The organism is Rhodococcus sp. EPR-134, from assembly GCF_001647205.1.
Taxonomy (GTDB): domain Bacteria; phylum Actinomycetota; class Actinomycetes; order Mycobacteriales; family Mycobacteriaceae; genus Rhodococcus_F; species Rhodococcus_F qingshengii.
The window spans coordinates 1-51,015 of record NZ_LVCT01000385.1 but is presented as its reverse complement, the minus strand read 5'-3'; the positions used below and the strand labels follow the sequence as shown (position 1 = coordinate 51,015).

47 protein-coding genes, 2 tRNA genes, 1 pseudogene and 1 riboswitch are annotated in these 51,015 nt (G+C 62.1%); of the genes and pseudogenes, 19 read left to right on the top strand and 31 right to left on the bottom strand.

Annotation, left to right across the window (positions count from 1 at the left end):
• Nucleotides 1–37: 37 nt before the first annotated feature.
• From A2J01_RS17715 to A2J01_RS17680, 8 genes are all read right to left on the bottom strand, one after another.
• Nucleotides 38–1,240: a sensor histidine kinase gene (locus tag A2J01_RS17715; RefSeq protein ID WP_058039428.1), complete on the bottom strand. Its 1,203-nt coding sequence runs from the start codon at nucleotides 1,238–1,240 to the stop codon at nucleotides 38–40.
• An 18-nt stretch (nucleotides 1,241–1,258) separates the two neighbouring features.
• On the bottom strand, nucleotides 1,259–3,475 hold the full coding sequence (locus A2J01_RS17710; protein WP_064113219.1) for an MMPL family transporter: 2,217 nt from the start codon (nucleotides 3,473–3,475) through the stop codon (nucleotides 1,259–1,261).
• Nucleotides 3,476–3,570: 95 nt separating this feature from the next.
• On the bottom strand, nucleotides 3,571–4,488 hold the full coding sequence (locus A2J01_RS17705) for a carbohydrate kinase family protein (protein ID WP_007731141.1): 918 nt from the start codon (nucleotides 4,486–4,488) through the stop codon (nucleotides 3,571–3,573).
• 94 nt (nucleotides 4,489–4,582) lie between these two features.
• Nucleotides 4,583–5,677 carry an ABC transporter ATP-binding protein gene (locus A2J01_RS17700; RefSeq protein WP_042450146.1) on the bottom strand — a complete coding sequence of 365 codons (1,095 nt, stop codon included), beginning with the start codon at nucleotides 5,675–5,677 and terminating at the stop codon, nucleotides 4,583–4,585.
• Between the two features lie 27 nt (nucleotides 5,678–5,704).
• Complete coding sequence (locus tag A2J01_RS17695; RefSeq protein WP_050657016.1) at nucleotides 5,705–6,571, bottom strand: carbohydrate ABC transporter permease; 867 nt, start codon at nucleotides 6,569–6,571, stop codon at nucleotides 5,705–5,707.
• Nucleotides 6,571–7,521 (bottom strand): carbohydrate ABC transporter permease, encoded by a 951-nt coding sequence (locus A2J01_RS17690; protein ID WP_019748978.1) that lies wholly within the window; start codon nucleotides 7,519–7,521, stop codon nucleotides 6,571–6,573. Before A2J01_RS17690 ends, A2J01_RS17695 begins: the two co-directional genes overlap by 1 nt.
• Nucleotides 7,518–8,870, bottom strand: a complete 1,353-nt coding sequence (locus tag A2J01_RS17685) for an ABC transporter substrate-binding protein (protein ID WP_030536581.1) — start codon at nucleotides 8,868–8,870, stop codon at nucleotides 7,518–7,520. The genes A2J01_RS17690 and A2J01_RS17685 overlap by 4 nt, the downstream gene beginning before the upstream one ends.
• Before the next feature lie 63 nt (nucleotides 8,871–8,933).
• Complete coding sequence (locus tag A2J01_RS17680) at nucleotides 8,934–9,932, bottom strand: sugar-binding transcriptional regulator (RefSeq protein ID WP_054781980.1); 999 nt, start codon at nucleotides 9,930–9,932, stop codon at nucleotides 8,934–8,936.
• Between the two features lie 139 nt (nucleotides 9,933–10,071).
• Between A2J01_RS17680 and A2J01_RS17675 the strand changes: the two genes are divergently transcribed.
• Entirely contained in the window at nucleotides 10,072–11,082 is a 1,011-nt protein-coding gene (locus tag A2J01_RS17675) for an NAD(P)-dependent alcohol dehydrogenase (protein ID WP_064113223.1), read from the top strand.
• 7 nt (nucleotides 11,083–11,089) lie between these two features.
• Nucleotides 11,090–12,562 (top strand): mannitol dehydrogenase family protein, encoded by a 1,473-nt coding sequence (locus tag A2J01_RS17670; RefSeq protein WP_064113217.1) that lies wholly within the window; start codon nucleotides 11,090–11,092, stop codon nucleotides 12,560–12,562.
• Here A2J01_RS17670 and A2J01_RS17665 read toward each other — a convergent pair whose 3' ends face one another.
• Both A2J01_RS17665 and A2J01_RS17650 read right to left on the bottom strand, forming a co-directional pair.
• Nucleotides 12,563–13,081 carry a DinB family protein gene (locus A2J01_RS17665; RefSeq protein ID WP_030536585.1) on the bottom strand — a complete coding sequence of 173 codons (519 nt, stop codon included), beginning with the start codon at nucleotides 13,079–13,081 and terminating at the stop codon, nucleotides 12,563–12,565. It abuts the gene before it with no gap.
• A gap of 2,046 nt (nucleotides 13,082–15,127) precedes the next feature.
• Nucleotides 15,128–15,201, bottom strand: a tRNA-Ile gene (locus tag A2J01_RS17650).
• 177 nt (nucleotides 15,202–15,378) lie between these two features.
• Here A2J01_RS17650 and A2J01_RS36900 point away from each other — a divergent pair.
• Nucleotides 15,379–15,576, top strand: a complete 198-nt coding sequence (locus tag A2J01_RS36900) for a hypothetical protein (RefSeq protein ID WP_003941659.1) — start codon at nucleotides 15,379–15,381, stop codon at nucleotides 15,574–15,576.
• A gap of 131 nt (nucleotides 15,577–15,707) precedes the next feature.
• A complete protein-coding gene (locus A2J01_RS17640) occupies nucleotides 15,708–16,295 on the top strand; it encodes an HAD-IA family hydrolase (RefSeq protein WP_231915815.1) in 588 nt (195 codons plus the stop codon).
• Nucleotides 16,296–16,403: 108 nt separating this feature from the next.
• Here A2J01_RS17640 and A2J01_RS17635 read toward each other — a convergent pair.
• A tRNA-Asn gene (locus A2J01_RS17635) sits at nucleotides 16,404–16,476 on the bottom strand.
• Nucleotides 16,477–16,612: 136 nt separating this feature from the next.
• Between A2J01_RS17635 and A2J01_RS17630 the strand changes: the two genes are divergently transcribed.
• Complete coding sequence (locus tag A2J01_RS17630; RefSeq protein ID WP_003941570.1) at nucleotides 16,613–16,864, top strand: hypothetical protein; 252 nt, start codon at nucleotides 16,613–16,615, stop codon at nucleotides 16,862–16,864.
• 1 nt (nucleotide 16,865) lies between these two features.
• On the opposite strand, the gene dnaG is transcribed toward A2J01_RS17630, so the two are convergent.
• A complete protein-coding gene (gene dnaG / locus A2J01_RS17625; protein ID WP_030536590.1) occupies nucleotides 16,866–18,785 on the bottom strand; it encodes a DNA primase in 1,920 nt (639 codons plus the stop codon).
• A 72-nt stretch (nucleotides 18,786–18,857) separates the two neighbouring features.
• Here dnaG and A2J01_RS17620 point away from each other — a divergent pair, with 72 nt between their 5' ends.
• The gene (locus A2J01_RS17620) at nucleotides 18,858–20,408 is read left to right on the top strand and encodes a serine/threonine-protein kinase (protein WP_064113213.1); all 1,551 of its coding nucleotides are present in this window, start codon (nucleotides 18,858–18,860) and stop codon (nucleotides 20,406–20,408) included.
• 13 nt (nucleotides 20,409–20,421) lie between these two features.
• Here the strand turns inward: A2J01_RS17620 and A2J01_RS17615 are convergent, their stop codons facing one another.
• Nucleotides 20,422–21,720 carry a deoxyguanosinetriphosphate triphosphohydrolase gene (locus tag A2J01_RS17615; RefSeq protein ID WP_003941643.1) on the bottom strand — a complete coding sequence of 433 codons (1,299 nt, stop codon included), beginning with the start codon at nucleotides 21,718–21,720 and terminating at the stop codon, nucleotides 20,422–20,424.
• Between the two features lie 5 nt (nucleotides 21,721–21,725).
• Entirely contained in the window at nucleotides 21,726–22,415 is a 690-nt protein-coding gene (locus A2J01_RS17610) for a YdcF family protein (protein WP_007731109.1), read from the bottom strand.
• A gap of 69 nt (nucleotides 22,416–22,484) precedes the next feature.
• Here A2J01_RS17610 and A2J01_RS17605 point away from each other — a divergent pair, with 69 nt between their 5' ends.
• Together A2J01_RS17605 and A2J01_RS17600 are read left to right on the top strand one after the other, a co-directional pair.
• The gene (locus A2J01_RS17605) at nucleotides 22,485–24,551 is read left to right on the top strand and encodes a TPM domain-containing protein (RefSeq protein WP_064113212.1); all 2,067 of its coding nucleotides are present in this window, start codon (nucleotides 22,485–22,487) and stop codon (nucleotides 24,549–24,551) included.
• Between the two features lie 99 nt (nucleotides 24,552–24,650).
• Nucleotides 24,651–25,388, top strand: coding sequence for a polyprenol monophosphomannose synthase (locus A2J01_RS17600; protein ID WP_003944487.1), 738 nt, complete (start codon nucleotides 24,651–24,653; stop codon nucleotides 25,386–25,388).
• On the opposite strand, the gene A2J01_RS17595 is transcribed toward A2J01_RS17600, so the two are convergent.
• Nucleotides 25,363–26,169 (bottom strand): helix-turn-helix domain-containing protein, encoded by an 807-nt coding sequence (locus A2J01_RS17595; RefSeq protein ID WP_064113211.1) that lies wholly within the window; start codon nucleotides 26,167–26,169, stop codon nucleotides 25,363–25,365. The genes A2J01_RS17600 and A2J01_RS17595 overlap by 26 nt on opposite strands.
• Before the next feature lie 138 nt (nucleotides 26,170–26,307).
• Here A2J01_RS17595 and A2J01_RS17590 point away from each other — a divergent pair, with 138 nt between their 5' ends.
• Complete coding sequence (locus A2J01_RS17590; protein ID WP_030536594.1) at nucleotides 26,308–26,673, top strand: nuclear transport factor 2 family protein; 366 nt, start codon at nucleotides 26,308–26,310, stop codon at nucleotides 26,671–26,673.
• A gap of 48 nt (nucleotides 26,674–26,721) precedes the next feature.
• Nucleotides 26,722–27,213 (top strand): MepB family protein, encoded by a 492-nt coding sequence (locus tag A2J01_RS17585; protein WP_064113209.1) that lies wholly within the window; start codon nucleotides 26,722–26,724, stop codon nucleotides 27,211–27,213.
• Here the strand turns inward: A2J01_RS17585 and A2J01_RS17580 are convergent.
• Together A2J01_RS17580 and A2J01_RS17575 are read right to left on the bottom strand one after the other, a co-directional pair.
• The gene (locus A2J01_RS17580; protein ID WP_030536596.1) at nucleotides 27,188–27,769 is read right to left on the bottom strand and encodes a dihydrofolate reductase family protein; all 582 of its coding nucleotides are present in this window, start codon (nucleotides 27,767–27,769) and stop codon (nucleotides 27,188–27,190) included. The two genes, A2J01_RS17585 and A2J01_RS17580, sit on opposite strands and share 26 nt — an antisense overlap.
• 94 nt (nucleotides 27,770–27,863) lie before the next feature.
• On the bottom strand, nucleotides 27,864–29,255 hold the full coding sequence (locus tag A2J01_RS17575; protein WP_003944491.1) for a glycine--tRNA ligase: 1,392 nt from the start codon (nucleotides 29,253–29,255) through the stop codon (nucleotides 27,864–27,866).
• A 198-nt stretch (nucleotides 29,256–29,453) separates the two neighbouring features.
• Between A2J01_RS17575 and A2J01_RS17570 the strand changes: the two genes are divergently transcribed.
• Both A2J01_RS17570 and A2J01_RS17565 read left to right on the top strand, forming a co-directional pair.
• Nucleotides 29,454–29,837 (top strand): ArsR/SmtB family transcription factor, encoded by a 384-nt coding sequence (locus tag A2J01_RS17570; protein ID WP_064113207.1) that lies wholly within the window; start codon nucleotides 29,454–29,456, stop codon nucleotides 29,835–29,837.
• A gap of 11 nt (nucleotides 29,838–29,848) precedes the next feature.
• Nucleotides 29,849–30,280: a Fur family transcriptional regulator gene (locus tag A2J01_RS17565; RefSeq protein WP_003944514.1), complete on the top strand. Its 432-nt coding sequence runs from the start codon at nucleotides 29,849–29,851 to the stop codon at nucleotides 30,278–30,280.
• Nucleotides 30,281–30,285: 5 nt separating this feature from the next.
• Here the strand turns inward: A2J01_RS17565 and A2J01_RS17560 are convergent, their stop codons facing one another.
• From A2J01_RS17560 to recO, 3 genes are read right to left on the bottom strand one after another with little or no spacing between them, the layout of a single operon-like run.
• Nucleotides 30,286–30,708 carry a YbjN domain-containing protein gene (locus tag A2J01_RS17560; protein WP_019749000.1) on the bottom strand — a complete coding sequence of 141 codons (423 nt, stop codon included), beginning with the start codon at nucleotides 30,706–30,708 and terminating at the stop codon, nucleotides 30,286–30,288.
• The gene (locus A2J01_RS17555) at nucleotides 30,705–31,523 is read right to left on the bottom strand and encodes an isoprenyl transferase (RefSeq protein WP_003944543.1); all 819 of its coding nucleotides are present in this window, start codon (nucleotides 31,521–31,523) and stop codon (nucleotides 30,705–30,707) included. Before A2J01_RS17555 ends, A2J01_RS17560 begins: the two co-directional genes overlap by 4 nt.
• Complete coding sequence (gene recO / locus A2J01_RS17550; protein WP_029255636.1) at nucleotides 31,480–32,295, bottom strand: DNA repair protein RecO; 816 nt, start codon at nucleotides 32,293–32,295, stop codon at nucleotides 31,480–31,482. The genes A2J01_RS17555 and recO overlap by 44 nt, the downstream gene beginning before the upstream one ends.
• A 96-nt stretch (nucleotides 32,296–32,391) precedes the next feature.
• Here recO and A2J01_RS17545 point away from each other — a divergent pair, with 96 nt between their 5' ends.
• Complete coding sequence (locus tag A2J01_RS17545; protein WP_003944575.1) at nucleotides 32,392–33,141, top strand: TetR/AcrR family transcriptional regulator; 750 nt, start codon at nucleotides 32,392–32,394, stop codon at nucleotides 33,139–33,141.
• Here the strand turns inward: A2J01_RS17545 and A2J01_RS17540 are convergent.
• On the bottom strand, nucleotides 33,138–34,127 hold the full coding sequence (locus A2J01_RS17540; protein ID WP_003944493.1) for an AurF N-oxygenase family protein: 990 nt from the start codon (nucleotides 34,125–34,127) through the stop codon (nucleotides 33,138–33,140). The genes A2J01_RS17545 and A2J01_RS17540 overlap by 4 nt on opposite strands.
• Before the next feature lie 104 nt (nucleotides 34,128–34,231).
• A complete protein-coding gene (locus tag A2J01_RS17535; RefSeq protein ID WP_054781580.1) occupies nucleotides 34,232–34,666 on the bottom strand; it encodes a DoxX family protein in 435 nt (144 codons plus the stop codon).
• A gap of 138 nt (nucleotides 34,667–34,804) precedes the next feature.
• A riboswitch (TPP riboswitch) is annotated at nucleotides 34,805–34,898 on the top strand.
• A gap of 17 nt (nucleotides 34,899–34,915) precedes the next feature.
• On the opposite strand from A2J01_RS17535, the gene A2J01_RS17530 reads away from it, so the two are divergent.
• On the top strand, nucleotides 34,916–35,680 hold the full coding sequence (locus A2J01_RS17530; protein ID WP_064113221.1) for a 3-oxoacyl-ACP reductase: 765 nt from the start codon (nucleotides 34,916–34,918) through the stop codon (nucleotides 35,678–35,680).
• Nucleotides 35,680–36,960: an LLM class flavin-dependent oxidoreductase gene (locus tag A2J01_RS17525; RefSeq protein WP_064113204.1), complete on the top strand. Its 1,281-nt coding sequence runs from the start codon at nucleotides 35,680–35,682 to the stop codon at nucleotides 36,958–36,960. The genes A2J01_RS17530 and A2J01_RS17525 overlap by 1 nt, the downstream gene beginning before the upstream one ends.
• Here A2J01_RS17525 and dinB read toward each other — a convergent pair.
• Nucleotides 36,957–38,255 carry a DNA polymerase IV gene (dinB, locus tag A2J01_RS17520; protein WP_082900894.1) on the bottom strand — a complete coding sequence of 433 codons (1,299 nt, stop codon included), beginning with the start codon at nucleotides 38,253–38,255 and terminating at the stop codon, nucleotides 36,957–36,959. The genes A2J01_RS17525 and dinB overlap by 4 nt on opposite strands.
• A gap of 121 nt (nucleotides 38,256–38,376) precedes the next feature.
• On the opposite strand from dinB, the gene A2J01_RS17515 reads away from it, so the two are divergent.
• Together A2J01_RS17515 and A2J01_RS17510 are read left to right on the top strand one after the other, a co-directional pair.
• Complete coding sequence (locus A2J01_RS17515) at nucleotides 38,377–38,838, top strand: MarR family winged helix-turn-helix transcriptional regulator (RefSeq protein ID WP_064113202.1); 462 nt, start codon at nucleotides 38,377–38,379, stop codon at nucleotides 38,836–38,838.
• Nucleotides 38,835–39,815, top strand: coding sequence for a zinc-binding alcohol dehydrogenase family protein (locus tag A2J01_RS17510; protein WP_058227193.1), 981 nt, complete (start codon nucleotides 38,835–38,837; stop codon nucleotides 39,813–39,815). The genes A2J01_RS17515 and A2J01_RS17510 overlap by 4 nt, the downstream gene beginning before the upstream one ends.
• 9 nt (nucleotides 39,816–39,824) lie before the next feature.
• On the opposite strand, the gene A2J01_RS17505 is transcribed toward A2J01_RS17510, so the two are convergent.
• Genes A2J01_RS17505 through kdpF form a run of 6 tightly spaced genes read right to left on the bottom strand, consistent with a single transcriptional unit; the run spans nucleotide 39,825 to nucleotide 47,592 of the window.
• Nucleotides 39,825–40,505 carry a response regulator gene (locus tag A2J01_RS17505; RefSeq protein ID WP_003944545.1) on the bottom strand — a complete coding sequence of 227 codons (681 nt, stop codon included), beginning with the start codon at nucleotides 40,503–40,505 and terminating at the stop codon, nucleotides 39,825–39,827.
• Nucleotides 40,502–43,042, bottom strand: a complete 2,541-nt coding sequence (locus A2J01_RS17500; RefSeq protein ID WP_064113200.1) for a sensor histidine kinase — start codon at nucleotides 43,040–43,042, stop codon at nucleotides 40,502–40,504. Before A2J01_RS17500 ends, A2J01_RS17505 begins: the two co-directional genes overlap by 4 nt.
• A 7-nt stretch (nucleotides 43,043–43,049) precedes the next feature.
• Nucleotides 43,050–43,700, bottom strand: coding sequence for a potassium-transporting ATPase subunit C (locus tag A2J01_RS17495; protein WP_064113198.1), 651 nt, complete (start codon nucleotides 43,698–43,700; stop codon nucleotides 43,050–43,052).
• Nucleotides 43,701–43,706: 6 nt separating this feature from the next.
• Nucleotides 43,707–45,812 carry a potassium-transporting ATPase subunit KdpB gene (gene kdpB, locus A2J01_RS17490; protein WP_050654652.1) on the bottom strand — a complete coding sequence of 702 codons (2,106 nt, stop codon included), beginning with the start codon at nucleotides 45,810–45,812 and terminating at the stop codon, nucleotides 43,707–43,709.
• On the bottom strand, nucleotides 45,809–47,494 hold the full coding sequence (gene kdpA, locus A2J01_RS17485; protein ID WP_003944472.1) for a potassium-transporting ATPase subunit KdpA: 1,686 nt from the start codon (nucleotides 47,492–47,494) through the stop codon (nucleotides 45,809–45,811). The genes kdpB and kdpA overlap by 4 nt, the downstream gene beginning before the upstream one ends.
• Complete coding sequence (gene kdpF / locus A2J01_RS17480; protein WP_007731078.1) at nucleotides 47,494–47,592, bottom strand: K(+)-transporting ATPase subunit F; 99 nt, start codon at nucleotides 47,590–47,592, stop codon at nucleotides 47,494–47,496. The genes kdpA and kdpF overlap by 1 nt, the downstream gene beginning before the upstream one ends.
• A gap of 329 nt (nucleotides 47,593–47,921) precedes the next feature.
• Between kdpF and A2J01_RS17475 the strand changes: the two genes are divergently transcribed.
• Nucleotides 47,922–49,340, top strand: coding sequence for an amidase (locus A2J01_RS17475; RefSeq protein WP_064113195.1), 1,419 nt, complete (start codon nucleotides 47,922–47,924; stop codon nucleotides 49,338–49,340).
• Between the two features lie 4 nt (nucleotides 49,341–49,344).
• Nucleotides 49,345–49,896 carry a TetR/AcrR family transcriptional regulator gene (locus A2J01_RS17470; protein WP_030536607.1) on the top strand — a complete coding sequence of 184 codons (552 nt, stop codon included), beginning with the start codon at nucleotides 49,345–49,347 and terminating at the stop codon, nucleotides 49,894–49,896.
• On the opposite strand, the gene era is transcribed toward A2J01_RS17470, so the two are convergent.
• Both era and A2J01_RS17460 read right to left on the bottom strand, forming a co-directional pair.
• Nucleotides 49,893–50,810, bottom strand: coding sequence for a GTPase Era (era, locus tag A2J01_RS17465; protein WP_003944451.1), 918 nt, complete (start codon nucleotides 50,808–50,810; stop codon nucleotides 49,893–49,895). The genes A2J01_RS17470 and era overlap by 4 nt on opposite strands.
• Before the next feature lie 24 nt (nucleotides 50,811–50,834).
• Nucleotides 50,835–51,015 (bottom strand): annotated as a pseudogene (locus tag A2J01_RS17460) (hypothetical protein); the annotation flags it as partial.

Here is a 51,015-nt window from a genome sequence, read left to right as displayed (position 1 = left end):
AAGAGCGCCTGATCGTCTGCCACTACCACCCGAATACTCACGACTCCTCACGCTCCGAACCCCTGGACACCGAGACAAGCGGTAGTTGGGCGTCCACACGAAATCCCCCGTCGGCGCGGAATCCTGCTGAGACCTCGCCTCCCATCGCCTGTGCCCTCTCCTTCATTCCCAGCAGTCCGTACCCGGGTGGTGACGTCGAAGGCACTGCCGTTCCGGCGTTTTCGACCGACAGCATCAGAACCTCGGCTTCGTATGACAACGACACGGTGACGGCTCCTGGCAGCGCATGCTTGCTCGCATTCACGAGTGCCTCCTGGATAATTCGGTACGCTGTGAGATCTACTGCGGGCCCGAGTGGGCGCAGCGAACCCACAGCGCGCACATCGATTTCCATTCCTGCACTGACGAATTGATCCACCAGTGCCGGTAGATCCGAAAGCCCCGGAGCCGGCTTCATCGAGCGATCACCGTCCTGAGCATCACGGAGAACTCCGACCGTGGCCCGAATTTCATCGAGTGCCGCCTTGGACGTTTCCTCCACTCCGCGTAGTGCAGTCGTCGCCTTCTCCGGGTCTTTCCCGATCAAGTGCGACGCGACCCCGACTTGCAGGTTGACCAAGGCAATGTGGTGCGCGACAACGTCGTGCAGGTCTCGCGCAATCCGCATCCTTTCTTCGACGACGCGGTGTCGGGCCTCGTCCTCGCGCATTCTTTCCGCTTGCACCGCGCGCGCCTCGACGGACTCCAGATAGGCTCGGCGAGAACGGACCTCGGCGCCGGCAAAACTTGCCATCAGCAACCAAGCCAACAACCCCAGTGCCTCCTGCAGGAGATTGTTCCCCACTCCCAGGAAGATCGTGACGAGCATCAGCGAGCTGACTGTGCTCGCCGCTGCGAAGAAGGTCCTCCGGCGGTCACTCGTGCTGGCAACGTAGTAGAGGCACACCATCGCTGCGGAACCTGTGCCGGCATTCGGCGGCGCTGACAGTGCAATCATCAATACGCCGAGGAGTACTGCCACCGCCAGTGCCGAGAACGGATAGCGCCTTCGGAACACGATGGTTGCCGCTGCGATCGCTGTTACAAGCACTCCCACAACCGTGACCTCGCGGGTGTCATTGCCGTCGAGCGCGATGCGGTGCGCCGTCCACGTGGCAAGGAGCACGAGAATCGCCAGTGCCAGGTCGATGGTGCGCGGGTGTTCCGCACACCATCGACCCCACGTCGATGTCGAAGTCATCGATCTACCGTATCCGGGTCACACCGACAACTTGTCGCTCGTGGGTTCAGTGGAATCCTTCGAATCTGCGAGCAGCGCAGTCAACTGCTCCCCCTCGACATCGACGTTCGGGACCAACCGGTCCAGCCATGAGGGGAACCACCATGCCCTCGAGCCCAACAGGGACATGACGGCCGGTACGACGGTCATACGAATCACGAAGGCGTCGAACAGAACCGCGAACGAGAGTCCGAGTCCGATCTGCATGATGAAGGCGTCGCCGCCGAAGATGAAGCCCGCGAAAACGGCGATCATGATCAGCGCCGCGGCCGTGACCACTCGCGCGCCCTGGTCGAAGCCCTTCACGACTGCTTCATCCGGTCCGTCACCGTGGACGAACGCTTCACGCATTCTGGTCACCAGGAACACCTGGTAGTCCATCGCCAACCCGAAGACGATGCCAATCATGAAGATGGGCAACATCGCCACAACTGATCCGGTTTGACCTTCGATTCCGAGAATGCCGGCGAACCAACCCCACTGGAAGATCGCGACCAGCACACCGAACGTCGCACCGATCGAGAGCAGAAATCCGAGAGTTGCCTTGAGTGGTACCAAGATCGAGCGGAACACCAACATCAGGAGGATGAAGGCGAGGCCGACGACCAATGCGAGGTAGGGAACCAGGGCGTCGGCCAGGCGATCCGAAACGTCGATCGTCAACGCTGTCTGACCGGTGACCGACATCGTGGCTCCGGTCTCGTCGGTCAGTGATCCGGCGACCTCACGTATATCTGCGACGAGCGCCTTTGTTGCCTCGGTTTCCGGGCCACTCGAGGGAACCACCGTGATGACTGCTGTATCGCCGGCCTGATTGAGTGCTGGCGGCGTCACTGCCGCTACGTCGGGCAGAGCACCGAGCTTTTCCTGGGCGCCGCTCAATGCCGCTGCCGGATCTGCGGCGTCGGCAACGTCGACGACCACCATGAGCGGACCGCTGAACCCGGCACCGAACCCCTCGGATAGTCGGTCGGTAGCCCTGGCGGAAGTTGTGTCGGGCACTGGTGGGCTCGCCAAACTCAGGTTGATTCCGAATGTGGGGATCGCCAGCAATCCCAGCCCGAGGACTGACGCGAGCAAAACCGGAACTCGACGCCGGATCACGAACTTGGCCCATCGCGAGCCCGCCCCCTCCGACTGTTTCCGGTGTGTCAGTTCACCGCCGGACGCCAGCAGTCGACGATCAGACCGACTCATGACGCGCGACCCTGCAAATCCGAGTGTGGCGGGCAGCAGCGTCAGTGAAATCACCACTGCAACAGCAACTGCGAATGCTGCAGCCAGACCCATGCTCGTCAGGAACGGGATGTTCACGACGAACAGTCCTGCCAATGCGATGAGCACCGTCAACCCCGCGAACACTACGGCCGAACCCGCAGTCCCCGCTGCGCGGCCCGCAGCAATTTCTGGATCATGTCCGTCACGTAGTTCGGAGCGGTAGCGCGAGACGATGAAGAGCGAATAGTCGATCGCCACGGCGAGCCCCAGCATCATTGCCAGGACGGTTGTGCTCGAACCTAATTCGATGAAACCAGTTGCGATTGTGATCGTGCAGATCGCGATGCCGATGCCGATCAACGCGCTGATCAAGGGAAGCCCCGCCGCAACCAAGGAACCGAAGGTGACGGTCAGCACCACCGCGGCGATCGCGACTCCGATCACCTCTCCCATCGATTCGGCGCTGCTTTCCATCAGCACGTTGCCGGCAACATCGACTGCCAGCCCTGAATCCGCGGCGTCGTGGACGGCGGACTCGAGCAGTTCTTTCGAACTGTCCGGTAAGTCCATCGAGTCGGCGGTATAGGAGACCTGCATGTATCCGATCGTCCCAGTCGGCGACACTCCGCCGGAGGCATACGGATCCGATACCGCTGCAATCTCAGGATCCTTCCCGAGCGCAGAGACCAAGTCACTGACGGATTGTCGAATCGCCGGATCGGTGAGCGGCGTGCCCGCCGGAGATTCGAAGACGATGCGAGCACTGGCTCCGTCGGTGGACGATTGCGGAAATCTTTCAGCCAGAAGATCTTGCGCCGCTTGTGATTCGGTGCCCGGAATCGACAACGTATTGACGGTCGGACCGGACAGCGTTGCTGCGCCTACTCCGCCCGCCACCAGCAGGACGACCCAGAAGCCCACCATTGCCCAACGGCGCCGAAACGCGAGTCGCGAGAGTTTGTACAGGAATATCGACATGCGTGTCACTGTGCCGATACACGACCCCGTCGCACATCGTGCACAGGTAGGCAGTTCGACGTACTGCGCTCGCAGTAGGGCGGTGGTCCCCAGTGCTAGACGGGCAGGCCCAACTCCCTTGACCACGGCGGATCCGCCCCGGGACGTGACACGGTGACGGCTGCCGCGCGTGCGGCAAAGGTCAACGCGGCCGACCAATCTGCCTCGGTGAACGCACGCACAACAGCGACGTCGAGTGCGTCGTGACGATCAAGGTAGGCCAACAGGGCTCCGTGAACGGTGTCGCCCGCACCGATCGTGTCCGCGACGTCGACCGCGGGCGCCGGCACCGAAACATCGAGTTCCTCGGTGATCAACCGCAACCCGTCACCACCACGGGTGAGCAGGACGGCGCCGACGCCTTCGTGGAGCCACTCGGCGCCGTCGACCGAACCCAACCACTTCGCGTCGTCGTCGCTCACTTTGAGAATATCGATGGCGGGCAACCACGAACGAAACCGTCGTCGATACGCGTCCGGGTCGGAGATCACCGCCGGACGAATGTTGGGGTCCACCATGGTGAGTCGACCGCGGGCGTGTGCTTCGTGCAGCAAAGCTTCGTAGGCAGAGGCCCCGGGCTCGAGCACCAGCGACAGCGTTCCGAACGAGAATGCCCGGGCAGAGGGAAGTTTCGGCAGCGCGAACTGTCGATCCGCCGTTCCCTCGAGGTAGAAGGAATACCGCGCACCTCCGTCCGCTGCAAGGTTCACGACGGCCAGAGTTGTCGGCTCGGGCCCACGTTCGACCCCAGTTGTGTCGACATTGGACGCGGCCAGCGAGTCGATCATCCGATCTCCGAAAGCGTCTGTGGACAAGCGAGAGACGAATCCCACGTCGGATCCGAGTCGACCCAGTGCAATCGCAACGTTGAACGGTCCACCGCCCAACTTGGGTGAGAAGTTCTCCCCCACCGGAACCAGATCAACCAGTCCCTCACCACACACCACGACGGATCGTTCGCGTGTATCACTCATCGGTAGACCCTAACCTTCTCACCAGTCGAAGATGGATGTGACCTGCTCGGCACGAACGAGTTCGGGTGCCGAGCAGGTCACGATTGTGATGGATTCAGCTACCCACACGCTCGCCCGTAGCCGGGTCGAAGAGGTGAACAAGGCCGTCCACCCGCTCGAAGCCCAGCGTCTGGCCGTACTGCAGCTTCGATCGCCCGCCGGTGCGTGCAACGAGCGAGATCGGGTCGGCTTCGGTACCAGGCACGTGTGCGTAGATGTACGACTCGTTGCCCAGTTCCTCTACCAGGTCGATCTGAGCTGCGATTCCGTCTCCGGCAGCGACCACCTGGAATTGCTCGGGCCGAATTCCTACTGTGACCGAAGCCAGACCGGCCGCGGCGATTGCCGCCATCTGCTCGCGGTCCAGCGGAACCTCGACGTCGCCGAAACGCACCCCACCCGAACTGACCGGCGCCGTTACCAAGTTCATACCTGGAGATCCGATGAAGCCTGCAACAAACGCATTGGCCGGCCGATCGTAAAGTTCGGTCGGAGAAGCGAATTGTTGCAACTTGCCGCCCTTGAGCACTGCCACGCGATCACCCATCGTCATCGCTTCCACCTGATCGTGCGTGACGTAGACGGTGGTGGTTCCGAGACGACGCTGCAACGCCGCGATCTGCGTGCGGGTCTGGACGCGTAGCTTTGCGTCGAGGTTGGAGAGCGGCTCGTCCATGCAGAACACTTGCGGTTCACGAACGATAGCTCGGCCCATGGCAACTCGCTGCCGTTGACCACCGGAAAGCTTGGCCGGCTTGCGGTCGAGATAGTCAGTCAGGTCAAGCAGTTTGGCCGCTTCGGCCACTTTCTTCTTACGCTCCTCGACGGGCACACCGCGCATCTTCAACGCGAACCCCATATTTTCCCCGACGGTTTTGTTGGGGTACAGCGCGTAATTCTGGAAGACCATTGCGATGTCGCGATCCTTGGACGGGACATCGGTCATGTCCTTGCCGTTGATGGTGATCGCGCCGGAATCGATGTCCTCGAGCCCTGCCAACATGCGCAGGGCCGTGGACTTTCCGGAACCTGACGGACCGACGAGCACGATGAACTCCCCGTCGTTGATGTCGAGATCGAGTGAATCGACAGCGAGGGTCCCGGCACCTTCGTAGATGCAAGACGCTTTCTGGTACGAGATTTCAGCCATGACGAACTCCTGAGAGGGTGAGGAGAATTATTTGATTGCACCGAAGGACAGGCCGCGCACCAGTTTGTTCTGGGCGAACCAACCGGCCAGGATGACGGGCAATGCCGCCATGGTCGCTGCCGCGGAGAGCCGAGCCCAGTACAGGCCCTCGCCGGTGATGAACCCGACCAGGAAGACCGGAATCGTCTGTGCTTGAACAGCTGTCAGGTTGACGGCGAAGAAGAATTCGTTCCACGAGAAGATCACGCAGATCAGCGCAGTCGCAGCAATTCCGGGCGAGATCAGCGGGAGGATCACCTCGCGAACCGAGGTCCACAAACTCGCGCCGTCCATGCTGGCAGCTTCGAGAAGTTCGCCGGGGACTTCGAGAAAGAACGAACGCATCATCCACACTGCGATCGGCAGATTCATCGATGTGTACAAGATGACCAGCGCCCAGATGTTGTCGAGCAATCCGATGTCGTTGACGATCACGTACAGCGGCACGATTGCAGCGACGACTGGGAGCATCTTGGTACTGATGAAAAAGAACAGAACGTCCTGAGTCTTGGCTACCGGGCGAAGCGACAATGCAAACGCAGCCGGAACACCCAGTAGCAGAACAAGAATCGTCGACATGGCCGTCGCAAATGCGGAGTTTGCCAGCGTCGTGCCGAGACCGGAGTCGAGGACGGCACGGAACTGTTCGAGGGTGGGAGTGAAGAACAGCTTCGGCGGATCCGTGTAGGCGTCTGCCTCGGTCTTGAACGCGGTCAGGACCATCCAGAAGACCGGGAAGAAGAATCCGAGAGCGGCGATCCACGCCACGACCGACCACGGACTGAACTTACTGCTCTTCTTTTTCTTGACGACGGGTTTGTCGGTCGTCGCGCTTGTCGTCTCTACGGCAGTCATCACGCCGCCTCCTCGTTGCCGGTGAAGCTCTTGAAGATCAATCGGAGCGCAAGTGTCGACACGATGATCGTCGCGATCACTGTCACGACACCCATCGCCGCAGCTTGACCTACGTCGAAGCCGAGGAACGCGCGCTGGTAGATGTAGAACGGCAGGTTCGAGCTGGCCACGCCGGGCCCACCCGAGGTCATCATGTACACCGCGTCAAAGGTGTTCACGAGGTAGATCGCACCCAGAACTGCACCGAGTTCGATGAAGCGGCGCAGGTGCGGCAACGTCAGTTCGCGGAACATCGCAAACGGCTTGGCTCCGTCCACTCGTGCGGCTTCGAGAATGTCTCGGGGCATGGACTGCAAACCGGCCAGAATGAGCAGCATCATGAAGGGCGTCCACTGCCAGATCAGATTGATCATGACGGCGGCGAGCGGAAACTTACTGACCCAGTCGACCTGGCCGACGCCGAAAGGCTGGAGGACAAAGTTCACGATACCGAACACCGGGTCGAACATTGTTGTCTTCCACAGCAATGCGCCGGCGACGGGAGTGATGAGAAACGGCGTGATCAGCAGTGTCCGCACGATCCCCCGACCGAGGAATGCGCGGTCGAGTAGCAGCGCCAGCGCGAGTCCGAGGATCACGGAAACGATGACGGTTCCCACGATCATGATGACCGTGTTGACCGCGACTTCCCGAAACTGACTGTCCTTGAAAACCTCTATGTAGTTGTCGAACCCGTTGAAGTGCCGCGATCCCGGCCGGACTAGGTTCCACGACTGCGTCGAGTAGTAGAGGGTGAACAGAAACGGAATCTGGGTGACGACGATCGAGAAGATCAACGCCGGCAACAGGGGACCTCTACGACGCCAACCCTCGGCGCGGGAGATCTTCTTTTCGACCCGGACCGGTGGCGCGTCGTCCACCGTAGTTCTGGGCTCGGCAACCGTAGTCATCGGTTCTCCTGATAGGTCTTGCCGACCACCTCGGCATACTGCTGGGATTGTTCGAGTGCTTCTTTCACGCTCTTCTGACCCGCGATGGCCGCACTGATCTGCTGGCTGACGCGAGTGCCCAGGTCCTGAAACTCAGGGATGGTGAGGAACTGGACGCCGGTGTACGGAACCGGTTGCACTGTCGGGTTTTTCGGATCTGCATTGTTGATCGATTCGAGGGTGATCGGACCGAATGCCTGTGCGGCCTCTTGATATTCCGGAATCTCGTAGGTCGATAGGCGACTTCCCGGAGGAACTCTCGACCAGCCGAGTTCGGTTCCGACCTTCTGGATGTAGTCCTTGTTCGTCATCCAGGAAATGAACTTCCAGGCGTCATCTTTGTTCTTTGCCGACTCCGGGATTCCGAGCGCCCACGTGTAGAGCCAACCAGGATCGGACTTCTCGACCTTCGGGGCCTTCGCATATCCGATGTTGCCGACTACCTTCGACGACGCAGGGTCCTCGAGAACCGACACAGCCGACGTCGCGTCGTACCACATCGCCGTGTTGCCTTGCGCGAATTGTGTTGCACATTCACCGAATCCGCTTGTGGCAGGACCCGGCTGACCGTGCTCCTTGACCGTGTCCACGTAGAACTGAACCGCATCCTCGACCTGCGGACTGGTCAGCTGCGCATTCCAATTCTCGTCGTACCAGCGTCCACCGAAGGTGTTGATCACGGTGTTCAGCGGTGCGAGTACCTCACCCCAGCCAGGCTTTCCGCGCAAGCAGATTCCCGCCATCTTGGCGTCCGGGTTGTCGAACTGTGCTGCCCAACCTGCAACTTCTTGCCACGTCGGGTCTTCGGGAACTGTAATCCCCGCCTGATCGAACAGATCCTTGCGGTACATCAGGAACGACGACTCCCCGTAGAAGGGGACCGCGTACATACTGTCCTCGTACGACAGAGAAGTCTTGATCGACGGTACGAAGTCGTCCTCGTCGTAACCGGGCGTCGTGTCTGCATAGTCGGACAGGTTCGTGAGCCAACCGTTGGCGGCCCACTGAGGTGTCTCGTAGTTGCTGATCATCACGACGTCGAACTCACCGCCGCCGGTTGCCGTCGACGCCGTGATCTTGGCGCGCGCCTGGTTCTCGGAAAGGCTGACGAATTTGAGGTCGATGCCAGGGTTCTCGGCTTCGAAAGCCGGCGCCAGTTTGATGGCGTCCTGCATCTGCGAGTTCGACACCATCGCGATGGTGACTGTTCGTTCGCCGGAACCACCGAGCGCACCAGCGCCCGCACATCCCGACACCAGGAGGCAGAGCGCCGCCGCGGCAGCGCCCCACACTCGTCTTCCTGTTTTCACGGATTACCTTCCTTCACACTTGCGTGTCAGTCGCGCGCTCGGACCGCGAAACTCGTGAGATCGCTAGCCTTCGAGCAGCCACTGGGCGCACTCGACGTCGGTGACGAGTACGTTTGCCAAACCTCCGCGCAATGCGCCCAGAACGGCCTGGCGTTTGTGTGTTCCTCCCGAAATCAGAATCGTCTGATCGCAGGATTTCACTGCGTCGAGCGATACGGAGACCGTTCGCTCAGGTAGTGGCCCCTCCACTGGATTGCCGTCGACCGAGTAGAAACGGCCGCCGATTTCACCGACAGCGCCTCGACTTTCCAACTCGTCCAGCATGGTCGAGTCGACGAAGCTACCGGCAAACAAGGTCGTCGCGGTCGAGACGGCACCGACTCCGAAAACCATGATGTCGGAATCAGTTCCGGCTTGCAGCGCCTTCGAGATCACCGAGTCGTTTCGCATCGACTCCACGGTCGCCGGGTCGGCATACAGCGGAGCGTTGAGACGAATAGGATTGGCCTGCAACTGTTGTGCACATCGGCCGATGGTGAAGTCGACACCGGTTTGGTAGTCGGTCACCGTCATGGAGCCGTCAAGTTGTACCACAGCCGAGCACTTCGCGGCCTTGTCCGGCAAAGATCCTGCTACCGCAACGGTTTCCGGACCCCAGGTAAACCCGAGAACGCTCGAAGGCTGCAGACGACGAACCAGAACTTCCGCTGCTCGTCGACCGAGTGCGTCGAAGTCCGGGTCGTCCGCATCCGAAATCGCTTCGGGGACGATCAACACTTCGGCCAACCCGAAGTGCTTCTCCAGCTTCGATTCCAACTCCGTGTTCACCGAACCTTCGAGCTCCGGCGGTACCAAAATCTCGACCCTGACCAAACCTTGCGTCCGCGCCCTGGCCAACAGTCGCCCGGCTGTCGGCCGCGAGACGCCCAATTTCGCTGCAATCTCCGCCTGAGTGGCGCCTTCGAGGTGATACATCGTCGCCGCCCGCAAGGCGAGCCGCACATCCTCGGAAGCGGGCAACTTCGACGACTTGAGTCCTGTGGGCTGAGCCGACTGGTTCACACGGTCTCCTTGTGCATCAGGTTCAAAGTTTCTCGATCGTGAGCAAATGCTCACTAGATGTTCTTATGCTCATTAAGCTAACATCTACGTTGTGACCCACACAACAGTTTCCGGAGAATCCGTCGATCTACCTGCGACAATTCGGGCAAATGTCCTCGTCGAGACCGGAAAGATGCAGATGGTCGAGAGACCACGACCGTCCCCGAAGGCGGGTGAAGTCCTCGTTCGCATCCATGCCGTGGGCGTGTGCGGGTCGGACGCGCACTACTTTCACGAAGGTCGCATCGGCCCTTACGTAGTCAACTCACCGCTCGTTCTCGGACACGAAGCATCGGGACGCATCGCCGCGGTCGGTGACGGCGTCGACCCAACACGCATCGGGCAGCGTGTCTCCATCGAGCCTCAGAAGCCCGATCCGACAAGTCCCGAATCCAAGGCAGGCAGATACAACCTCTGCCCTCATATGGAGTTCTTCGCGACGCCGCCGATCGACGGTGCGCTGACCGACTACGTCACGATCGGTGCCGACTTCGCCCATCCCATCGCAGATTCCGTGTCCTACGAGGCAGCTGCGCTGTTCGAGCCACTCTCCGTAGGGATCGCCTCAGCCCAGAAGGCGGGGATCACTGCCGGCTCTCGGGTGTTGATCGCCGGCGCCGGCCCGGTAGGAATCGTGACGACGCAGGTGGCCAAGGCATTCGGCGCGACGGAAGTCATCGTCTCGGACATCGATGCGGCCCGACGTGATGTGGCACTGAAATTCGGCGCAACAACCGTCGTTGATCCACGTGAGAGCGACGTACGCTCGCTGGCCGTCGACGCATTCATCGACGCCTCGGGTGCCACGGCCGCGGTGATCGACGGGATTCACGCACTTCGGCCCGCTGGGACCGTCGTTCTGGTCGGAATGGGTGCCGACGAGATACCGTTGCCGGTCCCGATCATTCAGAATCGCGAACTGATGCTGACCGGAGTGTTCCGGTACGCCAACACGTGGCCGATCGCCGCCGCATTGGTCGCTGCCGGGCGCGTCGATCTGGACTCGATGGTCACAGCACGCTTTTCACTCGAACAGTCGCAAGAGGCCCTGGTGGCCGATTGCATTCTCGGCAGCATCAAAGCCGTAGTCATCGTCGCCGAAGGAGACTAGTACTTTCATGGAACTCAATACGAAGACCCTGTTCGACTTCGATGCTGCACTCGAAGTGCCGAACTACGACCGGAGCAAAGTCACTACTGGCATAGTGCATTTCGGTGTCGGAGGCTTTCACCGTGCACACCAGGCCATGTACATCGATGATCTCCTGCGACGCGGTGAGGGCTTCGACTGGGGAATCTGCGGAGTGGGAGTGATGCCGTCGGACAAGCGGATGAAAGACGCTCTCCGCGCGCAGGACTGCCTCTACACGCTGGCGCTCAAGCATTCTGACGGAACCCTCGAGGCCCGGGTCATCGGGTCGATCGTCGAGTACCTGTTCGCTCCGGAGGATCCGGAGGCGGTGATCGAAAAGATGGCATCCGAATCGACGAAAATCGTATCTCTCACCATCACCGAGGGCGGATACAACATCTCGCACACTACGGGTGAGTTCGACGCGTCCGATCCCGCTGTAATGCACGATCTCGAGCCGGGAACACTCCCCCACACCACCTTCGGTCTGATTTGTGCGGCACTCGCACTCCGTCGCGACCGGGGCCTCGCCCCGTTCACGATCATGAGTTGCGACAACATCGAAGGCAACGGATCGGTCGCCAGGACGGCAGTCGGAGCGTTCGCCGCCCTGAAGGATCCCGAACTTGCGGAGTGGATCGACGAGAACGGCGCCTTCCCCAACTCCATGGTCGACCGGATCACACCCGTCACGACAGCCGAGGTGACCACAGAGATCGCCGAGACGTTTGGCGTGGAAGATCAGTGGCCGGTCGCGGCTGAGCCGTTCACCGCGTGGTTCCTCGAGGACGAGTTCACCTCAGGCAGGCCACCTCTGGAGAATGCCGGCGTCAATCTCGTGCCGGATGTTCGCCCGTACGAACTGATGAAACTGCGCCTTCTCAATGCCGGCCATCAAGGCATCGCGTACTTCGGCTACCTTGCCGGATACCGCCTGGTCCACGAGGCATGCCAGGACGAACTCTTGTCGGGGTTCCTGCTCGACTACATGAATCTCGAAGCGACGCCGACCCTTGACCCGGTACCCGGCGTCGACCTCGATCAGTACAAGAAGACCCTCATCGAAAGATTCTCGAACCCCCAGATCCGCGACACGATTGCACGTCTGTGTGCCGAGTCGTCCGATCGAATTCCCAAGTGGCTGTTGCCCGTCATCCGGAACCAACTCGACACCGGTGGGTCGATCAACCTGTCCACCGCAATTGTCGCTAGCTGGGCCCGCTACGCCGAGGGCACAGACGAGAACGGAGATCCCATCACCGTCGTCGATCAGCTGTCGGACACTCTGGTGCCGCTCGCCCAGAAACAGTCGAGCGACCCGTTGGCCTTCATCGGGTACCGCCAAGTGTTCGGCGATCTCGTGGACGATCGCCGATTTGTCGCTAGCTTCCGAAAGACCCTCGACTCATTGCACTCCGTCGGAGCCAGAAGAACCCTCGAGGAGGTGCGCGGGCTCTGACTACACCGAGACGTCGTGCAGGTGATGGATCGGATCGTGAATGAAGTAGGCCGCCAACGATTCGACGGTGAACGCCGATCCGTCACTGCGGAGACCCCGTCGTTGGCGGCTACCCTCTGGCACGGTTTCGAAGGCATTCGCGACCTCCGCCGCGGCGTCGGACAATTCCGATGCCACCTTTGCCGGATCTTGGTCGTTGTACCGCTCGGCCTCGGCTGTTGCGTCCTGATCCCAGTTCTCGAATCGCGGATCGTCGAATTCGAGCATCTGTTCCAACCGCACCTTGAAGATCCGGAACACGTCGCGTACGTGGGCGGAATACTCCAGCGCTGACCATGTTTCGCTGTCCGGCCGCTCCGTCACATTCTCGCGCTCCAGTACCTCGGCCCACGAGACGGCATTGCTACGCACAAGATCTGGAACATCCGCGAACGCCACAGCGGACGAATCAAACCCGCACTCGGCGCATGGGCGTTCGAGGACCCAGGTCCAGTTCTTTGTATCCGGGGTGATCGGCATGGATCGAGAATAGTCCGCCAGGGCGGGGTCAGTCTGCTTCGATTGGCCGATGAAGCGAATCATGATCGCTATTGCGACTCCATTCGTGCTGATGCTTACTTCGTGTGGCGGGGACGTGGGCGACGCGGAACCCCACGAACTCGCCTTCACATGCGACGACGCACATGCGTACCTCGAAGTTTTCGGGACGGTCGAGGCGGCGTTGGCCCGGCTACAGAGCCCTGGATGGAACGATGTCCCTGAACTCGTGGGTTCCGCCAGCGCCTGGGCAGCGTTCACACCACAACAGCAGACTGCGATAGTCAATTCACTTCATGCGGCTTCCCGAGGTGAATGTTGATCCGTATTTCGGTGCCGGTATCCGGCATCTGACTCCGTCGACAAGATTTGCCGGTCGATACTCGGATCGGCCGAAGAACTGGACATACTCCGACTGATTCCACGTCGCCGATCGATCGAATCCGCGATGACATGAGCGGACCGCACGACGACTGGAGAGGATTCGACGCTGAGGCGCGTGAGCGCACCAAGAAGCCTTCGAAGCAGCGGAATCGGGATCGTGCGACTGAGCAACGCCGGAGGCCTGATTCGCCGGTCGCACAACAGAATTACAAACGACGACGTAACTACGTCATTCCGTTCGTGACAAAATACTCGTTCGTCGGCGACGGACCGATCACTTCGATTTCCTCGACGGGTCTCGTCGCCCCTCACGTGAAGGGCGTCGAGTCGACATGTACCCCTTCCGAACGCAGTAAATGCTCGGCCGCACAAATCAACAGGGAAAGGGATTCGTACGAGAGTCCCTCGATCGCATGCATCAGCCTGTCAGGCGCCGGAATCGACCGGTCGCCCGGCGAACCCTCGGATCTCCGCACAGAAAGCACGGTCGAGAGTTCTCGTTGATTCACCACCTGACCTGCGCTGTTCGCTCGCTCGAACATGGCATTCAGCCGCTGGACCAGTTCCTCACCTTCAGCTGATCGAATAGTGTTGCCGAACAGCCTGTTTCCATGATCGGCTTCGACACCAGGCCCGATCGAGTTCTTGATTGTCACAGTATGTTCTCCGTTACGTTGGTCTGTCGGGTTGATCAGGGGTGCGACCCGGAGCAATTCGCAGAGCCTTTATCCGTGCCGCCCAACGGCGTCGCGTCCATCGACAGCAGACGAATCTCCCCCGGCGCCCATCGGCTTCCGGTAGCGAGACCTTGAAGTTGCTGTTCACTTGCAGTTCGTCGTTACACTTTAACAATAGTTGTAACGCATCGAGAAGTGTTTTGTTCCGATTGCCCGGTTTTGCACCCGATCGAGGCAACTACTGAGCTCTCGCGGGCTGCGGATTCTGCAATTCACGAAGCTCGGCAAAATGGATCCGACGCAGACAAGGACGGCGAGACAGCCCTCGTTGGCTCTCGTTTCCAGTGATCGAGCACGAAGTCCTCAATGGTGATGACCCAAGTCCGACAGCGCTTTTCAGACAGGGAAAGGGCCCCGCAGTTGCGGGGCCCACTATCGTTGCCGTTCCTTGCGTAGAGTCGTTTCCGACAGTCGGCTGCCGGTCAGCGCGTCAACATTTGGGTGCAGCCGAGCCGCGGGGGGACGGCTCGACTGCCTTGTACCTACACCGGTAGGCACGTCTAAAGCGTGACACTTCTGCACGTCGAGCACATACGCTGAAATACCCGGATAGGTACCTACTTTTCCTTCACGTCCGGCACGTCGCTCGCTCGGTTGCGCCCAATTGCACTGCGCTCCCGATACTTGTCGAGGATTGGGTATCCGGATCCGAGACTTTCACCTCGTCCGAGATCGACGATCGCGGTACGACATTTACTTGTGTAGCCACGAAGGATCAACTCAGCCGTACCCGCATGCGCGTTGCGTGCGATTCAATACCAACTACGTGTGGGCAACTGCACCAACTACCTGTGGGCAACTGCCCTGTTGATTGCACTCTGCGCACTTGTCGCCGTTGCGATCGTCGGCAGCATGACTTTCGACAAAAGTCATTGGGTCTGACCTGCGGGCTCACGGCAACTGAATGTGGGGCGGGCGGGGCTCGAACCCGCGACCAATGGATTATGAGTCCACGGCTCTAACCGACTGAGCTACCGCCCCATCCGGATGCGATGCATCGCGGCGAATCCGAATGTTACCGGCACATCCGACGCGGATCACAATCGGGCAGGCGGTGACGCGATGCACTCTTTCGAGTCGAGTCTTCCAAGGTTGGTCGGCACAGGCGCGATGAGCCGATACCGTGGGAGTGCACACCCCACGGAACAGGATCACCACATGAAGCTTGCACTGACCGAATTCAAGAACTCGAAGGCCACGATCCGGATCATCATGTCCGACGGCGCGAAACTGAACGGCACCGTCACCGATTTCACCGAAGACACTCTCGTTCTCAATTCTCCGAATGGTGTCTACTACATCAACCCCAGCCACATCATCCGGCTGTTCGAGCCTTCGGATCGCGCAGCGAAGTAGGCGCACCGGTCAAACAGTTCGACGGTTACACCGAAAGCCCGACGCAGACACTTGCGTCGGGCTTTGGTGTATCTGTCGCCAATATCTTCGCGTCGCGTTCACGGGTGCTGATGCCGCCTATCCTCTCCGACATGGCGAACGACAGCGGACCACCTGAACTCGTGTTGTTCGACCTGGGCGGTGTGCTGTGTCGATTCGAGCCTGACCGTCGCGCCGCAGAACTGGCTGCGGCCATCGGCGTCACGGAAGACGAGATTCATGCCCTCGTGTTCGCGTCCGGGTTCGACCAGGAATGCGATCTCGGCATTCACTCCGAAACCGCGATCCTGGAACGCTTTCGACGACTCGGGTTTCCTGGTGACCGCGACGAGCTACGCCGAGCCTGGGCCAAGGCCTTTATCCCGGACCGCGCGGTCATCGATCTCGCAATCGCGCTTCGAAGCGAGGGGGTCGTGGTCGCCACACTCTCCGACAACGGACTTGTTCTCTTGGCCGCCATCGAGAGTGTCGTAACTCCATCGGCAATCGACGAGCATGTTTTCTCCTGCATGCTCGGAGCTACCAAACCCGAACCTGCGGCCTTCCTGGCTGCGCTGGAGTTGCTCGATGCGCGTCCACAGCAGACCTTCTTCGTCGACGACAACCCGGTGAACGTCCTCAGCGCTCGACGGCTGGGAATTCGCGGCGAACAAGCAAACAAGGCGGCAGACGTCGAATAGGCACTTCGATCGGTGGGTCTGCTGCGAGCGCACTAGGTCAGACAAAAACAAGGTCAGACCACAACAAGAAAGCCCCCCACCCGATTTCTCAGGTGAGGGGCTTTGCTGCTCCCCCGGCTGGACTCGAACCAGCAACCGTCCGATTAACAGTCGGAAGCTCTGCCAATTGAGCTACAGGGGATTGTCTTGCTCGCTTCGCCCGTTCCGGCGTTGCCTGAGAAACTGTAGCGAATCCTTCACCGAAGTACCAAATCGCCTGCCCAGCGAGTCATCAGGCAGGATGGAGTCAGGACGATCGGTGCTGGAGGGAAGCAGGAATGATGCGTTTGTTGATCGGTGTTGCAGCTGGGTACGTCCTGGGAACCAAAGCGGGCCGCGCACGATACGAGCAGATCAGCCGGGCCGCGAAGGCGGTGGCCACCAGTCCGGCCACCAAGAAGGTGTTGGACGCGTCACGGCAGAAGCTGGCCGACTCACTGAGTACTCAGCCCAAGCTCGAGCCGATGAAGCCGATCAACGAGGAGACTACGATTCTGGTCCCCCACGACCAGTTGAAGAAAAACCGCTAGGTCAGACGCTTTGGTCGCCGACAGCCTGCTCACGCAGCTGTCGGCGATACTGCTCCAGCGCCACGAGGTCGCCGAACAGTGAGTTGTACTCCTCGGGGGCTGCAGCAGGTGAAACGCGCTGAAGCTTGGATTTGAGGTCGGCAACCTGCTCGCCCACCCACGCTTCCTGCAGTCGTGCGAGCACTCCGTTGATGTAGCGCGGAACCGTGTCTTCGTCACACGGCATCGGTTCGACGGCCAGCTCAGATACAACCGAGGCCACCGTCATGTCTTCGACGCCCTTGGTTACGACTTCGATCCACTCGGCGCCGCCGAGTCCCTTGCTCGTTCCACCGGCGTCAGCCATTGCCTGTCTGATGACAACGTAGGCGGGGTGGGTGAACGTCTCGGGCGGCAACGAGTCGAAGACACTGCCGGCGATGCCAGGGTGCTGCAATGCGGCCTTGAGGACAGCTCGCTGCGTCGAGAGCGCGGGATCGTTGGGCCGGGGCCTGGAGATTCCGATCGGCAGCGCAAGCGCATCGGCAGCAGGTTGGTCGACAACCTGACGACGCTTGGGCGCCGGTGACGATCCACGCGTCGACGCCCGTTTGCGAGCTTCGTCACGCACGCGTCGTCGAACCGACGGAAGATCGTCCCAACCGACCCATCCGCACAACAGATTCGCGTAGCTGTCGCGCAGAGTTGATTCCTTGATCTGCGCAACGACGGGCACGGTACGACGCAGTGCCTCGACACGACCTTCAGCGGTCTCCAGATCGTGTTCGGTGAGGATGGACTTCACCACGAACTCGAACATCGGAGTGCGCCGTGCCACGAGGTCGCGAACGGCGGCGTCACCAGACTTCAGACGCAGATCGCACGGGTCCATTCCGTCGGGCGCGACGGCGACGAACGTCTGCCCGGCCATCTTTTGATCACCCTCGAACGCCTTCATCGCAGCGGCCTGCCCCGCGGCATCACCGTCGAAGGTGTAGATGATTTCACCGCGAAAGTAGCTGTCGTCCATCAGGAGTCGACGGAGCATCGCAAGGTGCTCCTCACCGAAGGCGGTCCCGCACGAAGCGACGGCGGTCTTGACGCCGGCCAAATGCATCGCCATGACGTCGGTGTAACCCTCGACGACTACCGCCTGGTGTCCCTTGGCGATGTCGCGCTTGGCGAGGTCCAAGCCGAACAGGACCTGAGACTTCTTGTAGAGAATCGTTTCCGGCGTGTTGACGTACTTACCCGGCATGGTGTCGTCGTCGAAGAGCTTGCGGGCACCGAAGCCGATGACGTCACCGGCGACGCTGCGGATCGGCCACAGAAGTCGGCGATGGAACCGGTCGATCGGACCTCGCCGGCCTTCTTTGGACAGCCCGGCTGCTTCTAGTTCTTTGAACTCGAAACCTTTGGACATCAAGTGTTTTGTGAGAGTGTCCCAACCTTCTGGCGCGTATCCACACCCGAACTGCAGGGCCGCTGCACCGTCGAAGTTTCTCTCGGTGAGGTAGTCGCGAGCCGCCTGGGCATCGGGTTCGCGCAGACGAGCGGCGTAGAACTCCTGAGCCGCCGCGTTTGCTGCGATCAAGCGTGCACGGGTGCCGCGATCGCGCTGAACGGACGGTCCGCCGCCCTCGTACGAAATCGTGTAGCTGAGTCGATCCGCCAACTGCTCGACGGCCTCTACGAAGCTGATGTGATCCATCTTCTGCAGGAACGAGTACACGTCACCACCCTCACCGCAGCCGAAGCAGTGGTAGAGGCCGTGGTTGGGTCGCACGTGGAACGACGGCGACTTCTCGTCGTGAAAGGGACACAGACCTTTGATCGAATCGCCACCGGCACGCTTGAGTGAAACGTATTCACCGACGATGTCCTCGATGCGAGTGCGTTCGCGAATGGCCGCGATGTCTCTGTCAGAAATTCGGCCCGCCACGTACATCAGTCTAGGCGGTCCCCCGGCACCTCCTGACAACGATATGTTGATGGCCGACTCTGCACCGCAGCGATGGGACCGACGATGACTGAAAACGCCTCGAGCGCGCACGAAGGGCGATCAGGAACCCGATTCGGCGTGTACGAGTTGCGTAGCCTCCTCGGCCGAGGCGGAATGGGTGAAGTGTACGAGGCGTACGACACCTCGAAGGATCGCCTGGTCGCACTCAAGTTGCTCCATCGAGAGCTTGCGGCCGACCCGTCATTCCAAGCTCGTTTCCGCCGAGAATCTCGCGCCACCGCCGCCCTGAACGAACCGCACGTGATCCCGGTGCATGACTGGGGCGAAATCGACGGAGTCCTCTTCATCGACATGCGTTTGGTCGAAGGCCACACATTGCGAGCCGAGTTGACCGAATTCGGCCGACTCACGCCTGTACGAGCCGTCGACATCGTCTCGCAAATCGCGTCGGCGTTGGACGCCGCCCATGCCCGCGGGCTCATCCATCGTGACGTCAAACCAGACAACATCATTCTCACGAACAACGGCTTCGCCTACCTCGTCGACTTCGGAATCGCATACTCACAGACGGACACGAAGATCACCACCGAGGGAAGCGCAGTCGGTTCGTATGCATACATGGCGCCGGAGCGGTTCGGAATCGAAACGCCGACGGCCGCAGCGGATGTCTATTCCCTGGCTTGTGTCCTCTACCAATCACTCACCGGAACAACACCTTTCAACACCACAAGCATCGAGCATCTGGTCAATTCGCACCTGAACGCTCCGCCGCCACGCCCCACACTGGCGGTTCCGTCGCTCCCGCAAGGCCTTGACGCCACCGTGGCTCGCGGCATGGCAAAGGATCCCGCACACCGCTATCCGACTACGGGAGCGCTCGCACTCCAAGCGCGGCAGGCCCTCTCGACGACCCACACCCCCGGTGCCGCCGGCGGATTGCAACCCACGATCGTCGGGCAGCCCACCTACACCACGGCGAATCCCGCTCACGGGAACTACACGCACATCGTGACAAAGACCAAGCGAAACCGAGCACCGATCGCGATCGGTGCGGCTGGAGTTGCACTCGTTCTGGCCGCAGGAGGCACGGCGGCCTGGGTGACGCTGGGGAATTCGGGCCCCGAATCACCAACCGCTGTAGCAGCTTCCACCGCCACGTCGGCACTGGCACCCATTCAGGATCCGGTCAGAACGCCGAAGCTCGAGCCGCTACCCACCGCCGGACAGCAGGCAACCACCACCACGCGGGCGCCGAACCCCGCCACGAAGAACGGCGATCTCGGGGTGAGCAAGCCGATCACCGTCCCCTCATGCAAAGGAACCGGAATCGTGGTGTTGGCCAATGCCACCGATCCGGCAACGTACGCCAGCGAGATCCAGAACTACCTCGACGCGTTCCCCGGCTCGAAATACCTACGCACAGACCAGTCCTGCCCGTCACTGCGTCAAGTCTCCGATTCGGGGACGGCGATCTACACGGTGTATCGCGAATCCGGGAACACCGAGTCGAAGATCTGCAAGGACGTTCGCGCAGCAGGTGGCGACGCTTACGGCAAGTGGCTCGATACCACTACCGACCCGTCGACGCGGATGACTTGCTGAGGGCGTAAGTGGCTCAGCCCCAGCTGGCCTGCGCGCCCAGGCTCGCTTTGTCCACCCGTTCGAGCCGACTCTCCGTGTACGACGCGATCTGATCCACCACCACCCGGACCCGAGCACCGTCGTCTGCGGCGCGTTCCCACGCGGGCAGCAGGATCGGATCGAGCCCGGCCGGCGCAGTTGCCAGCAGCCATTCCGCGACGCGATGAACACGATCACGCTGCCGATCCTGACGCGCTTTGTGTCCGGCGTCGGACATCACGTAGTACAGCGCCACGGTCTTGAGCAATGCCACCTCGGATGCGACGGCCTCGGGTATGTCGAGGTCGGCTTGATAGCGCGAGAGGGGTCGGTCACCGTGTGTCAGCCGGGTGCTGGCGATCGCCGCGGTGGCGAAGCGTCCCACCAATTCACTCGTCAGATTCTTCAACGCGACGGAACTTCCGAGTGTTCCGTCGAAACTTCCGACCCCGCGTACGACGGGGAGTTCGGACAGCCGTTGGGCGGCTTCGATCAGATCGTCGACTACCAATCCGCGAAACTCGGAGGCCCCCAGTTCTGCCAGTGCGCGCTGCTCGGACGGATCGGCAAGCGAGCGAAGGTCGATGCGGCCTGCGATCACCCCGTCCTCCACGTCGTGCACGGAATAGGCGATGTCATCGGCCCAGTCCATGACCTGAGCTTCCAGGCATTGCCGACGCTCGGGCGCTCCCTCGCGAACCCAGGCGAGCACCTCTGCGTCGTCGTCGTATGCCCCGAACTTCGCGCCGGGCTCAGGGCGGGTCCAGGGATACTTGATGGCTGCGTCGAGTGACGCCCTGGTGAGATTGAGGCCTGCGCTCAGACCGTCGGGGCGCAGGATCTTGGGTTCGAGGCTGGTCAAGATCCGCAGATTCTGCGCATTGCCCTCGAAACCTCCGCAGTCCTTGGCGACTTCGTCGAGGGCCTTCTCGCCGTTGTGACCGTACGGTGGGTGCCCGATGTCGTGCGCGAGACCGGCGAGGTCCACCAGGTCCGGATCGCAACCGAGTCCGTCGGCGATCCCTCGCCCGATCTGTGCGACCTCCATCGAGTGCGTCAACCGCGTGCGAGGTGTGTCACCGTCGCGCGGGCCGACAACCTGGGTCTTGTCGGCCAAGCGCCGCAAAGCCGCGGAGTGTTGGACACGCGCCCGATCTCGCGAGAAGTCCGAACGATGCTGCGCCGCTGCGATCTGCGAACCCGGCAACCCCGCTCGCTTCGGCGCCTCGACGACACGACGTTCGAGGTCGTGTTCGGAGTAGGTGCCGCCTCCGTAGGTGGTGTGAGCTGTCATGGTCTCTATTGCCCTGCCGTGTAGGGGAAGTCTGCCGAGAAGTGCGTGAGCTGATACCAGAGCAGCGCGCCGGTTTCGCGAGCGATTCCGTGCAACTGGGATTCGCGGGTGAAGACAGCCGGGCCCTGACGAGTAGGTGCGGTCCACGCCTGGAGTCCTGTGTCGCGGGCCATCGTCCGCGTTCGCAAGGAGTGCCACGGGTCACTGACCAGGACGGCGGAATTGATTCCCTGCGAAGACATCTCGGCACTGACTGCGTCGATGCTGAGCAGTGTGTCCGAACCGGTCTCCACCGCGGTGATCGCACTCGAAGGAATTCCGCGATCGGTCAGATACATCTTTCCCGACGCCGCTTCGGTGTACTCGTCGCCTTCTTGTTTACCGCCGACAGTGATGATCTGCGGAGCCACTCCGCGCTTGTACAGCTTGTACGCCTGCTCGAGTCGGGCCTCGAAGACGGACGACGGAGTGCCGGAATACTGAGCCGCGCCCAGAACGACTATCGCGTCGGCCGGCCGCGTGTCGTCGATGCGCGCCACCTGCCACACCCGGAACGCAGTACCCCCGACCAGAACCACGGCCATCAACACCGCACCGGCGATCAGACGGCGCGTCCAGCGAGCCAATCCTGCCCCGAAGCCGCCCGCCCGCGAGGGTGATGGGTCGTGGGGGCGGTTACCGAAAGCAGGTTTCACTCCCGCAATTCTGCCAGTTCGCAGCGATCACCTCCGATGCCGACGCGCCACAACGGATAGATTTGCGTCATGGCCCTCGCACCACACTTCGCGCAGTTGTCCTCGGTAGAGCAGAGTCGGACAACCACCCGACCCGTTCGGCGTCGGGGAAGCGCCGCCGCCGTCGCTGCGATTTTCGCTTTGCTGGCGCTCGTCTTCAGTCCTGCGCTCGCCTCGGCGGACGCCCCGATGGTGTTGCCGAATCACATCACCGACACCTCCGGGGTCCTCGATTCCGGGCAACGCAGCGATATACAAGCCGCGATCGATCAACTCGGCGAAGACCACCAGATCGATCTGTGGGTCGCGTTCGTCCCCGATTTCAACAACCTGGGTGGCCAGGCGTGGGCACAGCAGACAGCCACGAAGTCGACGCTGAGTACCAAGTCCGTCCTGCTTGCAGTTGCCACGGCGGAGCGTGCTTACTACCTCGATGTGCCCGCTGAGCTGAGCAACATCACGGATTCCGACATCGAATCGATCAATACCGACGCGGTGGAACCGGCTCTTGCCGAGGATGATTGGACCGGCGCGGCAATTGCCGCGGCCGGCGCACTCGGCGACGCGAACAACACGAGCGGCGGAATGGGAGTCGGAACACTCCTCATCGCGGGCGGCGCTGTGGTGGTCGGGACGGGCGGTGTGGTCCTGTACTCACGTAAGCGCAAGAACGACAAGAACAAGGCAAGCGTCGAAGCCGCGAAGAACATCTCCCCCGACGACATCGCCAGCCTCAACGCACTCCCGCTGCCGACGCTCGACGAACGCGCGAAGGAGATCCTCGTCGAGACGGACAACGCGATCGCCGGCAGCCAGGAGGAGCTCGATCTGGCCCGCAGCGAGTTCGGAGATTCCGCCGTCGCACCCTTCTCGGCAGCATTCGACAAGGCCAAGGCCACCCTCGCCGAAGCCTTCGCGATCAGGCAGCGACTCGACGACGCCATCCCGGAAACTCCCGATCAACGCCGACAGATGCTGATCGACATCATTTCCTCGTGCGGTCGAGCCGACCAAGAACTCGAAGCTCGCGTCGAGGAATTCGACGGACTCCGCGACCTTCTCATCAACGCCCCCGCCCGCCTCGATGCGTTGACGCAGAGTGTTGTTTCTCTCAGCGTGCGCTTGCCCGAATCCGAGGCGATTCTGACCAAATTGAAGGATCAATTCCCCGCGCCGACGCTGGCATCTGTCGTGAACAACGTCACGATGGCCAGTGAACGCCTGACGCTCGCCGAGAAGTCGATCGAGGAAGGCCGCGATGCCACCGCGCTGCCGGCCGGTAAGCAAGGCGCTGCCGTCACTGCGATTCGCACCGCCGAAGCCGCCCTCGATCAGGCACGCAAGCTACTCGACGGCGTCGATCACGCCGCCGACGACATCCGAAACGCCATCGCGACACTTCCGTCCGCGATGGACGACGTCCAGCAGGGCATCACCGCTGCGGACGCTTACCTGGCGCAAGGCGGGCAGAAGTTGGCGGACGCGAAGGCCGCAGCCCAGGCAGCGTTGGCGAATGCTCAGACGTCGAAGGACAGCGATCCGCTGACAGCCTTCAACCAGATCGTCGCAGCCGACGCCCAACTCGACGCGCTTCTTGCCGACGCTCAGGAGCAGAAGCAGCAGCTCGAACGTGCACAGCAGCGCCTCGCCCAGGACATTCTGGCCGCACAGGCTCAGGTGACCGCTGCAGGCGACTTCCTCGGAACCAGGCGCGGCGCGATCGGGGCGGAGGCGCGCACTCGCTACGCCGAGGCTCAGCGGCACCTGCAGGCGGCCCAGCAATTGCAGGCCTCGGATCCGTCGAAGGCACTGCAACACGCCCAGGCCGCGACCACCTTGGCGACGCACTCACTTCGCGCCGCGCAGAACGACGTCAACACCTGGGAAGCAAACCAACGACCCCGCGGTGGCGGCGGCGATGCGACGGGAGCGATCCTCGGCGGCATCCTGATCAACAGCATTCTGCGAGGTGGCGGCGGGCCCCGCTCGTACGGCGGACCGAGCAGCAGCGGACGCTCCGGTCGCGGTGGCGGCGGCGGGGGTTTCGGCGGCGGGGGCGGCGGCCGAACCAGTCGAGGCGGCGGCGGCCGGTTCTGACGGATCCCGTCGAGGTAGTAAAATCCCTACTTTGTTCACGACCGCACTCGTCGTACGCTTCATCCGGCAAGTCGGGATCACAGATCATACGAAGGTGTTATGGAAAGCGTCGCCCCGCAGATAACCGTCGTTGTACCTACATACAACGAGCGCGAGAACCTGCCAAAGCTCGTCGATCGCCTCGCCGCGTTGAAGATCCCGAACCTGCACGTCCTCGTGGTGGATGACAACTCCCCCGACGGAACGGGCGAGGTTGCGGACAAGTTGGGTATCGATGGTCCCATCCCGGTCGGAGTGCTTCACCGCACGGTCAAGGACGGTCTCGGCCGTGCTTACGTCGCGGGCATGAGCCGGGCTCTGGCAGAGAACGCAGACATCGTCATTCAGATGGACGCAGATCTCTCGCACCCGTCCGAAGCGATCCCCGCCATGATCGAGATCCTCACCACTACCGATGCGGCAGTCGTTCTCGGCTCCCGCTACGTCGAAGGCGGCGCAGTCGCCGGCGACTGGCCGTGGCACCGCAAGGCTTTGTCCGCCTGGGCGAACTTCTACGTCAACGCCATTCTGCGACTGCACGTCAAGGATGCGACCGCCGGCTTCAAGGCTTGGCATGCAAAGACCTTGCGCGACATCGACGTCGAATCGGTGCAGAGCAACGGCTACGCGTTCCAGGTCGAGATGAACTACCGAGTTGTTCAGCGCGGCATGAAGATCGCCGAAACGCCCATCCGCTTCGAGGAGCGCACCGAAGGCGTCTCCAAGATGAGTCTCTCGGTTCAGTTGGAGTCTGCTCTGGTGCCGTGGAAGCTCAAGTTCGGCAAGAAGTCCCTGTGACCTCGGCGGCCGATCGAAAGTAGTCGGCCGTCTGCGTGTCCGACGGGTAGAACGATTCGATCGCAATCTCTGCGAGCGTGACGTCGCGCGGCGTACCGAACACGGTGGTGGTGCTGAACATCGCCAGTTCGGTATCGCCGACGCGTACACGCAACGGAACCAGCAGGGAATTCGCGCGGTCGTCGTGCCAGTCTCCGCCGCTCGGATAGGCGCGCAGCTCGTCGAGCAACGACGACAGCTGCGCATCCGCACTGACCTCCACTTCCCGAGCCAGCCTTGTGAGCAGGTGGGCCCGCCACTGCGCGAGGTTCACGATCCGCGGCGCCATGCCCTCGGGATGCAAGCTCAGACGCAATACGTTCACCGGTGGTTCCAGGAGGAAATCAGCGGCGCCCGCGGTCAAAATTCCCACGGCCTGGTTCCCGGCGACCATCTCCCACTGCTGATCGACCACCACGGCCGGATACGGGTCATGCGCGTCGATGATGCGATCGATAGCCTCACTCACCGCTGACATCGGCGCTTCTGCCAACGACTTCTGCGAGTACTCCGGCGCGTGGCCACTTGCCAGCAGAAGCGTGTTCTGTTGTCGTAGAGGAACATCCAGACATTCGGACCGGTGAAGGATCATGTCCCGGCTTGGTTTGGAGCGGCCGGTTTCGATGAAGCTCAGATGCCTGGTCGACACTCCTGCCGCGGCCGAGAGACCCAACTGAGTGAGCCTTCGCCGCTCCCGCCACCGCTTGAGTTCGGAGCCCACGTCCATCGTCTCGAAGGTCATTCTTTCAAGTTAGCGACCCGAGGTAGCCGAGGCCATGACCTCAGAGGTAATCGACCCGAAGCAGTTTCGGAGGAACAGTGGTCTCAGCCGGCGAGGCCGCCGGACATTCACCACCGGAAACTGATCAAGGGAGCGACCATGAGCGACTTCGACGCAATCGCCGACGCCTACATCGACATGTGGAACGAAACCGAAACCACCGCCCGTAAAGCACGGGTCGAGCAATTGTTCGCACCCGGCGGTCGCTACACCGATCCGCTCGCGGACGTCACCGGACACGATCAGATCGACGCGATGATCAACGCTGTGCAGCAACAATTTCCGGGCATGCACTTCACCCTCGTCGGACCGGTGGACGCGCATCACCGACAGGCTCGATTCGGTTGGGCTCTCGGCCCGTCGGGGGCCGAGTCACTGATCGACGGATTCGACGTACTCGAACGCGACGACGACGGCCGGGTGACGCTTGTCCTCGGGTTCCTCGACAAGGTGCCTTCGGCCTGAATCGGGACTACCACCGACAGCGTTCGTCACGAAGGCTGTCGGTGGTTCGTGGCATCATCGGTGCCGATGAACGCCGACGGATTTACCTGGTCCACACCGATTCCCGAGTCCGAGGGTGCTGAGTACGGCGCTCACACGTTGACCGTCAACGGCCTTCCGACCGTCTATCGAACCGCCAAGACGACGCCGACCAAGCTCGGTCAGTTCGTCACACTGTGGCGCCGTTCCGAAGCCGGGCCCATCCGCCCCTTCGACATCGGCGACCGCGTGATGCTGTTCGTGGTGAAGGTATACGACGAAGAGCGTTCGGGGCACTTCGTCTTTCCCGTCGAAACCCTCGTCGAACACGACATCGTCTCGACGAACTTCTCCGGCGGTAAGCGCGCTGTCCGGGTCTATGCGCCCTGGGTTACGCCGACCAGCGCGCAAGCAGTCAGAACTCAGCGCTGGCAGATCCGGCATTTCGGCGAGTTCCCTGATGTACTCAGCTCGACTGTGTTCAGCTCAACTGCGTTCAGCTCAACTGATACGTCGCGATGATGACGCCTGTTGTCGTAGGGACGCTGTCGGTGAGGGTGAACTGAGCGAGCGCAGCTCCGTCGGGGAACAATCTGCGCCCGGTTCCGAGAACCAGCGGATGTATCAGCAGAGTGTAGGTGTCGACGAGACGTCGCGCGGCCAAGGACGTGATCAAGTCGCCGCTGCCCAGAATCACCAGATCCGGGCCCTCACTTTCCTTGAGCGTGGCGACCGCGTCGGCGGCATCACCTTTCAACAAGGTCGAGTTCTTCCACGGCAGCGGTTCACCCAAAGTCCTTGACGCTACGTACTTCTGCGTGTTGTCGAGCACCTCGGTAAACGGATTGTCGGTCTGAAACGGCCAGTACGAGGCGAAGTTTTCGTAGGTTTTGCGTCCGAACAGCAACGCCGATTTCTTCGCCATCCCCTCCCCCATCTTCTGCGCCATGACGGAATCGTTGAAGGGTGCTGCCCACCCACCGTGCTCGAATCCGCCACGACGGTCCTCGTCCGGCCCACCAGGTGCCTGCATGACACCGTCGAGAGTCACGCTGTTGGTCACGCTGAGTTTTCTCATAACTTCGATCCTGCGCCTGAAGGACCATCGGGGAAAGAGAAAACGGGCGGTCCTTCTCGATTGAGAAGGACCGCCCGTCAGCTTCGAACGAGAATCAGGAGCCGATCAGCCGTGCGGCCAGGTAGCTTTCCACCTGATCGAGGGCGACGCGTTCCTGCGCCATGGAGTCACGCTCACGCACCGTCACAGCCTGGTCTTCGAGAGTGTCGAAGTCGACCGTGATGCAGAACGGTGTGCCGATCTCGTCCTGGCGACGGTAACGACGACCGATGGCGCCGGCGTCGTCGAACTCGACGTTCCAATTCTGACGCAGCTGCGCTGCAAGATCTTTGGCCTTCGGCGTCAGGTCCGCGTTACGCGAGAGCGGCAGAACGGCAGCCTTGACGGGAGCGAGTCGACGATCCAGGCGGAGCACTGTGCGCTTGTCGACGCCGCCCTTGGAGTTGGGCGCCTCGTCCTCGGTGTAGGCGTCGACCAGGAAGGCCATCAGCGAACGCGTGAGACCGGCCGCCGGCTCGATGACGTACGGCGTGTACCGCTCGCCCGTCGTCTGGTCGTAGTAGTTCAGCTCGGTGCCCGAGTGCTTGGAGTGCGTCGAGAGATCGAAGTCGGTACGGTTCGCGATACCTTCGAGCTCGCCCCATTCGCTGCCCTGGAAGTGGAAGCGGTACTCGATGTCGGTCGTGCCCTTCGAGTAGTGCGAAAGCTTTTCCGGCGCATGCTCGTACAGACGCAGGTTGTCCTTGTTGATACCGAGGCCGGTGTACCAGTCAAGGCGGTAGTCGATCCAGTACTGATGCCACTGCTCGTCCTCGCCCGGCTTGACGAAGAATTCCATCTCCATCTGCTCGAACTCGCGGGTGCGGAAGATGAAGTTGCCGGGGGTGATCTCGTTGCGGAAGCTCTTGCCGATCTGGCCGATGCCGAACGGCGGCTTCTTACGCGAGGTGGTCAGCACGTTGGCGAAGTTCACGAAGATGCCCTGAGCGGTCTCGGGGCGAAGGTAGTGCATACCCTCTTCGCTCTCGACGGGGCCGAGGTACGTCTTGAGCATCATGTTGAAGTCGCGCGGCTCGGTCCACTGGCCGACGGTGCCGCAGTCGGGGCAACCGATGACATCCATCGAGACGTCGTCCGGGTTGTCGAGCTTCTTCTTCTCCGCGTACGCCTCCTGCAGGTGATCCTGACGGTGACGCTTGTGACAGTTGAGGCACTCGACGAGCGGGTCGTTGAAGACACCGACGTGACCGGACGCGACCCACACCTCGCGGGGCAGGATCACCGACGAGTCGAGGCCGACGACGTCCTCGCGGCTGGTGACCATGTTGCGCCACCACTGGCGCTTGATGTTCTCCTTGAGCTCGACACCCAATGGGCCGTAGTCCCATGCGGACTTGGTACCGCCGTAGATCTCACCGCACGGGTAGACCAGGCCTCGCCGCTTGGCGAGATTGACAACGGCTTCGATCTTGGACTTGGGTGCCACTCGATTGCTCTCCATCTGGGTAATAGATGCATGATTTTCGTGCGCTTTTCGCACCATCAGCCTATCTGGCGGCTGCCACGCACTTCCGTCCAAGGTTGACATGCATACTTGTGCATATCAAAATGAAAGTGATTTGCAATAATGTGGTGAGATGGCTATGCCCGGACATCATGATCTACCCCTCGAAGGAGCCTCGCTGTGAGCATTGCGGATACCGGCGATCTCCACAAAAGCCATGATCATTCCGACCTCGGACACACGCACGACCCGTTCGAAGCCGCACCGCCCGCGCCCGTGCCGCCCAAGGAAACCCTGGCGGTCGCCGGCGAAATTCTGCGGGCGCTCGCTGCACCCGTTCGGATCGCGATCGTGCTTCAGTTGCACGAGTCGGAGCGTTGCGTTCACGAACTCGTCGGAGCTCTCGGTGTCACTCAGCCACTCATCAGCCAGCATCTGCGCGTACTCAAAGCAGCGGGCGTCGTCCGCGGCGAGCGCAACGGACGAGAAGTTCTCTATCGACTCGTCGACGATCACCTCGCACACATCGTCGTCGACGCTGTCGCCCACGCCGAAGAAGGATGAGATTCCACCGCATGAACACCCCGGGCAGTACGACCTCGAAACGTGGACCGGCCACAGTCGGCGTTCGTTCCACGAAACAGCGCAGCGCCATCTCCGCCCTGCTCGACGACATCGACGAATTCAAGTCGGCACAGGAATTGCACGACGAACTGCGCAAGCGAGGTGAAGGCATCGGCCTGACCACCGTCTACCGCACGCTGCAGGCACTCTCCGACGCCGGAACCATCGACGTCCTACGCACCGACACAGGTGAGTCCGTCTACCGACGCTGCTCCTCCGGGCACCACCATCACCTGGTGTGCCGCAACTGCGGATTCACCGTCGAGGTCGAGGGCCCGACGGTCGAGCAGTGGTCACAGACCATCGCCGAGGACAACGGTTTCACCGAAGTGAGTCACACCGTCGAGATCTTCGGCACCTGCCGCGACTGCGCCGCCGCCTGAGAGCGTCAGGGAATCAAACCCTGCCGGGCGGTATCGGCACCGGTGAGCGCCAGTAGCAACATCGTGGTCAGTGCCTCGTCGTCCAGTCCGGCGGCAGGGAACGTGTAACGCAGGATGACGTCCGCCAGACTGCCGTGGCCGAACACCGCGATGGAGCCGAATTGGATGGTGCGATTCCGCTCGGCCACCTTGCGATGCAGTGCCGCGCTCACCGGTCGGTCCCATGCGAGAACGCACGTCATGGACAGCACGTCCAGACCCTCGGACAGATTCATCGCCTGGATGGAACACAGCGCGCCGGAGTATTGGAAACCCAGTGATCCGTCGGCGGCAACATCAACCGTCACGAAATGCGCCAGCGAGGCGGCCGCGCGTTCTTGTAGGCGGGCTGCTTCGTCGGTGGTGTCGGTCATGTTCTCCCCTGTCATTTGACGCCACCGAATCTACGGTCGCGTGAGGCGTACTCGACGCAGGCGGCCCAAAGGTCGCGGCGGTCGAAATCGGGAAACAGCTTCTCCTGGTACACCATTTCGGCGTAGGCGGATTGCCAGATCAAGAAATTGGACGTCCGCTGTTCCCCCGACGGACGCAGGAAGAGATCGACGTCCGGCATGTCGGGTTCGTCGAGGTACTTGGCAACCGTCGCCTCGGTGATCTTGTCCGGATTGATCTCACCGGCCGCGACACGCTTCGCGATTTCCTTTACCGCATCGGCAATTTCGGCCCGGCCGCCGTAGTTCACACACATGGTCAAGTTCATGACGGTGTTGTTCTTGGTCAGCTCTTCGGCGATCTCGAGTTCCTTGATCACGCTGGCCCACAGGCGTGGCTTACGACCGGCCCAGCGAACACGCACACCCATTTCGTTCATCTCGTCGCGTCGACGGCGGATGACATCACGGTTGAAGCCCATCAGGAATCGAACCTCGTCGGGACTGCGCTTCCAGTTCTCGGTGGAGAAGGCGTAAGCGGAGAGCCACTCGACACCCATCTCGATGCACCCGCAGACGGTGTCCATCAGGACAGCTTCGCCGCGTTCGTGCCCGGCGGTTCGGGGCAGACCGCGCTCCTGCGCCCATCGTCCGTTGCCGTCCATCACCAAAGCGACGTGGCGCGGGATCAGTTCGGTCTGCAGGATCGGCGGGGTCGCCCCGGACGGATGTGGGTCCGGTGGTCGGATCACCCGGTCAGCAGCAGAATCAAGCGGAGTTCGCGGTTCGCGTCGTCGAATCACGTGTTCCATCCTGCCTCACGGGCAAGTCGACCTCGACGGCTGCATGCGGCCTCGAACGCTCGATCAGCGGCAACGTCCGCAATTGGCGCTCGAGATGCCACTGCAGGTGTGCCGCGACCAGTCCGCTGGCTTGCGTCCGCAGCGTCGCGGGCGCCGAATCGGTACCCTCCCACTCCCCTCGGAGCAGGGCTTCCATCAAGTCGAGCACTCCGGGCGACGGCGTCGCAGCACCCGCCGGGCGGCAATAGGTACACACGGCTCCGCCTGCGGCGACATGAAAGGCCCGGTGCGGTCCAGGAGCACTGCAGCGGGCGCACTCTTCGAGGGCAGGCGCCCAACCCGCATAGCCCATGGCTCTCAACAAGAACGCGTCGAGCACGAACTCGACCGGTCGTGCCTGCTCGGCGATCGCACGCAGTGCTCCCACCGTCAATCGCTGAAGCTGCGGGGCCGGCGCGCGTTCCTCGCCGGCCAACCGCTCGGCAGTTTCGAGTACGGCGCAGGCCGTGGTGTACCGGCTGTAGTCGTCGACGATGTCGGTGGCGAATGCGTCGACCGTCTGCACCTGAGTGATGATGTCGAGATTCTTGCCCGGAAGTAGTTGCACGTCGATGTGAGCAAACGGTTCGAGTCTGGCACCGAATTTGGAGGTGGTTCGGCGGACACCTTTGGCCACGGCACGTACCAACCCGAACTGACGGGTGAGCAACGTGACGATGTGGTCGGCTTCGCCCAGTTTGTGCAGGCGCAGCACCACCGCCGTGTCTCGATACAACCTCACTCGACCAGTGTCCCACGTTGTACCGACGACCGATCCCGATGCCGCGCCCGATGACAAGTCGGAAACACGGCAGGTCCGTCCGGATAGACTGGCGCGATGCCGAGCGACGCAATTGTGCAACCTGTCACTGCAGAGTTGACCGGTCGCGAAGCGCGGTGGGAGCGACACAACTCCGAGCGTCAGAAACGGATACTCACCTCGGCGGTCGAACTGATCGAAGAGCGTGCGGCAGGTGCCGAGGTGTCCGTCCAGCAGATCGCCGATCGTGCCGGCCTCGCCAAGTCGGTGGTGTACCGCCAATTCAGCGGCCGAGACGACCTCGATCGACGAGTGCGAGCGTTTGTGCTCGGCCAATTTGCGGCGGCCCTGGATGCTTCGATGAGCATTTCGGTAGGCACTCTCGACCAGATCCTGACCCGAACCATCAGCGCCGTCGCCGAGTGGATCACCGAGCATCCGCGGATTCACGAGTTCATGGGTACCGGCCCCACCGACTACGACGACGAGAGCATCGACGCGATCAGCAGTCTGAAGGCCACAATCGCCGACTCCGCCCGCACCACTATCACCGAAGTCGGTCGATCCGTGGGGATCGACTCCTCACCCTTCGATTCACTACCGTTCGCAGTGGTGACAATGGTCGAGGGCACGCTCACCCACTGGGTCCGAAGCACCGATCCGAAACCGAGCCGCGAAGAGATCGTCGCCGACCTCGCGAAATACACCTGGTACATGTTCGACGGCGTTGCCCGCTCGAGCGGACTACAGATCGATCCCCATGTCGAATTGTCCACGCTCATAGCCGAGCTGGTGTCCTCCGACGGAGGAACTTCGCGGCCGGACTAGATCCGGGTCTTGTCGGAACGCTTCGGCTCGCCGCGGTAGCGGGCGTAGTCGCCGTCGATGCGCAGCTTTCGCCACGCACGCTTCGACACCGGATTCATCAATCCGAGTTCGTCTGCCAGGGCTCGCATTTCGCCGAAGTAGTTACCCAGGATGCGGCGTGAATGCGGGCTCCCCCAGAAGGCGCTCTTCATCACCTCGTCCGGGATTCCGAATTCTTCGGCGAATTCCTTTGGCGGTGACATGATTTCACCCGCAAGCCAACGCATCGCGCCGGGGAAGGCGACCGATGTGATGGCTCGACTCGTACGACTGAGTCTGGGGACGTGATTGCGCAGGAACTCGTGAGCAAACGAGATGTGTCTCGCTTCTTCGGCGATGTGGATCTCCATGGTGCGGAGCATCGCCGGCGGCGTGTCCTTACCCTCACGGATGAGATCCTTCTGGAAGTGGTCGATCGGTTCTTCACCAGCCAGAATGCCGATGAAGAAGATGACCGGGAACTTTGCTCCCAGCACTCCGATGATCGGCGACAGTCGCCGGAACATCGGACGCATACCCGGCACGTCGATGTCCATGCGATTGACGAGTTCCTGGAACATCTGGATGTGATTGCACTCTTCGGTCATCTCGTGCAGGCAGTACCGGAACTCAGGCGACTGGTTGGGTAGCGCCATGATGTATTGCAGCATTCCCCGGATCAAGATGCTCTCGAAGGCCGAACCCACCTTGGTCACGTTCGCCTGACGCCACATTCCCATGGCGATTCGACGCTCCAACGACTGATCCTGGTACCACTGCGTCGCCCCGAGGGGGTCCGACACGGACGAGAGCACCCATCTCGGATCATGCGGATCGATCGCGAACTCTGGTGAATCCCAGTCGATGTCGAGATAGGGATCGAAACTGCGGGCAACTGAGCCCTCGGACAAAGTCTGCAGTACCTGGTGGTACGGCTTTTCCACTTCGATCGACGCTGACCGAGCCATCGGTGTCTCCTCACGGCCAGTCCGTCGATTGCAGTCGACGGACTTGAATGAGGTCAAACATAATGGGACACCGCGTCCCACGCAACCCCCTCGGGGGGCCTATTTCAGGCCCGACGCAGCGGGATGATCTCGCGAACCTTCTCGTCCCGGAGATACAGTCCCGCCCACATGACGATTCCGGTGTAGACGGCAAACAGGGTCGTGCTCAGCAGAGGCTGTTCAGCTCGAAGGTTGGTCAACACCGCTCCCCCCAGGTAACCGGTGAGCAGAATCGCGCCGAGTATCGACGTTCGCGGAATCACGTACAGCGCAAGGCAGATCAGTTGCACCACCCCAGCCGTCAATGCCAGCGAGTCCGGCAACCCAAGTTCAGCCGACGCATCCTTGACTGTCTGAAGGTTGAGAATGTGGATGATGCCGTCGAAGAGCATGAAAACGACGAACAGCCCACTCAGGACGTATCCGAGCTTGCGAGCCGTGGCCGAAGGTGTCGTCGTCGTGGCGTTACCGGAAACAGTGTGGACGGGCTGGGTGGTCATCGGAATCTCCTGGGGCGAAGGCGAGCGGCCGGTTGCCACTTCGCTTGCAATTACGACTCCCGCGCGATCGAAAACTCATCGCGCCGGCCGTTACAACGCACCCGGCGTTCAGGACGATTCACCTCACGTGGTCTGATGGACGGTGACACGGGGTGCCGAAAAAGTCGGCTGAGATCAGACCCGATGAACCTGACCAGTTAGCACTGGCGGAGGGATGTCGACGTGACCGAACAGCAATTTCAGCGCGCATTGAACCTCGACGAGCAGATCGTTCTGATCACCGGTGGCGCCCGCGGGCTAGGCGCCGCACTGAGCCGAGCATTCTCCCGCTCGGGCGCCCGCGTAATCGTGAACTACAACAAGAGCCGCGATGCCGCCGAGGCCCTGGTCGCCGAACTGGGTGAGGATCGCACCTTCGCAGTCCAGGCGGACGTGACGGACCGCAGTTCCGTCGACCAGTTGTTCTCCGCTGCACGCGAGAGATTCGACGCACCGATCTCGACCGTGGTCGACAATGCACTGGTCGACTTCTCGTTCAACGGCGATGCACGGCCGAACGCGGACACGATCACCCGGGCCGACTTCGACTCTCAACTACGCGGAGCTGTTGCCGGAACACTCAATACCACCCAGGCAGCGCTACCAGGCATGCGCGAACTCGGCTTCGGCCGAATCATCACTGTCGGAACCAATCTGGTCCAGAATCCGGTAGTTCCGTACCACGACTACACCGCTGCCAAGGCCGCACTGTTGGCACTGACACGGACGCTGTCCGCCGACCTCGGTCCGGACGGGATCACAGTCAACATGGTCTCGGGCGGCTTGCTCCGCACCACCGATGCGAGCGCCGCAACACCGGAAGCCGTGTTCGACATGATCGCGGCAAGCACTCCCCTGCGCCGAGTCACCACGCCGGACGAATTTGCCGACGCTGCACTCTTTTTCGCCTCCCCATGGTCGCGGGCCGTGACCGGCCAGAACCTGGTTGTCGACGGCGGACTCGTCAAGAACTGATGGGCGCACAGCTGCGGATAGGTGCGTTCCTGCTCGGTTGCGGACATCACAGTGCGGCATGGCGTCATCGCGACTCACCGGTCGAAAGTCTCGGCGACATAACGTATTACGAGTCGCTCGCCCAGATCGCCGAACGCGGCAAGCTGGACGCCGGCTTCTTCGCTGACGGTCACAGTGTTCGCGAACCCGAGTCGGGTGCGTCGTGGTTTCTCGAGCCGATCACCGCATTGACTGCCATGGCACGAGCGACAGCGGACATCGGCCTGGTGACCACCATTTCCACCACTTTCTACACGCCGTTTCACGCGGCGCGACTGTTGGCCTCGCTCGACCACATCAGCGGCGGACGGGCCGGCTGGAACGTCGTGACCTCGATGTTCGACCAGGAGGCGCGCAACCACGGACTCGAGGCGATGCCCGATCACGCATCCCGATACGAACGAGCCGACGAATTTGTCGAAGTGGCCCTCGCATTGTGGGATTCATGGTCGGAAGACGCGCTGATTCTCGACCGGTCGGGGCGTTTTGCCGACGCAAACAGGATTTCTCGAATCGATCACGACGGCAAACATTTTCGGGTGGACGGGCCGTTGACGGTTCCGCGCTCCCCGCAAGGCCGGCCGGTGTTGTTCCAGGCCGGGGCGTCCGAGCAGGGCCGCGATCTGGCGGCGCGTCGCGCCGAGGCAATCTATTCGGTTGCCTACGACTTACCCAGCGCACAGGCCTACTACGCGGACGTGAAATCGAGAATCGAGCGAGCCGGCCGGGATTCGAACTCTGTCGCCGTGATGCCGGGACTGGTCACCTACGTCGGCAGCACCGTCGCCGAGGCCAGGGCGAAGAAGGCCGAACTCGATCTCCTGCTGCCCACCGAACAGTCGATACGCCAACTCTCGTTGTTCACCGGACAGGATTGCGAGAACTGGGATCTCGACGGGCCCGTGCCCCCGTTGCCTCCACTCGAAGCGTTCACCGGGCCGCAGGGACGCTACGCCACTATTTTGCGGATCGTCAAGAAGGACGCACCGACTGTGCGGGAGCTCCTCGGGACGCTCGCTGCGGGTGGTGGTCACGCAACGATGATCGGAACACCGGAGTCGATTGCCGACGAGATGGGATCCTGGTTGAACGGCCGCGGTGCCGACGGTTTCAATCTGATGCCGCCGACCTATCCGCAGGGTCTGGAAGATTTTGTCGATCACGTGATTCCGGTGCTGCAGGCGCGTGGGTTGTTCCGTCGCGAATACGAGGGAGCGACTCTGCGAGAAAACCTCACCTAGTCCGGCAGTAGCGGCACCGACAGGTCCGGATCGCGTCCCAGGAGCACTCCCCTCGTGAGGGCCGCGGAGCCGAACTTCTTCCGGACACTGTCCATTGCCGAGTCGAGGGCGGCAGTGTCCGGACCCGCGAATCCTGGACCGTCGAAGGGCAATTCGAGTTGTTCGGCGCCGTCCCTATCCAGGTTGGAGACAGCGACACCGATCAACGTGATGCCCTTGTCCGCGATCATCGGTATCGCTTCGTCCAGCAGCACCATCGAGGCGTTCAGCAATTCCGCTGTGTCGGCGGTGGACCGGCGCAGCGTGTGAGATCGAGTTGCCCGCGTGAAATCCGCGAAGCGGAGCCGGAGCGTGACCGTGCGCCCCGTCCGCTGCGCCGAACGCATGCGTCGACTGACACGGTCGACAAGAGACATCAACGACGCATCGAGTTCTGCGCGGGGATGGGATCCGCGACCCAGCGCATGCTGAGCACCCATCGAACTGCGGCCACGATAGGCGCGGACGGGGCGCGGATCTCGATTGTGTGAGAGTGCGTAGAGATGGCGACCGGCGCCGCCCCCGAGAATCGAGACGATCGAGGATTCGTCGTGCCGAGCGATGTCACCCACCGTCACGATGTCGAAGTTTCGCAGCTTCTGGGCCGTGATCTTGCCGACGCCCCACAGCTTCTCGACCGGCAAGGGATGCAGGAACTCGGTCTCGCCCTCCGGCGGCACTCGCAGCAATCCGTCGGGTTTCGCGAATGCACTGGCGACCTTGGCCAGGAACTTGGTGCGTGCGATTCCGACCGTGATCGGTAGTCCGACCTGCTCGGCCACATCGCGTCTGAGGTTGGCTCCGATCTGCAGCGGGTTTCCCACGATCTTGGCGAGCCCGCCGACCTCGAGAAAGGCCTCGTCTATGGAGATTCCTTCGACCAGCGGCGACGTGTCGTGAAAGACGTCGAACACGTCTTTGCTCGCCTGCGAGTACGCCGACATTCGCGGAGGGACGACTATCGCCTGAGGACACAGTGATCGGGCTTGACCACCGCTCATGGCTGTGCGAACCCCGAACGCCTTGGCCTCGTAGCTTGCCGCCAAGACCACCCCACCACCGACGATGACCGGCCTGCCGGCCAGAGTCGGGTCGTCGCGTTGCTCGACTGATGCGTAGAACGAATCGAGGTCCGCATGCAGGATTGTTGCGTCACCTGTGGACCGACTATCGCCAGAATGATTACCGCCGGAACGAGCACCGCCAGGGTGATTACCTGGCGTTTCTTGATCCAGCGGTTCATGCGACACGAACATATGTTCCCATGCGCCACCGACACAATGAAAGGCCGCAAATAGATTCCATGGAATTAATCACGAATCGGGCGTACGGTGAAAGAATGATTCCACGGAATGCATATCGGTTCGGAGTCTGCTCTTGACCAGATCAGCCCTGAGCAGGCACTTCGACAACCTCGTCCGCTTCGAAACCGAACTGTGGACGGCCGTCGACCAGCGACTCCGAATCGAGCACGACCTGCCACTGAGTCGATTCGAGCCGATGCAGATCATCGACAGGCTCGGCTCCTGTCGGGTCTTCGACATCGCCGAGGCCCTCGCGATCACCGTCGGTGGCACGAGCAAGCTGGTGGATCGAATCGAAGCGCCTGGACACTGCCGTCGAAAATCCAATCCCACCGACAAACGATCCTCACTCATCGAGTTGACTCCCGAGGGCAATGAGCTGTTGCGGCGGGCGAAGGCAACGTTCGACGACGAATTGGAGCGCCGTCTCGGTTCCGTGCTGACGCCCGACGCTCTCGATCGATTCGGCGCCACACTGGCCACGCTGCGTGAAGCCAATCGAAACCTGACACCGACCACGAAGGAAAAAGCATGACCGGCACAATGCGCGCAATCGTACTCGACGCCCCCGGCCCGCCAGAAGCATTGACTATCAAAGTGATTCCGATACCCGTGCCGATTGCGGGCTGGGTACTGGTCCGGGTGAAGGCTTTCGGCCTCAATCGATCCGAACTTCACACCCGCCTCGGCCTCGCCGAAGGCGTGACATTCCCGAGGGTGCTGGGCATCGAGGCCGTCGGCGAAGTGGTGAACTGCCCCGGCGGGGAGCTCACCGAAGGCCGGCAAGTCGCCGCCATGATGGGTGGGATGGGGAGGACGTTCGACGGCGGTTATGCCGAGTACACGTGCGTTCCCGTCAGTCAGGTCGTTCCCTTCTCGAGCGAACTGGACTGGTCGACAGTGGGAGCTGTTCCCGAGATGCTGCAGACGTCCTACGGCTCGCTGACGGTAGGACTGGACGCGAAATCCGGTCAATCCCTGTTGATCCGGGGAGGAACCTCCTCGGTCGGCATGGCAACCGCAGTCCTGGCGAAGCAGTGGGGGCTCACTGTCCTTGCGACCACCCGAGATGCGAACAAAGCGTCGTCGTTGACCGCGATCGGGGTTGACCACGTTATCGTCGACGACGGTGCTGTGGCCGGCCAGGTTCGAGACATCCTCCCGGGCGGTGTTGATCTGGCCCTCGAATTGGTCGGAACACCAACACTTCCCGACACGTTGCGCGCGACCCGCGTTCACGGCACCGTATGTTTCACGGGAATGCTGTCCAACGAGTGGACAGTCAAAGACTTTTATCCGATCGACTACATTCCACGCGGAGTGCGATTGACCTCGTACGGTGGGGACGCGTCCGACCTGCCTGCCGGCGTACTGCAAGACTTCCTCTCCGCTGTGGCATCAGGCGAGGCGGTGGTACCGATCGACGAGGTGTTCGCGTTCGAGGACATCGCGCGAGCACATGCCAAGATGGAAGCCGGTACGGCACGTGGCAAATTGGTAGTTGTGCTCTGACCTGGCTTCTCACACCACGAATCGATAACCCATTCCTGCCTCGGTGATCAGATGCTTGGGGTTCGCCGGGTCATCCTCGAGCTTCCGACGAAGTTGAGCCAGGTAGACACGCAGATAGTGGGTCTCGGTGTCGTACGCCGGTCCCCACACTTCCCGAAGCAACTCCTTCTGCCCGACCAGCTTTCCGCGGTTGCGCACAAGCATCTCGAGCATGCCCCACTCGGTCGGAGTCAGGTGCACCTGTTCACCGCGCCGACTCACTGTTTTCGCAGCCAAGTCCACCGTGAAGGACGCGGTCTCGACCGACGGTTCCGAAGTGTCCGCCGCGGAGGTTCCCCGCCTCGCCGCAGCGCGCACGCGGGCCAGAAACTCGTCCATCCCGAAGGGCTTGGTGACGTAGTCGTCCGCACCGGCGTCGAGAGCCTCGACCTTGTCCGCGGAATCCGTGCGCGCCGACAGCACGATGACCGGCGCCGTGCACCAGCCACGCAGGCCGGCAAGCACTTCGGTGCCGTCCATGTCGGGCAGTCCGAGATCGAGTACCACGACGTCCGGTGGACGCTCGGCAGCAGCCCGCAAGGCACCGGCGCCCGTCGACGCGGTCACCACCTCGTACCCGCGCACCGAAAGATTGATACGCAGAGCTCGCAGAATCTGCGGTTCGTCGTCCACTACCAGGATTCGACTCATGATCCATTCCCATTCGTACCGGCCGCAGCCAACTCCACGATCATCGTCAATCCCCCACCAGGTGTGTCTGTGGCGCTGACCGTTCCGCCCATCGCATCGACAAACCCGCGCACCACGGAAAGTCCGAGGCCCACTCCGCCGGTGTTGTCGCGATCTCCCATCCGTTGGAACGGCTGGAACATCGTTTCGGCCTCACCTCGCGGAACACCTGGGCCCGTATCGGCAACACTGATCACCACACGATCACCGAGTTGCGCCGCCCCGACGCGCACCGGGGTTTCTCCCCCGTAGCGCAGAGCGTTGTCGACGATGTTCGCAATCACCCGCTCGAGCAGACCTTGATCTGCTTGCACTGCAACGGTACCCACGTCGACGACTACACTTCGAGCCCGCGAATCCGAGCGTCCACCGATGCCGAGGCCCAGCAACGCGCGGTGAACCACCTCGTCCAGATACACCGGCCGGAGCGTGGGTTTCACCACCCCGGCGGCAAGGCGGGACGAGTCGAGCAAGTTCCCGACCAGTGCCGTCAACTGATCCGCCGACTCCTCGATGGTTGCCAACAATTCAGCGGTGTCTTCGGGCGAGAACTCGATGTCGTCGCTGCGCAGACTGGACACCGCCGCCTTCACTCCGGCGAGAGGCGTTCGCAGGTCATGGCTTACCGCTGACAGCAGGGCTCGCCGCAGTTGATCAGCCTCGGTGAGCGCGGCAGCCTTGCTCGCCTCGACTGTCAGTTTCTCCTGGCGGATCATCCCAACTGCTTGGTGAGCGCCCACCGTCAACACTCGTCGATCCCGCGCACTCAGGTCGGGCCCAGCCAACAACAGCGCGTATTCCCCGTCGTTGACCTCACAGACCGTATCCGCTTCGTCGTCCGTGGTCGGCGGCTGCGTACCCACGGCGGCGATGACTCCGTCGTCGTGATGAATGACGGAAACCCCTCGCTGGCGATAGATTTCGAGTGCCTTCGCCAGAAGTGTCGACAGATCCGCTCCGCGGAGAACTGATCCCGCGAACAGTGTGAGCAGTTCGGCTTCCTCGGATGCGCGCTTCGCCTCGCGGGCGCGCTTTGCTGCGGCGTCGACCAGAACTGCAACTGCCACAGCCACGATCAACAGCACGACAGTGGTGATGAAGTTGTCAGGTTCGGCGATGGTGAAGCTGTACCGCGGATCGGTGAAGAAGTAATTGAGCAGCAGTCCCGAGATCAGGGCCGACAATATCGCCGGGCCGACGCCGCCGAGGAGGGCAACCAGAACGACCACGACGAAGAACAGCGCGTTCTCGCCGTTGACCCCGGAGATTCGGTCGACGAGACCCATGATCGCGGCCGCGAGCGAAGGCACGACGATCGCCGCAATCCACGACAGGACCCGGCGCTCCGAGCGCCCCAGCACCGAAATGCGTCGTCGCGCCGTCGCTTCCTCGTGCGTGACCATGTGAACGTCGATACCACCGGACTGCTGAACCACCGCAGCGCCGATCCCCTCGTCGAGGATGCGAGCCAGGCGGGAACGCCGCGACGTTCCCAGCACCAACTGTGTGGCGTTCTCCTCACGCGCGAACTCGAGGAGCGTCGACGGTACGTCGTCACCGACAACAGTGTGAAGCGTGGCGCCGACTCCGACAGCCAACGCGCGCACCTTCCCCATCTCGGGGGCCGAGACACCGGTGAGTCCGTCACCGCGTACGACGTGGACCACCATCAGCTCGGCGCTCGACTTCGACGCGATTCGAGATGCGCGTCGTACCAGGGTTTCCGACTCCGGTCCCCCGGTCACGGCAACGACGACACGCTCGCGCGCCTCCCAGGTATCGGTGATCTTGTTCTCGGCCCGGTATTTCGCCAGTGCGGCGTCCACCTGATCGGCCACCCACAGCAGTGCCAGTTCGCGTAGCGCCGTGAGGTTTCCGCGTCTGAAGTAATTGCCCAAGGCCGCATCGACCCGTTCCGGTGAATACACGTTTCCGTGAGAAAGTCTGCGGCGCAGCGCCTCCGGGGTGATGTCGACCAGCTCGACCTGCGCCGCACTACGCACTACCGCGTCCGGAACCGTCTCCTGCTGAACCACGCCGGTGATGTGCGCGACAACGTCGTTGAGGCTTTCGAGGTGTTGCACGTTGACCGTGGACAGAACGTCGATCCCGGCTTCGAGCAGTTCCTGTACGTCCTGCCAGCGCTTGTGATTCTTGCTCCCTGGCGTGTTGGTATGTGCCAACTCGTCCACCAGGACAAGGGCCGGACGCCGAGCCAACACGGCCTCGACGTCCAGTTCCGGCATCCGTGTTCCGCGATAATCCACCAGCTTGGGCGGCACTGTTTCGAGGTCTCCGATCTGCGCCGCGGTGCGGGCGCGGCCGTGTGTCTCCACGACGGCCGCGACCACGTCACAGCCACGATCTCGACGCCGATGAGCCTCACCGAGCATCGCGAAGGTCTTTCCGACGCCAGGCGCAGCGCCGAGGTAGATACGCAATTCACCACGTTTGCGTGCCCTACCGAAAGATTGACCGACCTTCTCCGAAGAACTCACGTGACAATCATCCACCAGTCGTCGGTGCAGCACACGTAGGTGCCGTCAATCCGAGTGCCAGGTTCAATTCCAGGACGTTGACTCGCTCGGCTCCGAGAAATCCGAGTTGCCGACCGTCGGTGTGCTCGGCCACCAAGTCCCGCACCTGGTCTTCCGAGATGCCGTTGTTCGCCGCCACCCTCGCGACCTGCAGTTCGGCGTACGCCGGACTGATGTGGGGATCGATACCCGAGCCCGAACCGGTGACTGCGTCGACGGGAACCGATGCAGGGTCGACACCCTCACGTGCCGCGATGGCTGCCCGGCGCTCGATGACGAATCCGGCCAGAATCTCGCTGCTCGGCCCCTGGTTGGACGGCAGTGCCGCAGCGGGATCACCGGTGGCAAACGGATCCTCGTCCGAAACGGATCCGACAACACGATTGTGGAAGAACGGGTCCTGCTGCCCTTCGGCGACCTGCAGATCGACACCCACCCAGGCACTGCCGACCACGCAACCGGCGGCATCGGTGACCGGTGAGCCTTCGGCAGATCCGGAGCTGATCCGGCTGACACCCCACACCGCGGCGGGATAGACCACACCGAGAACGACGGTGAGCGCGAGCAATACGAGCAAACCCGCCCACACCTGTTTGGCAAAACCGATAGTGAAACGCATGTCAGGTCACCCAATTCCAGGAATCAAACGTACGACGAGATCGATCAACCAGATACCGACGAACGGTGTGATCACACCGCCGAGACCGTAGACGAGCAGGTTACGTCCGAGCAACTGCGATGCCGTCGACGGTCGGTATCGAACGCCCTTGAGTGCCAACGGAATCAAACCGATGATCACCAAGGCGTTGAAGATCACGGCCGAAACGATCGCCGATTCGGGGGTGGCGAGACGCATGATGTTCAACGCGTCCAGCTGCGGGTAGATGCCGCTGAACAAGGCCGGCAGGATTGCGAAATACTTCGCCAGGTCGTTCGCCAACGAGAATGTGGTCAACGCGCCGCGGGTGATCAGCAATTGCTTGCCGATTTCCACCACCTCGATCAGCTTGGTGGGATCGGAGTCGAGATCGACCATGTTCCCGGCCTCTTTGGCTGCCGAGGTTCCCGTGTTCATCGCGACCCCGACATCGGCCTGGGCAAGGGCGGGAGCATCATTGGTCCCGTCACCGGTCATCGCGACGAGACGTCCGCCTTCCTGTTCCTTCCGGATCAGGGCCAGTTTGTCTTCCGGGGTGGCCTCCGCCATGAAGTCGTCGACGCCCGCCTCGTCGGCAATCGCCTTCGCGGTCAACGGATTGTCGCCGGTGATCATGATCGTGCGAATACCCATCGCCCGGAGTTCGGCGAACCTGTCAGCCATTCCCGGCTTTACGACGTCGGACAACGCGATCACGCCGAGGATCGAGGTACTCTCACCATGCTTGACGGCAACTACCAGCGGCGTTCCGCCCGCTTGGGCGATGTCGTTCACGGTGTCGGTCACCGCGCTCTCCGCGTGTCCACCGCCACTGACGACCCAGTTCATCACCGCATCTGCTGCACCCTTTCGGATTTGGCGTCCGGAGTGGTCGAGTCCGCTCATCCGGGTTTGTGCCGTGAACGGAACGAACTCGGCGCGTTCTTCGTCCAACGTCGGCTCGGCAGCGAGACCGAAATCCGCTGCGCACAGCTCGACGATGCTCCGTCCCTCGGGAGTTCCGTCGGCCAGGCTCGACAAGCGAGCTGCCGCAGCAAGATCGTCGGCGGATACACCGGGCGCCGGATGGAGTGCGGTGGCCCGGCGGTTACCGAAAGTGATGGTTCCGGTCTTGTCCATCAACAGGGTGTCGATGTCGCCCGCAGCTTCCACCGCGCGCCCCGACATCGCGAGAACGTTGCGCTGGACGAGGCGGTCCATGCCCGCGATACCGATCGCCGAGAGCAGCGCTCCGATGGTCGTCGGGATCAGGCAGACGAGAAGTGCGATCAGCTTGATCGGATCCTGCTCGTGCCCCGCGTACAAGCCCATCGGGCCGATGGCTACGACGGCGAGGAGGAAGATGACGGTCAACGACGCGAGCAGGATGTTGAGCGCAATCTCGTTGGGTGTCTTCTGACGTGAAGCACCCTCGACGAGCGCGATCATCCGGTCCACGAACGAACTGCCCGGTGCTGCGGTGATTTCCACGACGATGCGGTCCGAGAGAACCGTCGTACCACCGGTGACGGCGCACCGGTCACCACCGGATTCACGGACCACCGGCGCGGATTCACCGGTGATCGCCGATTCGTCTACGGAGGCAATACCTTCGACCACGTCGCCGTCGCCGGGGATGACCTCGCCGGCAACCACTATCACCCGATCGCCGACCACCAGTTCGGTGCCGGAAACCGATTCGATCGCACCGCTCATCGTGATCCGATGTGCTGTGGTGTCCTGCTTCACCTTTCGCAGGCTCGCCGCCTGCGCCTTGCCGCGCCCTTCGGCCACGGATTCGGCGAGGTTCGCGAAGATCACCGTGAACCAGAGCCACAGGGTGATCACCCAGGAGAACACCGAGGGATCGGCGATCGCCATGACAGTGGTGATGACGGAACCGACGAACACCACGAACATGACCGGGTTGCGGGCGAGGTGGCGTGGGTCGAGTTTGCGCACGGCCCCCGGCAACGCGGTGATCATCTGCCGCGGGTTGAAAACGCCAGCGTGTACTTGACGGGACTGGCCTGGATCAACCTTGTCGGCAGCGTCTTGCGCTACCACGGGTTTCTCACTGATACGCACGGTCATTGAAGAGCCTCCGCTAGCGGGCCCAGCGCGAGGGCCGGGAAGAATGTAAGTGCAGCAACAAGAACGACGGTGCCGGTCAACAAACCGGTGAACATCGGTCCGGACGTCGGGAGGGTGCCGGCCGTCGGCGCCACCTTCTTCTGCGAGGCAAGAGCACCGGCCAAAGCGAGAACGAAGATGATCGGCAGGAATCGGCCGAGAAGCATGCAGATTCCGAGAGACGACTGGAACCAGTCGCTGGTGACCGTCAGACCGCCGAAGGCGCTGCCGTTGTTGTTGGAGGCGGAGGCGAAGGCGTAAAGCACCTCACTGAACCCGTGGATCGATCCCGGCGTGCCCGGATCTCCCCCATTGCCTTGATAACCGGTGGTCGAACCGAGGATGACGGTGATGGCGGTACCGATCAAGACCAGCGCGGGCATGACCAGAATCGACAGCGCCGCAAGGGTGATCTCGCGTCGACCCAACTTCTTGCCGAGATATTCGGGCGTGCGACCGACCAGCAGTCCGCCGACGAACACTGCGATCAATGCCAGCACAAGAATCCCGTAGAGGCCGGTTCCGACTCCACCTGGCGCAATTTCGCCGAGCAACATGTTGAGCAGGACCGCGCCGCCGCCGAGGGGTGACATGCTGTCGTGGGCCGAGTTCACCGCGCCCGTCGACGTTCCCGTGGTCGCCACCGCGAACAACGCCGATCCGGGGATTCCGAAGCGAACTTCCTTGCCCTCCATCATCGAACCAGCTGCTGTGGCGGCAACACCGCGTGCGCCGGATTCGGCAGCGAGCGTGACTGCGAGCAGCCCGCTCCACAGGATTCCCATCACTGCCAGCAGGGTGAGGCCTTGCCTACGATCCCCGACGAGAGTTCCGAACGTTCGGGTGAGGCAGACCGGAATCAACAGGATCGCCAGGATCTCGACGACATTGCTCAACGGGGTGGGGTTCTCGAACGGGTGCGCCGAGTTGGCAGCCAAGATCCCGCCACCGTTGGTGCCGAGTTCCTTGATCGCTTCCTGGGACGCGACGGGGGCCAGTGCATTGGTGACCGCATTGCCGTCGAGGCCGGTGGAGGCGAAACCGCTGTGGAACGACTGGATCACTCCCTGGCTCAACAGGATCAGGGCGATCACGAAGGAGAACGGGAGGAGGATGCGCAGAGAACCACGCGTCAGATCGACCCAGAAGTTGCCGATCTCGCCGCCCCTGGCCACCCGAATGAAGCCGCGAACCAATGCGATGGCCACCGCCATGCCGACCGCTGCCGAGACGAAGTTCTGCACCGCCAGACCGACGGGCTGAACGAAGTTGCTCATCGTCGTTTCCGGCGTGTACGACTGCCAGTTGGTGTTCGCCACAAACGAAATCGCGGTGTTGAACGCTACGGCAGGACTGACCCCGGACAGACCGTCACTCAGCGGCAGTACTCCCTGAATCCGTTGCAGGAAGTACAGGAACAATGCGCTGGCCAGCGAGAATCCGAGAACGCTTGCGGCGTAGCCGTACCACGTCTGCTCGGCCCTCGAGTCGATCCGACCGACGCGGTAGATCACACTCTCGACCCGAAGATCTCGCGTCGACGAGTAAACACGCGCCATGTAGTCGCCCACCGGAACGTAGGCGATTGCCAGAACGACGAGGACAAAAGCGATCTGCAGGCCGGCTGCAAGAGCGGGCGACATCAGAACCTCTCAGGATCTACGAGTGCAACGAGCAGGTAAATGACCAATGCCGCGGCGACGGCGATCAGAACCACGCTGACCACACCGGCAACCGTCATTTGGGAGCGCTCGCCTGTAGGGCGCGCAGTACCAGCGCGCACACGAGAAAACCGCCGAGAATCAGAGCAACGTAGGCCAGATCGGCCATGAGCTTCCCTCTTCGAAATCTTTTGCCGTGCTGCTGTGCATCGCAGCCATGACGCGCGGTCGCCCTCGACCGGATGCGCTCTCTCAGCTTCGACCTCCGGAAAGGCCGATTCCGCGTCTCTGACGATCCGCTTACGCACTGACCTGGCGTCTTGACGCGATCTTGACGCGAAACCGAAGTTCACTAATACTGAAACAAGTTACTGTTCGTTCGAACGAACAGTTTTGCGAAGGGAACCTGATGACTTCTCGAACCGACCACGATCTCGCCCCCGGTCTTGTCGACCAGGTTGCGAGTCTGGCCTCGGGCGCCACCTCGTCCGTCGCGGCCACGGAGGCAACGCTGAGCCGGATCGAGGCCACTCAGCCTCACCTCAATGCGTTCAAGATCGTGCGGCGCGAGAAGGCACTCGAGGAAGCTGCCGAGGCCGACAGGCGTCTCGCACTCGGCGAGCGCCTACCTCTTCTCGGCGTGCCGATCGCAGTGAAGGACGACGTCGACATCACCGGCGAACCCACCGCCTTCGGTTGCCCTGGCGATTTCCCGGCCAAGACCGAGGACTCGGAGATGGTTCGACGCCTCCGCGACGCCGGCGCAGTGATCGTGGGCAAGACCAACAGCCCGGAATTGGGCCAGTGGCCCCTTACGAGCGGTTCAGCCTTCGGTTACACGCGCAGTCCGTGGTCGCGTCACCACACTCCAGGCGGATCGTCGGGCGGCACCGCCGCGGCCGTCGCCGCCGGATTGGTCAGCGCCGGAATCGGTTCCGACGGTGCCGGTTCCATCCGAATCCCTGCGGCCTGGACCAACCTCGTCGGAATCAAACCGCAGCGCGGGCGCATCTCCACCTGGCCCGACGCCGAAGCGTTCTACGGCCTGACGGTCAACGGCCCGCTCGCTCGCACCGTCGCCGACGCGGCACTGCTGCTCGACGTCGCTGCCGGCAACCATGACGGCGACCTCCACAAGCCGACACCGGTCACCGTCAGCGACGCGGTGGGACGCGACCCCGGAAAACTGAAAATCGCGCTTTCCCTTCGCAATCCGTTCACCGCCACTCCCGTGAAGCTGGACCCGGAAGTGCGCCTGGCCGTGCATTCGATCGCCGACACGCTGCGGGAGCTCGGACACCACGTCGTCGTCGACGATCCCGCATACGGCCTGATCTTCGGCCTGAACTTTCTGCCCCGCTCACTCGTCGGGGTCCACGACTGGCTCGGACGCGTTCCCGACCCGACACTGGTCGATGCCAGAACACGCGGAAATGCCCAGAACGGCAAGCTACTTCGCGGCGCACCTCTGCGCGCGGCCCGCGCGGCCGAGCCACGGATGCGAAAGCGGATCGGAGCGATCTTCGACACCTACGACGTCGTCCTGGCACCCACGACGGCAACTCCACCGATCATGGCGACCGCGATCGACGGCATCGGTGGCTGGGACACAGACAAGGTCATGACCGGCGCCTGCCCGTACGCGTGGCCGTGGAACGTCCTCGGCTGGCCCTCGGTCAACGTGCCGGCCGGATTCAGCAAGGCCGGCCTGCCCATCGGTGCGCAGTTGATGGGCAACGAGAACACCGAACCTCTGTTGGTCTCCCTCGCTTCACAATTGGAATCGGTCCTGCGTTGGGATCAGATCCGCCCCGAGCCGTGGTGGTGACCCGATGAGTAACCGGGACGTCCGCGAGCGAATACTCGACGCCGTTCTGCACGTCGTCGGTACCGACGGCATCCCGGGTGTGAGCAACCGGCGCATCGCCGCGCAGGCCGGCGTCTCACTCGGATCGATCACGTATCACTTCGCGAGCCAGTCGGACATGCTCCGCGCTGCTCTGTCTCGTTTCGTGACCGACGAGACGACGCGCCTGCGCGCCTTGGCCGAGGAGTACCGCGACAAAGGTCTGAGCGTCGAGGACGCCGCGGCAATAGCCGAAAAGGTGACGCGAGATCTTTCGTTCTCGGCCGAGCGGATCGCGCCGTTCGAGATGTACATCGCCGCCGGGCGCGACCACGAACTCCACGAAGTCGCCGTCGAATGCTTCGCCGCCTACGACGATTTGACCGTCACGATTCTGACGGCACTCGGTGTACCTGATCCGGAGTCGATTGCATCGACGCTCGTCGCCGTCATCACCGGCCTCCAACTCCGACGCCTGGCCACCGGCGTCGACGAGCAGGACATCGGCGCGGCGATCCTCAGGGTCCTCCGGCCCTAGAAGCCCAGCCGGCCGAGCTGCTTCGGGTCGCGCTGCCAGTCCTTGGCGACCTTGACGTGCAGCTCCAGGAAGATCCGCACACCGAGCAGCTTCTCGATCTGCAGGCGCGCACTGGTACCGACTTCCCGCAGACGCGCTCCGCCCTTACCGATGACGATGCCCTTCTGACTGGGCCGCTCGACGTAGAGCAGTGCATGCACGTCGAGCATCTCGCCCTGCTTCTCGGTGCGACCCTCACGCGGGATGACCTCCTCGATCACCACAGCCAGGGAGTGCGGCAATTCTTCGCCGAGCCCCTCGAGCGCAGCCTCACGGATCAGTTCGGCCATGAGCACCTCTTCGGGCTCGTCCGTCAGTTCCCCGTCCGGGTAGAAGGCCGGGCCCTCGTCCATCAGACCGGCGAGGACGTCGACCAGGATCTCGACCTGTTCACCCGACTTCGCGGACACCGGAACGACCTCGGATTCGGGGCCGAGCAGGGTGGACAGCGCGAGCAACTGCTTTCCGACGGCGTCGCGGCTGACCTTGTCGATCTTGGTCACGATGCCGACAAGCTTGGTCTTGGGCGCCATCTGACGGACCTGCTGCACGATCCAGCGGTCTCCGGGCCCGATGGCCTCGTCGGCCGGGATGCACAGGCAGATGACGTCGACCTCGGAGTACGTGTCGCGAACCAGGTCATTGAGGCGCTGCCCGAGCAAAGTGCGGGGCTTGTGCAGTCCAGGGGTGTCCACCAGGATCAGCTGCGCATGCTCGCGGTGAACGATGCCGCGAATCGTGTGGCGCGTCGTCTGCGGGCGCGAGGACGTGATCGCGATCTTGCTGCCGACCAACGCGTTGGTCAGCGTGGACTTGCCCGTATTGGGTCGACCCACGAAACACACGAAGCCTGACCGGAATTCGTTCTTGCTCATAACTGCTCCTCGCTGAACTCTCGCTCAGTCATCGGTGTCTTCTGTCTCTTCGTCTTCGGACGGCGGGATGCGCTGCACGAACACCGTGCTGATGCGTACCCGGCCTCGGCCCGTATTGGTTCCCTCGCCGCGCAGGATCAAACCGTCGTACTCCACTTCGGAACCGGGAAGTGGCACTCGGCCGAGTACGTATCCGATCAGCCCG

What these genes read in the sequence shown, in the direction of transcription:
- A2J01_RS17715 (WP_058039428.1), bottom strand. Translation starts at nt 1,240, where the DNA reads ATGACTTCGACATCGACGTGGGGTCGATGGTGTGCGGAACACCCGCGC.
- A2J01_RS17710 (WP_064113219.1), bottom strand. Translation starts at nt 3,475, where the DNA reads ATGTCGATATTCCTGTACAAACTCTCGCGACTCGCGTTTCGGCGCCGT.
- A2J01_RS17705 (WP_007731141.1), bottom strand. Translation starts at nt 4,488, where the DNA reads ATGAGTGATACACGCGAACGATCCGTCGTGGTGTGTGGTGAGGGACTG.
- A2J01_RS17700 (WP_042450146.1), bottom strand. Translation starts at nt 5,677, where the DNA reads ATGGCTGAAATCTCGTACCAGAAAGCGTCTTGCATCTACGAAGGTGCC.
- A2J01_RS17695 (WP_050657016.1), bottom strand. Translation starts at nt 6,571, where the DNA reads ATGACTGCCGTAGAGACGACAAGCGCGACGACCGACAAACCCGTCGTC.
- A2J01_RS17690 (WP_019748978.1), bottom strand. Translation starts at nt 7,521, where the DNA reads ATGACTACGGTTGCCGAGCCCAGAACTACGGTGGACGACGCGCCACCG.
- A2J01_RS17670 (WP_064113217.1), top strand. Translation starts at nt 11,090, where the DNA reads ATGGAACTCAATACGAAGACCCTGTTCGACTTCGATGCTGCACTCGAA.
- A2J01_RS17665 (WP_030536585.1), bottom strand. Translation starts at nt 13,081, where the DNA reads ATGCCGATCACCCCGGATACAAAGAACTGGACCTGGGTCCTCGAACGC.
- A2J01_RS36900 (WP_003941659.1), top strand. Translation starts at nt 15,379, where the DNA reads ATGAAGCTTGCACTGACCGAATTCAAGAACTCGAAGGCCACGATCCGG.
- A2J01_RS17640 (WP_231915815.1), top strand. Translation starts at nt 15,708, where the DNA reads ATGGCGAACGACAGCGGACCACCTGAACTCGTGTTGTTCGACCTGGGC.
- A2J01_RS17630 (WP_003941570.1), top strand. Translation starts at nt 16,613, where the DNA reads ATGATGCGTTTGTTGATCGGTGTTGCAGCTGGGTACGTCCTGGGAACC.
- A2J01_RS17620 (WP_064113213.1), top strand. Translation starts at nt 18,858, where the DNA reads ATGGGACCGACGATGACTGAAAACGCCTCGAGCGCGCACGAAGGGCGA.
- A2J01_RS17615 (WP_003941643.1), bottom strand. Translation starts at nt 21,720, where the DNA reads ATGACAGCTCACACCACCTACGGAGGCGGCACCTACTCCGAACACGAC.
- A2J01_RS17605 (WP_064113212.1), top strand. Translation starts at nt 22,485, where the DNA reads ATGGCCCTCGCACCACACTTCGCGCAGTTGTCCTCGGTAGAGCAGAGT.
- A2J01_RS17600 (WP_003944487.1), top strand. Translation starts at nt 24,651, where the DNA reads ATGGAAAGCGTCGCCCCGCAGATAACCGTCGTTGTACCTACATACAAC.
- A2J01_RS17595 (WP_064113211.1), bottom strand. Translation starts at nt 26,169, where the DNA reads ATGACCTTCGAGACGATGGACGTGGGCTCCGAACTCAAGCGGTGGCGG.
- A2J01_RS17590 (WP_030536594.1), top strand. Translation starts at nt 26,308, where the DNA reads ATGAGCGACTTCGACGCAATCGCCGACGCCTACATCGACATGTGGAAC.
- A2J01_RS17580 (WP_030536596.1), bottom strand. Translation starts at nt 27,769, where the DNA reads ATGAGAAAACTCAGCGTGACCAACAGCGTGACTCTCGACGGTGTCATG.
- A2J01_RS17565 (WP_003944514.1), top strand. Translation starts at nt 29,849, where the DNA reads ATGAACACCCCGGGCAGTACGACCTCGAAACGTGGACCGGCCACAGTC.
- A2J01_RS17560 (WP_019749000.1), bottom strand. Translation starts at nt 30,708, where the DNA reads ATGACAGGGGAGAACATGACCGACACCACCGACGAAGCAGCCCGCCTA.
- A2J01_RS17555 (WP_003944543.1), bottom strand. Translation starts at nt 31,523, where the DNA reads ATGGAACACGTGATTCGACGACGCGAACCGCGAACTCCGCTTGATTCT.
- A2J01_RS17545 (WP_003944575.1), top strand. Translation starts at nt 32,392, where the DNA reads ATGCCGAGCGACGCAATTGTGCAACCTGTCACTGCAGAGTTGACCGGT.
- A2J01_RS17540 (WP_003944493.1), bottom strand. Translation starts at nt 34,127, where the DNA reads ATGGCTCGGTCAGCGTCGATCGAAGTGGAAAAGCCGTACCACCAGGTA.
- A2J01_RS17535 (WP_054781580.1), bottom strand. Translation starts at nt 34,666, where the DNA reads ATGACCACCCAGCCCGTCCACACTGTTTCCGGTAACGCCACGACGACG.
- A2J01_RS17525 (WP_064113204.1), top strand. Translation starts at nt 35,680, where the DNA reads ATGGGCGCACAGCTGCGGATAGGTGCGTTCCTGCTCGGTTGCGGACAT.
- dinB (WP_082900894.1), bottom strand. Translation starts at nt 38,255, where the DNA reads ATGTTCGTGTCGCATGAACCGCTGGATCAAGAAACGCCAGGTAATCAC.
- A2J01_RS17510 (WP_058227193.1), top strand. Translation starts at nt 38,835, where the DNA reads ATGACCGGCACAATGCGCGCAATCGTACTCGACGCCCCCGGCCCGCCA.
- A2J01_RS17505 (WP_003944545.1), bottom strand. Translation starts at nt 40,505, where the DNA reads ATGAGTCGAATCCTGGTAGTGGACGACGAACCGCAGATTCTGCGAGCT.
- A2J01_RS17495 (WP_064113198.1), bottom strand. Translation starts at nt 43,700, where the DNA reads ATGCGTTTCACTATCGGTTTTGCCAAACAGGTGTGGGCGGGTTTGCTC.
- kdpB (WP_050654652.1), bottom strand. Translation starts at nt 45,812, where the DNA reads ATGACCGTGCGTATCAGTGAGAAACCCGTGGTAGCGCAAGACGCTGCC.
- kdpA (WP_003944472.1), bottom strand. Translation starts at nt 47,494, where the DNA reads ATGTCGCCCGCTCTTGCAGCCGGCCTGCAGATCGCTTTTGTCCTCGTC.
- kdpF (WP_007731078.1), bottom strand. Translation starts at nt 47,592, where the DNA reads ATGACGGTTGCCGGTGTGGTCAGCGTGGTTCTGATCGCCGTCGCCGCG.
- A2J01_RS17475 (WP_064113195.1), top strand. Translation starts at nt 47,922, where the DNA reads ATGACTTCTCGAACCGACCACGATCTCGCCCCCGGTCTTGTCGACCAG.
- A2J01_RS17470 (WP_030536607.1), top strand. Translation starts at nt 49,345, where the DNA reads ATGAGTAACCGGGACGTCCGCGAGCGAATACTCGACGCCGTTCTGCAC.
- era (WP_003944451.1), bottom strand. Translation starts at nt 50,810, where the DNA reads ATGAGCAAGAACGAATTCCGGTCAGGCTTCGTGTGTTTCGTGGGTCGA.